General features: G+C 72.5%; 38 protein-coding genes (2 of these 38 cut by a window edge). 14 read left to right on the top strand and 24 right to left on the bottom strand.

What is annotated here, in order from left to right:
- A protein-coding gene (locus tag ABZT14_RS02820) for a crosslink repair DNA glycosylase YcaQ family protein (RefSeq protein WP_356295917.1) crosses the window boundary here: on the top strand, positions 1–1170 show its 3' portion. It extends 18 nt beyond the left edge of the window; only the last 1170 of its 1188 coding nucleotides appear in the window; its start codon lies off the left edge, out of view; the stop codon is at positions 1168–1170.
- 115 nt (positions 1171–1285) lie between these two features.
- Here the strand turns inward: ABZT14_RS02820 and ABZT14_RS02815 are convergent, their stop codons facing one another.
- The 7 genes from ABZT14_RS02815 to mtnA form a co-directional block, all read right to left on the bottom strand.
- Positions 1286–2029 carry a response regulator transcription factor gene (locus ABZT14_RS02815; protein ID WP_356295914.1) on the bottom strand — a complete coding sequence of 248 codons (744 nt, stop codon included), beginning with the start codon at positions 2027–2029 and terminating at the stop codon, positions 1286–1288.
- Positions 2030–2193: 164 nt separating this feature from the next.
- Positions 2194–2880 carry a ribosome-associated translation inhibitor RaiA gene (raiA, locus tag ABZT14_RS02810; RefSeq protein WP_356295911.1) on the bottom strand — a complete coding sequence of 229 codons (687 nt, stop codon included), beginning with the start codon at positions 2878–2880 and terminating at the stop codon, positions 2194–2196.
- Positions 2881–3140: 260 nt separating this feature from the next.
- Positions 3141–3866, bottom strand: a complete 726-nt coding sequence (locus tag ABZT14_RS02805; RefSeq protein ID WP_356295909.1) for a ComF family protein — start codon at positions 3864–3866, stop codon at positions 3141–3143.
- Positions 3867–3988: 122 nt separating this feature from the next.
- Complete coding sequence (locus ABZT14_RS02800) at positions 3989–5827, bottom strand: LpqB family beta-propeller domain-containing protein (RefSeq protein WP_356295907.1); 1839 nt, start codon at positions 5825–5827, stop codon at positions 3989–3991.
- Between the two features lie 12 nt (positions 5828–5839).
- On the bottom strand, positions 5840–8005 hold the full coding sequence (mtrB, locus tag ABZT14_RS02795) for an MtrAB system histidine kinase MtrB (RefSeq protein ID WP_356295904.1): 2166 nt from the start codon (positions 8003–8005) through the stop codon (positions 5840–5842).
- Between the two features lie 67 nt (positions 8006–8072).
- Positions 8073–8750 carry a two-component system response regulator MtrA gene (gene mtrA / locus ABZT14_RS02790; RefSeq protein WP_356295901.1) on the bottom strand — a complete coding sequence of 226 codons (678 nt, stop codon included), beginning with the start codon at positions 8748–8750 and terminating at the stop codon, positions 8073–8075.
- 305 nt (positions 8751–9055) lie between these two features.
- Positions 9056–10138, bottom strand: coding sequence for an S-methyl-5-thioribose-1-phosphate isomerase (mtnA, locus tag ABZT14_RS02785; protein ID WP_356295898.1), 1083 nt, complete (start codon positions 10136–10138; stop codon positions 9056–9058).
- Between the two features lie 176 nt (positions 10139–10314).
- Between mtnA and ABZT14_RS02780 the strand changes: the two genes are divergently transcribed.
- From ABZT14_RS02780 to ABZT14_RS02760, 5 genes are read left to right on the top strand one after another with little or no spacing between them, the layout of a single operon-like run.
- A complete protein-coding gene (locus ABZT14_RS02780) occupies positions 10315–11532 on the top strand; it encodes a glycerophosphoryl diester phosphodiesterase membrane domain-containing protein (RefSeq protein ID WP_356295895.1) in 1218 nt (405 codons plus the stop codon).
- Between the two features lie 4 nt (positions 11533–11536).
- Positions 11537–12250 carry a DUF4129 domain-containing protein gene (locus tag ABZT14_RS02775; RefSeq protein WP_356295892.1) on the top strand — a complete coding sequence of 238 codons (714 nt, stop codon included), beginning with the start codon at positions 11537–11539 and terminating at the stop codon, positions 12248–12250.
- The gene (locus ABZT14_RS02770) at positions 12247–13530 is read left to right on the top strand and encodes a DUF4350 domain-containing protein (protein ID WP_356295889.1); all 1284 of its coding nucleotides are present in this window, start codon (positions 12247–12249) and stop codon (positions 13528–13530) included. The genes ABZT14_RS02775 and ABZT14_RS02770 overlap by 4 nt, the downstream gene beginning before the upstream one ends.
- Entirely contained in the window at positions 13527–14492 is a 966-nt protein-coding gene (locus tag ABZT14_RS02765) for a MoxR family ATPase (RefSeq protein ID WP_356295886.1), read from the top strand. The genes ABZT14_RS02770 and ABZT14_RS02765 overlap by 4 nt, the downstream gene beginning before the upstream one ends.
- Positions 14493–14504: 12 nt before the next feature.
- Positions 14505–15815, top strand: a complete 1311-nt coding sequence (locus ABZT14_RS02760; RefSeq protein ID WP_356295884.1) for a DUF58 domain-containing protein — start codon at positions 14505–14507, stop codon at positions 15813–15815.
- Positions 15816–15819: 4 nt separating this feature from the next.
- Here ABZT14_RS02760 and ABZT14_RS02755 read toward each other — a convergent pair whose 3' ends face one another.
- Positions 15820–16827, bottom strand: coding sequence for a stage II sporulation protein M (locus tag ABZT14_RS02755; RefSeq protein WP_356295880.1), 1008 nt, complete (start codon positions 16825–16827; stop codon positions 15820–15822).
- A gap of 81 nt (positions 16828–16908) precedes the next feature.
- Between ABZT14_RS02755 and ABZT14_RS02750 the strand changes: the two genes are divergently transcribed.
- A complete protein-coding gene (locus tag ABZT14_RS02750) occupies positions 16909–17904 on the top strand; it encodes an RDD family protein (RefSeq protein WP_356295877.1) in 996 nt (331 codons plus the stop codon).
- Positions 17905–18031: 127 nt separating this feature from the next.
- On the opposite strand, the gene ABZT14_RS02745 is transcribed toward ABZT14_RS02750, so the two are convergent.
- The 8 genes from ABZT14_RS02745 to ABZT14_RS02710 all read right to left on the bottom strand — a co-directional run bounded on the left by ABZT14_RS02745 (position 18032) and on the right by ABZT14_RS02710 (position 28268).
- A complete protein-coding gene (locus ABZT14_RS02745) occupies positions 18032–18658 on the bottom strand; it encodes a hypothetical protein (protein WP_356295874.1) in 627 nt (208 codons plus the stop codon).
- Positions 18659–19388: 730 nt separating this feature from the next.
- Complete coding sequence (gene ahcY, locus ABZT14_RS02740; RefSeq protein ID WP_356295871.1) at positions 19389–20855, bottom strand: adenosylhomocysteinase; 1467 nt, start codon at positions 20853–20855, stop codon at positions 19389–19391.
- A 1728-nt stretch (positions 20856–22583) separates the two neighbouring features.
- The gene (locus ABZT14_RS02735) at positions 22584–23534 is read right to left on the bottom strand and encodes a cation diffusion facilitator family transporter (RefSeq protein ID WP_356295868.1); all 951 of its coding nucleotides are present in this window, start codon (positions 23532–23534) and stop codon (positions 22584–22586) included.
- Positions 23535–23605: 71 nt separating this feature from the next.
- Positions 23606–24829 carry a mannose-6-phosphate isomerase, class I gene (gene manA / locus ABZT14_RS02730; protein WP_356295865.1) on the bottom strand — a complete coding sequence of 408 codons (1224 nt, stop codon included), beginning with the start codon at positions 24827–24829 and terminating at the stop codon, positions 23606–23608.
- A 95-nt stretch (positions 24830–24924) separates the two neighbouring features.
- A complete protein-coding gene (locus ABZT14_RS02725) occupies positions 24925–26076 on the bottom strand; it encodes an SIS domain-containing protein (RefSeq protein ID WP_356297021.1) in 1152 nt (383 codons plus the stop codon).
- A gap of 64 nt (positions 26077–26140) precedes the next feature.
- Positions 26141–26311, bottom strand: a complete 171-nt coding sequence (locus ABZT14_RS02720; RefSeq protein WP_356295862.1) for a Trm112 family protein — start codon at positions 26309–26311, stop codon at positions 26141–26143.
- Between the two features lie 111 nt (positions 26312–26422).
- The gene (locus ABZT14_RS02715; protein ID WP_356295859.1) at positions 26423–27781 is read right to left on the bottom strand and encodes a phosphomannomutase/phosphoglucomutase; all 1359 of its coding nucleotides are present in this window, start codon (positions 27779–27781) and stop codon (positions 26423–26425) included.
- Between the two features lie 97 nt (positions 27782–27878).
- Positions 27879–28268, bottom strand: coding sequence for a DUF3499 domain-containing protein (locus tag ABZT14_RS02710; protein WP_356297019.1), 390 nt, complete (start codon positions 28266–28268; stop codon positions 27879–27881).
- A 308-nt stretch (positions 28269–28576) separates the two neighbouring features.
- On the opposite strand from ABZT14_RS02710, the gene ABZT14_RS02705 reads away from it, so the two are divergent.
- Positions 28577–29017, top strand: a complete 441-nt coding sequence (locus tag ABZT14_RS02705; protein ID WP_356295856.1) for a metallopeptidase family protein — start codon at positions 28577–28579, stop codon at positions 29015–29017.
- A 72-nt stretch (positions 29018–29089) separates the two neighbouring features.
- Here ABZT14_RS02705 and ABZT14_RS02700 read toward each other — a convergent pair whose 3' ends face one another.
- The 6 genes from ABZT14_RS02700 to ABZT14_RS02675 form a co-directional block, all read right to left on the bottom strand.
- Positions 29090–37018, bottom strand: a complete 7929-nt coding sequence (locus ABZT14_RS02700; RefSeq protein ID WP_356295853.1) for a MupA/Atu3671 family FMN-dependent luciferase-like monooxygenase — start codon at positions 37016–37018, stop codon at positions 29090–29092.
- Positions 37019–37156: 138 nt separating this feature from the next.
- Positions 37157–40450 carry a beta-ketoacyl synthase N-terminal-like domain-containing protein gene (locus tag ABZT14_RS02695; protein ID WP_356295850.1) on the bottom strand — a complete coding sequence of 1098 codons (3294 nt, stop codon included), beginning with the start codon at positions 40448–40450 and terminating at the stop codon, positions 37157–37159.
- On the bottom strand, positions 40447–41730 hold the full coding sequence (locus ABZT14_RS02690) for an MFS transporter (RefSeq protein WP_356295847.1): 1284 nt from the start codon (positions 41728–41730) through the stop codon (positions 40447–40449). Before ABZT14_RS02690 ends, ABZT14_RS02695 begins: the two co-directional genes overlap by 4 nt.
- 253 nt (positions 41731–41983) lie before the next feature.
- The gene (locus ABZT14_RS02685) at positions 41984–43525 is read right to left on the bottom strand and encodes a DUF5719 family protein (RefSeq protein WP_356295844.1); all 1542 of its coding nucleotides are present in this window, start codon (positions 43523–43525) and stop codon (positions 41984–41986) included.
- A 64-nt stretch (positions 43526–43589) separates the two neighbouring features.
- Positions 43590–47420, bottom strand: coding sequence for a glycosyltransferase (locus ABZT14_RS02680; protein ID WP_356295841.1), 3831 nt, complete (start codon positions 47418–47420; stop codon positions 43590–43592).
- 308 nt (positions 47421–47728) lie between these two features.
- Positions 47729–47992, bottom strand: a complete 264-nt coding sequence (locus tag ABZT14_RS02675) for a WhiB family transcriptional regulator (protein WP_356295838.1) — start codon at positions 47990–47992, stop codon at positions 47729–47731.
- A gap of 716 nt (positions 47993–48708) precedes the next feature.
- On the opposite strand from ABZT14_RS02675, the gene ABZT14_RS02670 reads away from it, so the two are divergent.
- The 3 genes from ABZT14_RS02670 to ABZT14_RS02660 are packed head-to-tail and all read left to right on the top strand — an operon-like array spanning position 48709 to position 51611.
- Positions 48709–49257 (top strand): cysteine dioxygenase family protein, encoded by a 549-nt coding sequence (locus tag ABZT14_RS02670; protein ID WP_356295836.1) that lies wholly within the window; start codon positions 48709–48711, stop codon positions 49255–49257.
- Between the two features lie 51 nt (positions 49258–49308).
- Positions 49309–50301: a 2-phospho-L-lactate transferase gene (gene cofD, locus ABZT14_RS02665; RefSeq protein WP_356295833.1), complete on the top strand. Its 993-nt coding sequence runs from the start codon at positions 49309–49311 to the stop codon at positions 50299–50301.
- A complete protein-coding gene (locus tag ABZT14_RS02660; protein WP_356295830.1) occupies positions 50298–51611 on the top strand; it encodes a coenzyme F420-0:L-glutamate ligase in 1314 nt (437 codons plus the stop codon). The genes cofD and ABZT14_RS02660 overlap by 4 nt, the downstream gene beginning before the upstream one ends.
- 53 nt (positions 51612–51664) lie before the next feature.
- Here the strand turns inward: ABZT14_RS02660 and ABZT14_RS02655 are convergent, their stop codons facing one another.
- Positions 51665–52585, bottom strand: coding sequence for a DNA-3-methyladenine glycosylase 2 family protein (locus tag ABZT14_RS02655; protein ID WP_356295828.1), 921 nt, complete (start codon positions 52583–52585; stop codon positions 51665–51667).
- A gap of 77 nt (positions 52586–52662) precedes the next feature.
- On the bottom strand, positions 52663–54006 hold the full coding sequence (locus tag ABZT14_RS02650; RefSeq protein WP_356295825.1) for a peptidoglycan recognition protein: 1344 nt from the start codon (positions 54004–54006) through the stop codon (positions 52663–52665).
- Between the two features lie 137 nt (positions 54007–54143).
- Between ABZT14_RS02650 and ABZT14_RS02645 the strand changes: the two genes are divergently transcribed.
- The 3 genes from ABZT14_RS02645 to ABZT14_RS02635 form a co-directional block, all read left to right on the top strand.
- Positions 54144–54908, top strand: a complete 765-nt coding sequence (locus ABZT14_RS02645) for a TIGR03089 family protein (protein WP_356295821.1) — start codon at positions 54144–54146, stop codon at positions 54906–54908.
- Positions 54909–55731: 823 nt separating this feature from the next.
- Positions 55732–57423: an LCP family protein gene (locus tag ABZT14_RS02640; protein WP_356295818.1), complete on the top strand. Its 1692-nt coding sequence runs from the start codon at positions 55732–55734 to the stop codon at positions 57421–57423.
- Between the two features lie 51 nt (positions 57424–57474).
- Positions 57475–57671 carry the 5' end (the start) of an LCP family protein gene (locus ABZT14_RS02635; protein ID WP_356295815.1) on the top strand. It continues 1501 nt past the right edge of the window, so only the first 197 of its 1698 coding nucleotides appear in the window; the start codon lies at positions 57475–57477; its stop codon lies beyond the right edge, outside the window.

The following is a 57671-nucleotide window of genomic DNA, read 5'->3' as shown; positions in this document are numbered from 1 at the left end:
CTCACCGCCGACGACGCCCGGCGCATCGCCCTGCGCGCCCAGGGGCTGCTGGGCGCCCGCCCCGTCCGAGGCTCCGGCGGTCGCCCCCACGCGGTGCGCCAGTTGCTGCGCCACCTGGGAGCGGTCCAGCTGGACACCATCTCGGTGCTGGCCCGCTCCCACGAGCTGATCCCCTACGCGCGGCTGGGCGCCCTGGAGCGTTCGGTGATCGAGCACGCGTACTGGAGCGGTGGGCACTCCTTCGAGTACTGGTCCCACGCCGCCTGCATCCTGCCCATCGAGGAGTGGCCGCACTTCGCCTTCCGCCGTCGGGCCCGACGGGCCAAGGGCCACCGTTGGCACCGCCTGGCCGACCGGGACGCCTCCACCGCACTGGTACGCAAGAGGCTCGCCGTCGAAGGGCCGCTCACCGCCACGGAGTTGGGCGGCGCCAAGTCCAGCGGGGAGTGGTACGACTGGTCGGAGACCAAGATCGCGGTGGAGTGGCTGTTGGACACCGGCGAGGTGGTGTGCACCCGGCGCAGGGGCTGGAAGCGGGTGTACGACCTGGCCGAACGCGCCATCCCAGACGAGCTGTTCCACGACGACATCGACGACCACGAGTGCCTGCGCCGGCTGGTGGCCCAGGCCGGCAGCGCCATGGGCGTGGCCACCCGCTCCGACCTGGCGGACTACCACCGGGTGCGGGGCGACCAGGTGGACGCGGTGATCCAGGAGACCGGACTGCTGCCGGTGGAGGTCGAGGGCTGGGGCAAAGCCGCCTGGGCGGCGCCCGAGGCCCTGGCCTCCCCGGCGCGTGGCCGGCACCGCACCACCCTGCTGTCCCCCTTCGACTCCCTGGTCTGGGACCGCCCCCGGACGGAGAGGATCTTCGACTTCACCCACCGGTTGGAGGCCTACGTGCCCCGGCCCCGTCGGGTGCACGGCTACTTCGCCATGCCCCTGCTGTCCGGTGGCCGGCTCCTGGGCAGGGTGGACCCGGCCCGGGAGGAGCGGACACTGGTGGCCCGGCAGGTGTCCATGCGGCGCCCCAGCGCGGCGCCGGCGATGGCCAAGGCGCTGTGGGAGGCGGCGAGTTGGGTGGGGTGCGAACGGGTGCGGCTGGACCGCTGCGACGATCCCCGGGCCGCTGACGCCCTCCGCGCGGAGCTGCGGGCGCAGGAGTCCTGAGCGCCACCTCCGGCGGGTGGCCGGGGCCGGGGCCGGCGCGCGCCCTTCCACGATCTGGCGGGCGCCGCGAGGCCCCTCCCGCCGGGGCGGGGAAGCGCTCTCCACGGGCGCGTGGCTACCTGATCTCCAGGATCTTCTCCCGCATCGCGTAGACCACCGCCTCCATCCGGGAGTGCAGTTGCAGCTTCTCCAGGATGTTTCGTACATGGTTCTTCACGGTGTTCTCACTGATGAACAACTCCCGCGCGATGTCACGGTTGTTCATGCCGGTGGCCACCAGCTTCAGCACTTCGAGTTCCCGGTCGGTCAGCCGGGGGGCGGGCACCAGCTTGCTGTCGTCGGTGCGCTGGATCATCGACTTGAACTCGGTGAGCAGTTTGGCCGCCATGGAGGGGCTGATCTGCGACTGTCCGTCGGCCACCGCACGGATCGCGGTGGAGACCTCGTCGGTGGAGATCTCCTTGAGCAGATAGCCGGTGGCGCCGGCCTTGATCGCGTCGTAGAGGTCGGCTTCCTCGTCGCTCATCGTCAGCATGATGATCTTGGCGCTGGGCGCGACCTCCTTGATCGCGGCACAGGCCTCGATACCGCTGCGCTTGGGCATCCGTACGTCCAGCAACACGATGTCCGGCAGCAGGTCGGCGGCCTTCTCCACGGCCTCCGCGCCGTCCCCGGCCTCGCCGACGACCTGGATGTCCTCCTCGTCGTGGAGCACGATCTCCAGGCCGCGCCGGAACAGGGCGTGATCGTCCACCACCAGCACCCCGATCGGGTCGCCGGCCGGCTCGGACTCGGGTCTCGACTCTGCCCGCCGCTCACCACGCTGCACCGGCATCATCGGCCCGAAGCTGTCCGACATCGATCCTCCCCCTGCTCTCGCCGCACCCCAACCAGGCCCCGCCCAGGGCGAATTGGCTGGGGCCAGGGGGACATGATTCCACGGCCGCGCCCCCGACCGTGTGCACCAGCGGTTCGGGGGCGCGGCCATTCAGCCATGGTCGTGACGAGGAGGGCGCGGAGGGGTCAGCCGCCCAGTGCGCCGCCAGCGCCATGCGGGGGTTCCTGCACGAACGGGTCCGGCTCCAGGTGGATCACCCCGTAGTCGTAGCCGTGGCGGCGGTAGACCACGCTGGGGTGCTTGGTCTCGGAGTCGACGAACAGGTAGAAGTCGTGCCCGACCAACTCCATCTCGTACAGCGCCTGGTCCAGGGTCATGGGCGCGGCGGCGTGGGTCTTCTCCCGGACCACCAGCGGTCCGTCGCCCTGCACCTCAAGCGGCCCCGCCTTGGTGGTGGTGCTGGTGCTCTTCTCGGGCTCCGCGGCCTTCTGCGCGGCGTCCAGTTCTCCGTTGATCTCGGCGGCGAGGTGGGAGGTGGCGGCTGCCACGCTCATGGGCGCGCGGCCACGGTGCACCCGACGCTTGTCGTGGCGCCTGCGCAGGCGCGCCTCCAGCTTGTTCGCCGCCAAGTCCAGTGCCGCGTACGGGTCGGAGGCGGACGCCTCCGCGCGAATCACCGGTCCGCGCGTGCGCAGGGTGATCTCCACCCTGTCGGAACGGTCGGCCTGCCGGGGATTGTGCTCCTTGGACACTTCGACATCGAGGTTGATCACCTTTCCGTCGAGCTTCTGCACCTTGTCCAGTTTCTCCGCCACGTGCTTGCGGAACCGCTCGGGCACCTCTGTCTTGCGTCCCTTGACGACGATGTCCACGCAGAACTCCGTTCCCGGATCACTGGCCTCTCTCGGTCCAGCAGATCCTCTGTGCACTCCACACCGGAGGCCGGCCAGACGCCGGCGTACTCCGGCTTGACGTCGGGTTGCGACTGTCACCTCCTCCTCCCCCGAAGGGAAGATCATCACCCCACCTTTGAAGCTACCGCTAGGGATGGGTCACCAACACCCCTGCCGACGCGAAAACCGACGGTGGGGGGCATTTCCTGAAACGGCTCCCCAGAGCGCCGTGGACTCTGCTAAGAGCCGTGCCAGGGCGCATTCCCACGGTCACGGGAGGCCACTACGGCGGCACCGTGAACCACTCCTCCTTCCGCCGTGACCGCCCGGGCCGACTCGGCCAGGGAGGCTCCGGTCGTCATCAGATCGTCCACAATCACCACCTCCCCCTGGGTCAGCAGCTGTATGCCCCCGGGAACCACCTCCAGGGCGCCGCTCAGGTTCGCCTGCCGCTCAGCGGCCTCCAGCCCCGACTGGTCCCGCACCAGGCGTCGTTGCCGCAGGGCCGGCACCGCCCTGGCCGGACGTCCCCGGCGCCGCAGCACACGTGCCGCGCTGGAGGCGATCCGCCGAGCCGGATCATGTCCGCGCCGGGCCACGGACACGGGGGCGGAGGGCACCGGTACGAGCACCACCGGGGGCGTCGGTCCGGCGGCGGACCGACGCCGGGCGGTCACGGAGCACACCGAACCGGCGAGCACCTCGCCCAGGGGGCTGGCCAGCCGCAGGGCGCCGCGCTCCTTGTGGGCCAGCAGCACCGAGCGGACCGGGTCGCGGTAGTCGTGGCGGCCGTGGACCGGGGGGAGTCCGGGGGGTCGGGGTGAGGGGGACACCGGGCGGGAGTCGGGGGCGTGCAGGGAGTGTTCACATCCGTCGCACAGCCCCTGGGGAGCCCTGGGGCTGCCGCAGCCAGCGCAGTCAAGAGGGAGTACCAGATCGGCGAACTCCTGCCAGAGTGCTCGCATATCTCCACTGTGGCAGCGGCCCGGGAGTCTCACCACCGCTGTGGATAACCTTCGAGCCCCAGTTCAGAGGGCTTCGGGCCGGTTCGGTCACACCCCGACACCGGTTGGTGCCGGGGCGCGGCTCAGCCGGGGTAGACCGGGGCGGAGCCCTGTTCGGCGACGGTCTTCCAATTGGCGTCCGGGGGCAGCCGTACGATGCCGTCCCGGGACTCGGCGAGCAGCGGCTTGCTGTCGTCCTCGGTCGCGGCCACTCCGGTCACGTCGTTCAGACCGGGCAGGGTGGGCAGGTTGGTCACCGAACCGTCGGTCTGTACGTACTGCAGTTGCTCCACTCCGCCCTGTTCCCGGCCGACCACCACCAGTCGGCTGCCGCCGGCCCAGGAGGTGGCCACCACCTCCTCCAGGTGCGGGGCCACCGGGCGCAGTTGGGTCACCCGGACGGTGCGGTCACCCCGGGTGCCTCCGCGTTCCACCCGGCCCAGCTGGAGTGAGACCCGGTCGTCGTTGCCCCGGATACGCAGGGCGATCCGCGCCCCCTCGGAGGAGACCCGCAGGGACTCGATCCGTTCCCCGGCGCTCAGGTCGGGAACCTCCACCTCCTCGGGCTGTTCCACGCCGGCCCTGGCTCTCAGCAGTCGGGGGTGGGAGGGGTTGCGGTCGGCGACCCACACGTCCCCCAGGCCGTCCCAACTCGGCGCCGAGAGGCGGTCCTTCTCCTTCTTGGCGGTACTGGTCACCACCGGGTCGTTCAGGTTGGACTGGCGGGTGTTCTGCAGGGCGGCCACATACAGCGCCCGGCCTCCCCTGGCGACCGCGGCGCCCTGGGTCTCCTCACGGTTCACCGCGACCGAGCCCATCTGCACCTTGCCCTTGCCCAGGGGCCCGGTCACCGGCTTGGCCCGTTCGCGGTCGGCCGGAAGGGCGGCCACCCGGAACTGTCCGTCGACGAAGTACTGGTTCTCCGCCTGGCCGTTGAGCCGGTTGGGCTCGAAGATCTCGGCGTCCTCCCGGCGTTGGGCGCACAGCTCCTCTCCCGAGGAGTTGGTCAGCCGCACCCTGTTGACCTTGGCGGAGGCCTGGTCCTGCACGGTGTGCAGCAACTGCGCGGCCATCCGGCGGCACTGCCAGGAGTCGACACGGCGTGAGGTGACGGTCAGACGTACCGTCAGATGCCCGTCGTCGTCCAGGGACAGCCGCTGACCCTTGGCCAGCCGGGTGCCCTGTGGGAAGGCGGAGTCGGCCACCGGGCTGAGCCACTGGGTGGGGCCGTCCAGCAGCGAACGGACCGTCTCCGTCACCGGGTTGATCCGCCGCCGCAGGTACACCGGGTCGGCCACCAGCACGTCCTTGCCGCTGGCGACGGAGTCCGAGTCGGGTCCCAGGCGGGCGTAGAAGTAGGTGTTGACGGAGCGGTAGATCCGCTGGAAGTCGGTCTCCCCCAGGATGACCCCGTCCGGTAGCTGGTCGATCCGCCACTCCCCCTTCACCTTGGTGAGGTGGAACTCCTCGCGGTACGAGCCCTTGTCGGGGGCGTATCCGTGGGAGGCGTCGATCTTGGCGATCCGGGAGCCGCTCACCGACAGCGCGTTGTCCCCGTTGACCCGGGAGACCAGTTCACTGGTCACCGGCCCCTCGGTGAGGACCGTGGTGCCGGCGAACGGGTCCCACAGCCGGGCGCGTTCCTTGGTGAGGTACTCCCGGGCGGTGGCGAAGCTGGCCTCGTCACTGGTGGTGGCCTCCAGGAAGCCCCGCACGATCGCCCGGGGCTTCTCGCCCTTCTGCGGGCTCACCCCGAACACCCGCACCTGGGAGTCGGCGTCGGCCCGGTGGGAGGAGTCCACCCGCTTGGCGCTGCTCTCGTCGGGCATCCCCACACAGCCGGTCAGCCCGACCAGCATCAGGGCGCTCAGGGTCGCCCACACCCGGCTCCGCCGGAGCCTTCGCCCCCGATCAGCCGCCATGCCTTGCCCTCCTCATGGCCGGTCCCCGCGTGGTCGAACTCCGGTACCGGCCGGACTCGTCGGGGCCCGGGAGCCGGTTCGATCCGGCTCCTCGCCTTCCTCGTCCCGCGCCGTGGGGTTCCCGTTCTCGTTCTCGTCCAGGCCCGCGTTCGCGTTCGCGTTCCCCTGATGGTCGTCCGCGTCGTGCTCCCCGGGCTCCCGGTGTACGTCGGCCCCGTCGTCCTCCGCTGAGACCTGGACACGCGACGGGGCGGCGCCCCGGCTGTCCGGGGACTCCCCGGGCGTCGGGGCAGCCTCGCCCTCGCTGTCACCGCTCCGGGCTGTTTCCCCGCGTTCCGGCGCGGTGGATACGTCATCCACCTTGTCCGCCGGGAGGGAACGGTCAGCCCCCGTGGAGTGGTCGCCCTCGGGCGGTGTGCCACGGGTACGGCCCGGTATCGCCCCGTCCGCCCCTCGTTGACGGCGGGAGTCGGCGGGTTCCAGCGGCAGGGGCGAGCCCCTGAGGGTGTCGCCGGCCGTGGCGGGGAGGGTCAGCAGGAACTGGCTCCCACCGCCCGGCTCCCCCCAGGCCTGGAGCCAGCCGTTGTGCAACCGGGCGTCCTCCATGGCGATGGACAGGCCCAGCCCGGTACCGCCGGTGGTCCGGGCCCGTGCGGGGTCGGCCCGCCAGAAGCGGTTGAAGACCCGGGCGGCCTCCTCCGGCTTGAGCCCCACGCCGTAGTCACGCACCGCGACCGCCACCGCACCGGAACCGGAAGCCAGCCGTACCACCACGTCCCGGCCCTCACCGTGTTCCACCGCGTTGACCACGAGGTTGCGCAGCACTCGCTCGATACGGCGGCCGTCCGCCTCCGCCATGACCGGCCGGCCCTCGTCGACCACCAGCAGGCGGCCCCCCTTCCGCTCGGCCAGCGGTTCGGCGCCACTGACCACGCGTTGGACCACGTCCCGCAGGTCGATGGGTTCCGGTTCGAGGGCGGCGGCGCCGGCGTCGAACCGGCTGATCTCCAGCAGGTCGGCCAGCAGGGACTCGAAGCGGTCGAGCTGTCCCAGCAGCAGTTCCGCCGACCGTGCGGTGGCGGGGTCGAAGTCGCCCCTCGCCTCGTGGATGACGTCGGCGGCCATCCGTACCGTGGTCAGGGGAGTACGCAGCTCGTGGGAGACGTCGGAGACGAAGCGGCGTTGCATCCGCGACAGCTCCTCCAGCTGAACGATCTTCAACTGGAGGCTCTGGGCCATCTTGTTGAAGGACTCCCCGAGCCGCGCGATGTCGTCCTCGCCGGTGACCTTCATGCGCTCCTGCAACCTGCCGGCGGCCAGCCGCTCGGAGATGCCGGCGGCCATCCGCACCGGTGTCACCACCTGCCGCACCACCAGCCAGGCGATCCCGCCGAACAGCACCACGACGAACAGCCCGGCGGTCGCCACGGTGCCTCCGACCAGACTGAGGGTCTTCTCCTCCTGGTCGAACGGGAAGACGTAGTACAGCTGGTACGGGTTGCCGTCGGCGTCGTTGAGTCGCTTGCCGACGATGACGGCCGACTCGCCCTTGCCGTGGTCCCGATGGATCTTGGCGTACCGCTCGTGGGTACCGGGTTGCTCGTCCAGCGCCCGTCGCAGATCGGCCGGGATGCTCTCCTCGGGGCGGATGTTGCCGGAGGACCGGGGGCCCCGGGTGCCGGCGTCCTCGTTGCTGAGGAAGGGCGCCTCGTCGTTGCTGGACCCCAGGGCCACCACCGAGTAGACACCCTGGCCACCACTGGCCAGCTGCTCCACCAGGCTGGTCAACCAGGCCCCGGCCGTCTGCGGGGCGTTGCCCTGGGCGCGGCTACCCTGCTCGCCGGCGCCGCTGTCGGCCATCTCCTGTGCGACGGCGAACCCTCCGGCCGCCTGACTCTGCGCCGTCTGGCGCTTGGCGTCCAACAGCCCGTTGCGCACCTGGACGATCACCACCACGCCCAGCAGCACCACCACGGTCAGCGACATCAGCAGGCTGCTGACCACCACCCGCAGCTGGATGTTGCGGCGCCACAGCCGCTGGGCCGGGAGCAGGGGGCCCCGAACCCAGCGGATGAGGATCCGCAGCAGGGGGTGCGCCGGCCCGGGCGCCTGGCCCTCGGCCAGCAGCCCGTCCGACAGTTCGTGCCCCCGGCGCCTGAGCCGACCGATCACGGACATGTCAGCCTCGCCCTTGCCGAGCCGCCCACCGTCCTCACGGTGTGGAGACCGGACACCCTGGGACATCTCAGCTGGGTCCGGCCTTGTAGCCGACGCCACGAACGGTCACGACGATCTCCGGGCGCTCGGGGTCCTTCTCCACCTTGGAGCGCAGCCTTTGCACGTGCACGTTCACCAGTCGGGTGTCCGCGGCGTGCCGGTAACCCCACACCTGCTCCAGCAGCACCTCACGGGTGAACACCTGCCAGGGCTTACGGGCCAGCGCGACCAGCAGGTCGAACTCCAGGGGGGTGAGCGCGATGGACTGGCCGTCCCGCTTCACCGAGTGGCCGGCCACGTCGATGACCAGGTCCCCGATGGACAACTGCTCCGGTGCCGGCTCCTCGGACCTGCGGAGTCGTGCCCGGATGCGGGCCACCAACTCCTTGGGCTTGAACGGCTTGACGATGTAGTCGTCGGCACCGGACTCCAGGCCGACCACGACGTCCACGGTGTCGCTCTTGGCGGTCAGCATCACCACCGGGACCCCGGACTCCGCGCGGATCAGCCGGCATACCTCGATGCCGTCCCTTCCGGGCAGCATCAGGTCCAGCAGGACCAGATCCGGCTTGGTCTCACGGAAGGCGGCCAGCGCCTTGTCCCCGTCCGACACGAAAGATGGTTCAAAGCCTTCGCCGCGCAGCACGATGCCAAGCATCTCTGCCAGTGCGGTGTCGTCGTCGACGACAAGGACGCGTCCCTTCATATCGACATCATCCCATTGTCGTCTCTGGTTGATAGACCCTGGTGGTCCACGTCACTGAGCCCCCCGCCTCTTCCTCGTCAGCGTCACCTGGGGTGTTCCCCCGACCACGGTCACGCCCTTCTGTTCGCGGGGCACCACGCGGTGCTCCGCGCCGTCCTTGGACAGGCGCGAGGGCCCGACCGAAGCCGGCCGCCCTCCGCCCGGCCCGTACCGCGTCCGGCGGCGCCTCGACTCTTCCTCCGCGACCCGTCCGAGGGACCTTGGCGGCTCTCGGCGGCTCCGGGCGGCCCGCTGGGGTTCCCGGTTCAGCCGAGTTCGGCGACCGAGGCCCGGGTCACCGGTGATGCCACCCCTCGTTCGGTGACGATGGCCGTCACCAGCTCTGGAGGGGTCACGTCGAAGGCCGGATTGTATGCCTCGGCCCCCACCGGCGCGATGGCCCTGACACCGGTGCCCCCGTCAGGGACCGTGCCCAGGGCTCCCAGCGGCATGGTGACCTCCTCGGACGCGCGCTGTTCCACCACGATGTCGGCCCCCTCCTTGGTCTCGGGGTCGACCGTGGTCATGGGGGCCACCACCACGAAGGGGATTTGGTGGTACCGCGCCAGCACCGCCAGCGGGTAACTGCCCACCTTGTTGGCGACCGAGCCGTCGGCGGCGATGCGGTCCGCGCCGATCAGTACGGCGTCCACCTCTCCCTGGGAGAACAGTGACCCCGCCGCGTTGTCGGTGAGGACGCGGTACGGCATCCCCCAACGAGCGGCCTCGTAGGCCGTCAACCGCGCACCCTGGAGCAGGGGCCGGGTCTCGTCCACCCACAACCGCCGCAGTCGTCCCGCCTGTTGGGCCGCCCGCACCACCGCGAGGGCGGTGCCCTGGCCACCCGACACCAGGCTCCCGGTGTTGCAGTGGGTGAGCAGTCGGAGGGGGCCGTCCGGCACCAGCCGCTCCAACAGGCGCAGCCCGTGAGCCGCCATACGGTCGCTGTCCTCCGCGTCCTCGCGGTGCAGGGCGAAGGCCTCCTCCAGTGCCGCCTGGGCCGCCGCGTCCGGCCCGCTCCGGGTGAGGGCCTCGCGGTACGCGGTGACCGCGCGCCGTACTCCCACCGCGAGGTTGACCGCGGTCGGTCGGGCGTGCGCCAGCTGGTGGGCCGCCTCCTCCACGTCCACGCCTCGCGTCGCCGCCAGGGCCACTCCGTAGGCCCCGGCGATGCCCAGCAACGGGGCGCCGCGTACGGCCAGAGAGCGGATGGCATCCACCAACGCGGGCACGTCGGGGCACGCCAACTCGGATTCCTCCGAGGGGAGCCGGGTCTGGTCCAGCAGCACCACCTGGGGGCCGTCGCCAGCCCACTCCCAGCGCAGCACGGGTATGAAGGTGTCGGCCATGCGGTCAGTCTGCCCTCCTCGGGGCCACTGGCAGAAGAGGCTTCCAGGCATTCAAGGACAAGGCCCGTGGACCAACGGGCAGCGCACCGTGGCACGATGGCCCCAGCCAGGCAACCGAGAGACACCGCGCTTCCCTCCTCGCTGCCTGAGGGGGAACACCACACAAGGGGTGCACGATGAACAACTCTCCGGGCTGGGTCCCGCCCGGGTCCTCCCCCTCGGAACCCGATCCGGGGAGCCGCGAGGCACACACCGGGGACGAGGAGCGAGGCACCAGCGCGGAGGGTCCTCAGGGAACGGGGAACTGGTCCGCCCAGCAGCCCCCGGCAGCACCCCAGGGCTGGGGGGCGGCACCGCCACCCGGCGGGCACCCGCCCGGAGCGGGGCACTGGGGAGCCCCGGGCTCCGGCGCGTGGCACCAGCCCCCGGCCGCGAAGCCGGGCACCGTACCGCTGCGGCCACTGGGCCTGGGCGAGATCCTGGACGGCGCCGTCGCGACCATGCGCACCTACTGGCGGCCCGTACTGGGCATCTCGCTCGGGGTGGCCGTGGTCATGGAGACCATCGCCACCCTCGCCAACGGGATACTGCTGGACGGAACCGGCGGGCTGAACTTCAGCCAGGACTCGTCGACCACGGCCGCTGAGGCGAGTGGCGACTGGATCAGCCTGTTCGCCTACTTCCTGGGCGGTGTGATCGTCACGGCCATGCTCACCATCGTGGTGAGCCGGGGGGTCCTGGGCCGACCGGTGTCCGCCAAGGAGACATGGCGGGACTCCCGGCCCTGGCTGTTGCGTATGACGGGGCTCAGCCTGCTGCTGCTGTTGATCACCGTGGGCGCGGTCGTGGTCGGTTTCCTGCCCGGGCTGATGGTGCTGGCGATGGGCGCGGGCACTGGAGCCGCCTTGCTGGTCCTGCTGGGCGCGCTGGTGGGCATGGGGGTGGCGGTGTGGTTGTGGGTGCGCTTCAGTCTGGCCGCGCCCGCGCTGATGCTGGAGAAGCAGGGTGTCACCCAGGCGATGCGGCGTTCCGCCAAGCTGGTGCGGAACTCCTGGTGGCGGGTGTTCGGCATCCAACTGGTCACGATGATCCTGGTGTTCGTGGTGCAGGGCATCGTCGAGGTGCCGTTCTCGGTGGCGGCCAGTCTGGTGAGCGGTGAGAACGTCAGCGGCATGTTCGCCCAGGGGCACAGCCACGGGTGGGTGTTCCTGACCGTGCAGGCCCTCGGGGCGGTACTCGGGGCGGCGGTCACCCTGCCCCTGCGCGCGGGGGTCACCGCTCTGGTGTACCTGGACCTGCGTATCCGACGGGAGGCGCTGGACCTCGAACTCGCCCGTGCCGCGGGGCTGTCGCCGGAGGCCGAGGAGGGCACCCCAGGGGCCACGGGGAGTTGAGCCGGTGACCGTGGGCACGCTCGGCCTCGTAGGACGGGGGTGGTCCGTACCCTCGCGGGACGGGCCGCCCATCACCGTGCCGTCCGGGCCGGCGCGGGAGGCGGCCGAGCGTGAGCTGGCCAAGCCTCGGTACCACCAGGACGACCCCAGTTGGTACGAACGGCTGCTGAACTGGTTCTGGGAGAAGGTCGGTGAACTGCTCAACACCGCCGTGGATTTCGCACCCGGAGGCTGGGTGGGGCTGGCCGTGGTCGTCCTGCTGGTGCTCGGCCTGATCGGCGCGCTGTGGTGGCGTCTGGGCGGACGGCAACCCCACACCACGAGCAGCCCCGCCCTGTTCGAGGAGGGTCCCCGCGCCGCCGACGACCACCGTGCGCTGGCCGCCCGGTACGCCAGGGAGGGCGACTGGAGCGGCGCGGTGCAGGAGCGGATGCGTGCCCTGGTGCGCTCCCTGGAGGAACGCGCCGTGTTGGAGCCGCGCCCGGGGCGCACGGCGGACGAGGCCGCCGCCGAGGCGGGGGCCGCCCTGCCCCGGCACCGGGACGGACTGCGCCAGGCGGCGTTGCGCTTCGACGAGACCACGTACGCCCACCAGCCGGCGGACGAGGTCACGTACCACCAACTGCGGCTGCTGGACGAGGAAGTGGCCCGCACCCCGGTCGTCACCGGCCCGGCCGAGACCGAACGCGCGCCCTCACTGAGCGGGGGTCCCTGGTGAGCGGCACCCCGGTGAACGGCGCGCTGGACGGCGACGGTGGGCCCACCTCGGTGTCGCCGGGGGCCGCCGCGCTGTGGCGAAGCTCCCGGCCACTGGTGCTGGGCGTGGTGGTGCTGCTGGTGGCCGGCCTGGGGATCGCCGCGCTCCGCTCCGGGGAGCAGCACGGTGCCCTCGACCCCCGCTCGCCCGACGCCTACGGCACCAGGGCGGTGGCGGAACTGCTGCGGGACCGAGGGGTCGGGGTCTCGGTGGTGGACGGTTCCAGGGAAGCCGTACGGCGGGCGAACCGCGACGCCACCGTGGTGGTCGCCCTGCCCGACGAACTCACCAGGTCCCAGCAGTCCAGGCTCCGTTCGGTGACGGACCGGGGTGCCCGACTCCTCCTGTTGGCACCCGGCGACGACGCCGTGCGCCAACTTGCTCCCGGGGTGCGGGCGCGGGGGAAGGTGGCCGACGACCTCACGCCACCGGACTGCGACTTCGCCCCGGCCGAACGCGCCGGCGAGGCGACGATGGGCGGCCGACGCTACGCGTCCGCAGAGGCCGAGGACAGCTGTTACCTGCGGGACGGGAAGCCGTCCCTGCTTCGGCTGAAGGGCACCGCGGCGGGTTCGGACACGGTCGTTCTCGGCTCGTCCCGCCCTCTGGTGAACGAGCAGTTGGACGAGGCGGGCAACGCCTCGCTGGCGCTTCAGTTGTTGGGTACGCGCGAACACGTGGTCTGGTACCTGCCTTCCTCGGCCGAGGTCACCGCCGACGAGGAACGGGGCCTTCTCGACCTGCTGCCGGACGGTTGGTCCTGGGGGGCACTGCAGTTGGGCGTCGCCGCTGTGCTGGCGGCCCTGTGGCGGGGGCGGCGGCTGGGCCCCCTGGTGGTGGAGCGGCTGCCGGTGTCCGTGCGGGCCTCGGAGACGACCGAGGGGCGGGCCCGCTTGTACCGGGCGACGCGTTCCCGTGGCCGGGCCGCCGAGATGCTGCGTTCCTCCTGTCGGGTTCGGTTGGCCTCCCATCTGGGGCTGTCCTCCCGGGCCGCGCACACCAGCGAAGTGGTCAGCTCGGTGGCCGGCTACTCGCGTCTGGACGTGGGACGGATCGATCAGTTGCTGTTCGGGCAGGCGCCCTCCGACGACGACGAACTGGTCCGTCTCGTCGACCGACTCGACGCCCTGGAAGCTGAGGTCCGGGGTGAGACCCCCGCCTCCTCGGCCGCCCCTCCCGGAAGGGCCGGGGAGATCACCGGCCGCACACCTACTCGTACAGACAAGGAGCGCACCGAGTGAGCGCCCCCTCTCCCGACAAGGCACGCGAAGCGCTGGAGAACCTGCGCACCGAGATCGCCAAGGCGGTGGTCGGCCAGGACGCGGTGGTCACCGGCATGGTGGTCGCTCTGCTGTGCCGTGGCCACGTACTGCTGGAAGGTGTGCCCGGTGTGGCCAAGACGCTGCTCGTACGCGCTCTGGCCACAGCCCTGGAACTGGACACCAAGCGGGTGCAGTTCACCCCCGACCTGATGCCCAGCGACGTCACTGGCTCCCTGATCTACGACAGCCGCAACGCCGACTTCTCCTTCCAACCGGGACCGGTGTTCACCAACGTGCTGCTGGCGGACGAGATCAACCGCACCCCGCCCAAGACCCAGGCGTCGCTGTTGGAAGCGATGGAGGAACGTCAGGTGTCGGTGGACGGCACCCCGCGTCCGCTGCCGGAGCCCTTCATGGTGGCCGCGACACAGAACCCGGTGGAGTACGAAGGCACATATCCCCTCCCTGAGGCACAACTGGACCGGTTCCTGTTGAAGTTGAACGTGCCGCTGCCGGGCCGGGCCGAGGAGGTCGACGTACTGACCCGGCACGCGCGGGGGTTCAATCCCCAGGATCTGGAAGCCGCGGGCGTGCGGCCGGTGGCCGGGGCGGAGGAACTGTCCGCCGCCCGGGCCGGAGTCGCCGAGGTCTCGGTGTCCCCCGAGGTCACCGGCTATGTCGTCGATATCTGTCGTGCCACTCGTGAATCCCCCTCGCTGTCCCTGGGCGCCTCGCCCCGTGGTGCTGCCGCTCTGCTGGCCACGGCCCGTGCCTGGGCCTGGCTCACCGGACGCGACTACGTCATCCCCGACGACGTGAAGGCGCTGGCCCTGCCCACCCTCCGCCACCGGCTCCAACTCCGCCCGGAAGCCGAGATGGAAGGTGTTTCCTCCGACAACGTGGTCCGGTCGACGCTCTCGCACGTCCCCGTACCCCGCTGAGACGGCTGCCCGATGGCACTCACCGGACGCACCGCCCTGGCTGCCGCGCTGGCCTCCCTGGCTGTCGGTCTGCTGCTTCCCAGCTGGACCGGCCTGCTCGTGGTCCAACTCGCCCTGCTGGTGGCAATCCTGATCGATCTGTTGTTCGCCGCGCCAGTGAGAACGCTCCGGTTCACACGAAGCGGTGAAACATCCGTTCGACTCGGCGAGTGCGCCGAGGTCTCCCTGCTCGTCGCCAATCCCAGCGGGCGTCGGCTGCGCGGTGTTCTGCGGGACGCCTGGGAACCCAGCGCCTGGCGGCCGGGAACGGAACCGGCCGCCTCCCGGCACCCGTTGGACGTGCCCGCGCGGGAGCGGCGACGGTTGACCACCACTCTGTGTCCGACCCGGCGGGGCGACCGCACGGCACAACGGGTCACGGTGCGCTCGCTGGGCCCCCTGGGGTTGGCCGCCCGCCAGGGAAGCCACCGGGTGCCCTGGACCGTACGCGTCCTCCCGGCCTTCGAAAGCCGGCGCCATCTGCCGGCGAAGCTCGCCCGGCTGCGCGAGCTGGACGGCCGTACCAGCGTGCTCACCCGAGGGGAGGGCACCGAGTTCGACAGTCTCCGCGAGTACGTGCCCGGCGACGACACCCGCTCCATCGACTGGCGGGCGACCGCGCGGCAGTCCACCGTCGCGGTGCGGACCTGGCGGCCCGAACGAGACCGACAGATCGTGGTCGCCCTGGACACCGGCCGCGCCAGCGCCGGCCGGGTCGGGGACGTGCCCCGGCTGGACGCGGCGATGGACGCCGCCCTGCTGCTGTCCGCGTTGGCGACCAGGGCCGGTGACCGTGTGGATCTGTTGGCCTATGACCGCAGGCCGCGCACCACGGTACGAGGGCGTACCGCTTCGCAGGCACTGCCGGCCTTCGTGGAGGCGATGGCGGCTCTGGAACCGGCACTGCTGGAGTCCGACCACCAGGTGATGGGCTCAGTCGTGCAGCGCTTGGCGAGGCGCGGTTCGCTGCTGGTCCTGCTGACCGGGCTGGAGACCGCCGCCGTCGAGGAGGGGCTGTTGCCGGTACTCCCGCTGCTGACGGCCCGCCACACCGTGCTGGTGGCGGCGGTGGGCGACCCCCGGATCGAGGAGATGGCCGCCGCACGCGGAGGCCCCCGCGAGGTGTACGAGGCGGCGGCGGCCGAACGGACCCGGGCCGAGCGGCGCCAGATCGCCGACCGGCTACGGGAGAGCGGCGTCCTGGTGGTGGACGCGCCCCCACAGCGGCTTCCTCCGATGCTGGCGGACGCCTACCTGGCGCTCAAGGCCGCCGGGCGTCTGTGACCGTTCAGGCGGCGGTGGGCACCGTCGCCGGCCGGTCCGCCTCCTCCACGTCGCCGGTCTCCCCCTCCCGCACCGCCCGCTTCCCCAGCAGGAAGACATAGGCGAGGAACAGTCCCTCGGCCAGCACGCCGATACCGATACGGGCCCCGGTCGGCAGCCCCGACGGCGTCACGAACGCCTCGATCACCCCGGACACGAACAGCACCAGCGCCAGTCCCATGGCCATCCCGAGGGCCGCCCGCCCCTCCTCGGCCAGCGCCGCCCGCCGACTGCGGTACCCCGGATCGATCACCGTCCACCCCAGCCGCAGTCCGGTGCCTGCAGCTACGAACACGGCCGTCAGCTCCAGCAGTCCGTGCGGAAGGATCAGCCCCAGGAAGACGTCCAGCCGGCCCGCCGACTGCATCAGCCCCAGGCCGACGCCGAGGTTGACCAGGTTCTGGAACAGCACCCACAGCACCGGAACGCCCAGGAACACCCCGAAGACCAGGCAGATCGCCACCGCCTGGGCGTTGTTGGTCCACACCTGGGCCGCGAAGGAGGCGGCGGGGTTGCTGGAGTAGTAGCTCTCGTACTGGCCACCCGGCCGGGTCATCTCCCGCAGCGCGTCCGGGGCGGCGATGCTGGCCCGCACCTGGGGACTGGCGCCGATCCACCAGCCCAACAGCGCGCTCACCACCACCGACACCAGCGCGGTCGGCACCCACCAGTGGCGGGCGCGGTAGACGGCGGCCGGAAAGCCGGCGGTCAGGAAGCGCCCCGCGTCCCGCCAACCGGCCGTGCGGGGCGCGGTGACCGCGCTCCTCCCCCGGGCGACCAGCGAGGTCAGATGGGCTACCAGCGCCGGGTCGGGTGCCCGGGACCGCACCTGTGAGAGGTGCGTGGTGGTGCGCTGGTACAGGGCGATGAGCTCGTCCACCTCACATTCCGAGAGCCTGCGACGTTTACGTAGGAGAGAGTCCAGGCGGTCCCACTCACCGCGATGGGCGGTGACGAACACATCGAGGTCCATGGACAGCAGCTTCGCAGACGGTCCGAGGGCCACGGCAGACTGGTGCTGTCGGTCGACACGGGAGAGACAGGAGGTATCACCTTGAGTGACCTGGTCACTGGTGAGGCGGTCGAGCTGGGTCTGAGGCCGGCCCGGCTACTCAGCCGTGCCGTGGCGGTCCTCATCGACCTGGTGGTGACGTGGACGGTGTTCCTGCTGTGCTCGGTGGCACTGCTGTCCCTGATCAGTTCGCTGGACGTGGCGGCGATGGCCGCCCTTCAGGTCGGCCTGGTCATGTTGGTGCTGGTCGGCGGGCCGGTCGCTCTGGAGACGCTCACCCACGGCCGTTCCATCGGCAAGATCGCCTGCGGTCTCCGTGTGGTGCGGGAGGACGGCGGCCCCATCCGGTTCCGGCACGCCCTGGTTCGCGGGGCTGTGGGAGTGGTGGAGATCCAGCTTCTCCTGGGCACCGTCGCCTGTATCGCCTCGTTGGTGTCCGAGCGAGGCAGGAGGGTGGGTGACGTGTTCGCGGGCACCCTGGTGATACGGGAACGCATCCCGACCGTGGGCGGCGTCGGACTTCCTCCGCCTCCTCCCCGTCAGCGGATGTTCGTCACCCTCGACCTCTCCCGGGTGCCGGACGGCCTGTGGCTGGGAATCCGCCAGTACCTGTTGCGCGCGGGGCAGTTGGACCCGGCCGTCAGCCGCTCCATGGCCGAACGGTTGGCTCAGGACCTCTCCCGGCTGACCGGGGCGCCCCCACCGGCGGGGATGGACCCGGTCACCTACCTCACCGCGGTGGTGGCCGAACGGCAGACCCGGGACACCCAGCGAGTCCTGGGCTCCCAGGGCAACCCACCTCCAGGGACCGGCCAGGCTCCCGGTGGAGGCGCCCCTCCGGGGACGGCGCCCGGACGGCCCCCAGCGGGCCAGCCAGCCGCACCCGCCGGAGCCGAGCCCATACCCGGCGCCCCCGGAGTCCCGGAACGCTCCGGGGGCGGTGCCCCCTCCCAGAACCCCGGCCGGCGACTGCCCTCCCCAGACGCAGAGGAAAGCCCAACGCCAGCCCCACGTACGGGATTTGTCCCACCCGCCTGAACGGTGCCCCTCAGACCGGGGCGCCCGCTCAGGGCCAGGAGCCCGCTCCTGGCCTCTCGGCGCCACTACTGGCGTCGTGCTGGGGCGAAGGCCTCCAGGGTGACGGACCGGTCAGCTACTGATCTCGTCAGGCCGGGCCGGCGTGGGGCAGGGCGGAGGGCGGTGACTCCAGGTCCTCCAATTCCACACCGGGGGCCGCCACCACGACGTCGCCCGCCAGGTGTACGTCGTGCCGGTCACCGGTGTGCAGGTCGCTGACCTGGTAGTGGCGCACCACCAGCGGGCCCAGGTCCGTGCGGTGGGTGTCGGTGTCCAGCAACGCCCAAGCCTGGTCGACCGTGCGAGGTGCCAGTACGGGCGGGGTCAGCTCCACGAGTCGGGTACGCACCGGCGCGGTGGAGTCCGGCCCCAACAGCAGAGCGGTGGCCACCAGAAAGGCGGGCGAGGCGCCGGTGAAGGAGTGGGCGGCTGCGTTGCCCTCCTGCCCGTGCTGTCCCGCGGGGTCGGAGCGCACCCAGGTCACACCGTCCAGGGCCGCACCCCGCACCCGCCAGGAGGAGGCGTGGGCCTCCAACCGGATGGGGCGTCCCCGCTCGTCCAGGGTCAGGTCCAGGGAACCGGAGTGCTCCTCGGAGGGAGAGAGGACCTGCGAGACATAACGCCAGCCGGAGGGCCCGACCGCGCAGTGGAAGTGTTCGTATCCGAGAAGCGAATGGTCGTGGGAGTCATAGAGCGCATAGCGACCGCGCGGCATGGTCGTGCCCGTCCTGAACGGTGGATCGTGAGCGGACCGCCACGGCACCCGAGGGCCGAGGCGTCTTCGCACCGTACCGCCCATGGCCCGAGAGGAGTCGGCCACCCGTCCTCCCGCGACGAGCACCCGCCATGGCGAGGCACGGCGGTGGCAGGGGCCGCGCGGTTCGGGGCGAGGCGGAACGACACCCGCGCGAGGGGGACCGACCGGAGAACGGCGACACCGGGCGAGGTCCCCGCCGAGGGTGGGCTCGGCCATCTGCTCCACCTCCGCCCAGCCCAGGGGGTACAGGCCGGTGACCGCACGCCCCGTACCGCAGCGATCAGGGAGTGGGCGTCACGGCCAATTCTCCTGTGCGGTACGGGAGTCACGGGACTCCGCAGGCCTCGCCCCTGCGCGGCCCGCAGGCGACGGGGAACCAGGGCAGGCCCGCACGAGGGGCAACCGACAACAACCGGGGAAGGGACGGTCCTCCGTGAGACCGAGGCGTGGCCAGGGACAGGGCATCCCCACTCCACGGGGGCTCGTGGGAGCCTCACGGAGAGCGGGAGCCGCTGGGATGACGGAACACGCCCGGTACGCCAAGGCGCCCGACCGGGTGCCGGTCGGGCGCCTTGTTCACCTCGCTCGGATCCACTGCCGGATCCGGCCGCTGGTCACCTCGTCACCGAGAACCGCAGGTTCGGGCGGCGAGACTTGGAGACCGCCGGGCTTCGGTGGCCTGGTGCGGTCAGTAGCGGTAGTGGTCCGGCTTGTAGGGGCCCTCGACGGGCACCCCGATGTAGGAGGCCTGGTCCTCGCGCAGCGTGGTCAGCCGCACGCCCAGGGCGTCCAGGTGGAGGCGGGCCACCTTCTCGTCCAGGTGCTTGGGCAGCACGTGGACGTCCGTGGGGTACTCCTCCGGCTTCGAGAACAGCTCGATCTGCGCGATCGTCTGGTTGGCGAAGCTGTTGGACATCACGAAGGAGGGGTGCCCGGTCGCGTTGCCCAGGTTCAGCAGCCGGCCCTCGGACAGCACGATGATCGCCTTGCCGTCCGGGAAGGTCCAGGTGTGCACCTGCGGCTTGACCTCGTCCTTGACGATGCCGTCGATCTTGGCCAGGCCGGCCATGTCGATCTCGTTGTCGAAGTGGCCGATGTTGCCCACGATGGCCTGGTGCTTCATCCGGGTCATGTCGGACGCCATGATGACGTCCTTGTTGCCCGTGGTGGTGACGAAGATGTCGGCGGTCTCCACGAAGTCCTCGAGGGTGGCGACCTGGTAGCCGTCCATCGCGGCCTGGAGGGCGCAGATCGGGTCGATCTCGGTGACGACCACCCGGGCACCCTGACCGCGCAGCGACTCGGCACAGCCCTTGCCGACGTCACCGTAACCACAGATCACGGCGACCTTGCCGCCGATCAACACGTCGGTGGCCCGGTTGATGCCGTCGACCAGGGAGTGGCGGCAGCCGTACTTGTTGTCGAACTTGGACTTGGTCACCGAGTCGTTGACGTTGATCGCCGGGAACAGCAGGTTGCCGTCACGGTGCATCTCGTACAGGCGGTGGACACCGGTGGTGGTCTCCTCGGTGACACCACGGATCTCCGAGGCCAGCTGGGTCCACTTCTGGGGGGTCTCGGCGATGGTGCGCGTCAACACCTCCAGGATGACGCGGTGTTCCTCGTTCTCGGCGGTGGAGACGTCCGGGACGGCCCCGGCCTTCTCGTACTCCACACCCTTGTGGACGAGCAGGGTGGCGTCGCCACCGTCGTCCAGGATCATGTTCGGCCCACCGGTGGGGGCGTCAGACCAGGTCAGGGCCTGCTCCGTGCACCACCAGTACTCCTCCAGCGTCTCGCCCTTCCAGGCGAAGACCGGCACGCCCTGGGGGTTGTCGACGGTGCCCTCGGGACCGACGGCCACCGCGGCGGCGGCGTGGTCCTGAGTGGAGAAGATGTTGCAGGAGGCCCACCGCACCTGGGCACCCAGGGCGACCAGGGTCTCGATCAGCACGGCGGTCTGCACGGTCATGTGCAGGGAACCGGTGACGCGGGCCCCGGCCAGCGGCTGCTGGGCGGCGTACTCCTTGCGGATGGACATCAGGCCGGGCATCTCGTGCTCGGCGAGATTGATCTCCTTACGGCCGAAGGCCGCCAGAGAGAGGTCGGCGACCTTGAAGTCCTGACCGGTCGCGTTCTGCGCGGTCGTCGTCATGTGAGCTGCTCCTCGTGGTAGCGAGTGGCGGTCCGTGCCGCGGCGCAGTGAACCGCCCCCTGGGCGGTCGGGTACGACCTGCCTCGGGGCATAGTTGTCCTCTGGTCACAGCGCAGTCCGTCGGAGGCCCTCTCTCCCTCGGTGGGCCCGGTGTGGGCCGACCGACCGCCATCAGCAGCGACGCACGTGCTGTAGAGAAATCTACACCGCACCCCCAGTCGACCGGATGGGTTCCCCTCGGGGCAAGTGGCAGTCTCCCGGAATCAGCACGGTGCCGTAGACGGCCTCCGCACTCCGTCTCCCACGGTCACCCCTGACCAGCACCGCACCCGCCCCGAACGCACCCCCGAGCAGCAGTCACCGAAACCCCTTGGACACCCCGAACCCCCGCTCCGGTGACCCACACCACACCGTGGAGGCCGGAGTGAGAACGCTCACCCGACAGACAGGCACCGCGTACGGCGCACCCCCACCGCCCCTCGCCCACAGAGGTAAACGGACCGCCCCACTGCCGGGGCCAGCGGACCGGAGTAGGCCCACCACATCCTGCTGATCCGCCCGGTCAAGCCGGCCCACACCACAGCCGGCCGGACGCCCCGGCACCCCCATACGGTCGGCGAACCGACACCGCGAAACCCCTGCACCCAGGTCACCGACTCCCAGCGCCCGAACGGACCGGGCCGCCTCGGACAAGTGACCGCCAAGCGGCAAACGCCCCGGAGTAGCACCGGGAAGCACGCCCACGACCACCTCGGGCGCGACGCACCGGAAGACCCGTCGGTGCTCGGCGAACCGGTAACCGCGCCCCAGCCGACAAGCCCCGGCCACCGCACAAGCCAGGTCAGCCCCAGGACACGAGGCCGCCCCGGCACGTAGCCCTCACCCCCGACCGCACCGACCGACGTCACCCCTCACCGGCCGGGACCACCACAGCGGACGCTCGCGCCCGACCACCTCTCCCGAGCCTCGTGCGCCCGACCGCAACCCGCGAAGGAACAGACGGTCCGGGCCACCGCGATACTCCCCGCCCCCGTATGTCCCCCAACTGCCGGCGCCCTCGGGGCTCGTGGGCGAACGCGGGAGCGAGCGGGCGACACCTCAGCCGTGGACGACACCGGCACCACCCCACCCTCGTGGCCCGCCGGTCCTCGTACCGGCCGCCCAAGGGCACCGCCCCGACCGCAGGGCACTCCTCTGAGGACGGCTCGACTCGCCCCAAGGCGACTGAAGGTGACAGGAAGGGCAAGGGCGCCCCAGACCCACCAACGGACTCCACACGAGCCACGTCACACGGAGTCACGTCGAAGCAACCCCCACCACCGCAGCGGGCCAGGGACCCCAGCAACCGAGAAACCACGCCCTGCCCCGACCCCGCGACCACGCGCCCCCCAGAAAAGCGACTCGACCCACCCCGTGGCGCCGAGGCAGCGGGAAGGGGCAAAGGGGGACCCCCGGACTGACAGGCGGACTCAGTACGGAGGGACCGTCGAGGTGGCCCCCAGCGGGCCCGGGGACCTCAGCGGCCGAGGAGCCGCAGCGCAAGCGCTGGGCCGTGGCGCGAGGGTGGCCCCGCCCGGCACGTCGAGGTATCGCGGGACCGGACGGCGCCCCGACATCGGGGGCAATGATCCGTGCGACCTCCGACATCACCGCTGGCCGAGCGGCCTCGCGACATCGGGGGCGCCGTCCAGGGCGCCACCAGGGGTGCCGTCGGGGCTCCGTACCCCGTCAGCGCTCCGAACCGGCGCTCTGGGCCTCGGAGTTGAGGGGGGAGCGGGCGATGTCCGGCTCCAGGTAGATGACCCTGGCGATGGGCACCGCCTCCCGCACTCGGGCCTCGGCCTCGTCGATGGCCTCGGCCACCTGGAGGGCGGTGGCGTCCCCGCGTACCCCGATCTTGGCGGCGACCAGCAGTTCCTCGGGGCCGAGGTGCAGGGTGCGCATGTGGATCAGCGAGGTGACGCTCTCGCCGTCCACCACGGCCTCGCGAATCCGGTCCCGCTCCGAGGGGTCGGCGGACTCGCCCAGCAGCAGCGACTTGGTCTCGGCGGCGAGTACCAGGGCGATCACCACCAGCAGCACCCCGATGCACAGGGTGCCGACGCCGTCCCAGACACCGTTGCCGGTGAGCAGCGCCATCCCGACGCCGCCCAACGCCAGCACCAGACCGACCAGGGCGCCCAGGTCCTCCAGCAGCACCACCGGCAGTTCGGGCGCCTTGGCGCGGCGGACGAACTGGGTCCAGGTCATGCTGCCCCGCAGCTCGTTGGACTCCTTGATGGCGGTACGGAAGGAGAGGGTCTCGGCGATGATCGCGAACACCAGCACGCCCACCGGCCAGTACCAGTGCTCCAGCTCGTGGGGGTGCTTGATCTTCTCGTAGCCCTCGTAGAGGGCGAAGACGCCACCGATGCTGAACAGCACGATGGCGACCAGGAAGCTGTAGATGTAGCGCTCCCGGCCGTAGCCGAAGGGGTGCTCGTCACTGGCCTCCCGCTTGGCCCGCTTGCCTCCGAGGAGAAGCAGGCCCTGGTTGCCGGAGTCGGCGAGCGAGTGCACCCCCTCCGCGAGCATGGAGGACGAGCCACTGAAGGCGAAGGCGACGAACTTGCTGACGGCGATGGCGAGGTTGGCGCCCAACGCGGCGACGATCGCCTTGTTTCCGCCCGATGCGCTCATGCGGGATGACACTCCTTCGACGCGGGGTGCTCATCCCCCGACCTGTTCCGGTACGCCCCAGGCCGGTGCGGTCAGTCCCCGCCCACCGGCACGGTGGCGCGGAAGAGCGTACCGTCCCCCCGTGCGGCCACCCTTTCCCCGGCCGGAACGTACACCGACTCCCCACGTCGTAGCGGAAGTCGCTCCTCCGAACCGGGCCGGGAGCCGTTTCCCTCCAGGGTGACCGAACCGGCGCCGCAGAGCAGGATCTGCGGCGCCTCCCTCCGCAGGTCCACCGGCGCCGACCCCGGTGCCAGGGCGAACCGGGAGAGCCGGAACTCCCTGGTGGGCGTCTGGTACACCTCCTCGCCCCCGCCGTTGGCCTCGGGGCGGAGCACCCCCGGCTCGCCGGGGGTGAACCGTACGATCCGCAGCAGTTCCGGGACGTCCACGTGCTTGGGGGTCAGCCCACAGCGCAGCACGTTGTCCGAGTTGGCCATGATCTCCAGGCCCAGGCCGGACACGTAGGCGTGCGGCACCCCGGCGTCCAGGTGGAGCGCCTCCCCCGGTGCCAGCACCACGTGGTGCAGCAGCATCGCGGCGACCAGCCCGGGGTCCCCGGGGTGGTGCTGGGCGATGCGGGCGTAGCAGTCGTAGTCGGCCGCCCACTCTCCGCCCCGGGCCGCCAACTCCCCGGCCGCCTCGGCGGTGTGGTGCACGGTGGCGGCCATCTGCTCCCGGTCGGCGCCCAGTACGGCCGTCAACACCTCGCGCAGCGCCCCCTCCTCGGGCCGGGCGTACAGGAGGTCCACGTACGGCTTGAGCGCGTCCACTCCCAGTCCGGCCAGCAGCTGTGCGGCCTCGGCCGCCGGCCGGAACCCGCACAGCCCCTCGAACGGGGTGAGCGCACAGACCAGTTCGGGCTTGTGGTGGGCGTCCTTGTAGTTACGGTGGGCCGCTTCGAGCGGCACCCCCTCGGCCTCCTCGCGGGCGAAGCCCTCCCTCGCCTGCCGCTCGTCCGGGTGCACCTGGAGCGACAGGGGGGCGTGCACCCCGAGCACCTTCAGCAGGAACGGCAGCCGGGGCCCGAAGGCGTCCAGCGGGCCGTCCCCCAACTCCCCCGCCGGGTCGGCCGCGATGACGTCCGACAGGGGGGCGGGCCCGGCCCCCCTGTCCACCCGGGAGGGGGCCAACGGGTGCCCGCCCATCCACAGTTCGGCCTGGGGTTCACCGGTGGCCTCCTCACCGAGGAACTCGGGCAGCGCGGTGGTCGAACCCCAGGCGTAGGGGCGGACGGTGTTGTGCAGGCGATCCATCGGTCGGGCTTCCTGACTGTGCGGGCCGGTGCGGAAGGGGTGCGGCGCGGAGAACTACCGGGGGCCGTGCCGAGGTCGGTGGGCGCGCGCCGGCCTCATGATGGGTCGCGGCCGGCGAGCGTCAGGTAAACGGCGGCGAAATCCAGGGTGGCGATCAGCTCGGCCACGCCCTCCAGCGGTGTCAGACCCTCCGCCGGTTCCAGCTCGGTCAGCGCGGTCTCGCGGGCGTAGGCCAGTTCCCTGGCGGCCGGGCTGGGCGAGTCCGCGTCCGGCGGGCCCTCCCGTACCAGCACCACGTGGACCCGCAGGGGCTCGGGCTCCTCCACCCGGTCCCGGAAGAAGTCCTCCGGGTCCTGCCCGCCGCCCAAGGTGCCGGACAGCAGGGCCGGGTGCTCCACCAGGGCCTCCGGCAGCCGGGCGGTGAGCGTGGGGCGGCCGGCCAGGCCGGTGAGCAGGGTCGCGGCGTGCCGGGCGGCGGCGCCCGCCAGCTCGCCCTCGCTCCACAACACCGGTACCGCGTCGGCCAGTTCGGCCGCCAGCGCCTTGGCCGGGTTGTCGTAGGTGGCCTGGGCCGGGCCACAGCGTTCGGCCACCGAGTCCAGCCGGTCGGCCAACGCCTGGAGCGCCTTCGGCGGAGCGGAGACCAGGCCCACCCGGTCGCCCAGCACCAACAGCGGGGTGAGCAGGGCCCACAGGGCTCCCGGCGACACCCGGCGGGCGTCGGCCGGGTTCTCCACGCCCTCGGCCTCCAGCGGGGTACGGGCCAGGGGCACCGGAAGTCCGCGCGCCTGGCGGGCCGCCTCGGCCAGCGGAGCCTCGGGAGGGCAGACCGTGACCACGGTGCAGCCCCGCCGGTACGCCTGCTCCACCAGCAGGGCCAGCCCCGGTTCGTGCCCCTCGCAACTGGCCAGCAGCAACAGGTCCATCGGCCCGGCCCAGCCGGGCAGGGCCCAGCGCAGCGCGTCCGGGTCACCGAGCGGCCCGGTGGGCCGCACCAGGGTCACCGGGAGGGCGCCGCCGCCCATGGCGTCCAGCAGGTCGGCCACACAGGAGGCGGTGGGGCTCTGGCCGGCGACCAGCACCGCCCTGGGCCGACCCTCGGGGCTCAGCCGGTCCAGGCCGACCTCGTCGGCCAGCCGGATCGCCGACCGTACGCGGGCCCCGGCCTCGGCCGTACCGCGCAGCAACGCGTCACGGTCCACTCGGGCCAGGGCCTCGGGGCTGTCGAGCAGCGACTCGTCGAGCATCTCGGGGGCCTTTCGCTGGATGTCGGTCACGATGTGCGGTGGTTCCGGCCCCCGTGGTCGCGGCTCAGTCGGCGCGACGTGCCTCGTCCACCAGCAGCACCGGGATGCCGTCCCGGATGGGGTAGACCAGCCGGCAGCCCTCGGCGGTGCACCGCAGCTCCTCGCTCCCCTCCTCCAGGGCGCCGTGGCACGCCGGGCAGGCGAGGATCTGGAGCAGGCCGGCTTCGAGCGGCATGAGAGGGGTCCCTTCGGGTCAGGGCGACTGTGCCGTCAGGGTACCGCCGAGCCGTCGGGCGCGCGGCGGGTGTGGGGCACCAGCGGACTCCGGCACGGGCTCGGTCGCGGGTCAGCCCCGCACCAGGGCCAGCACCTCGTCGCGTACCCGGGCCATGGTCGCCTCGTCCCGTGCCTCGACGTTGAGCCTCAGCAGGGGCTCGGTGTTGGAGGCGCGGAGGTTGAACCACCAGTCCCGGGCGGTGACCGTGAGTCCGTCCAGCTCGTCCAGCTCCACTCCCTCGCGCCCGGTGTACGCGGCCTTGACGGCGGCGGCCCTGGCGGGCTGGTCGGCCACGGTGCTGTTGATCTCGCCGGAGGCGGCGTAGCGGTCGTAGGAGGACACCCACTGGGAGAGCGGGCCGTCCTGTTCGGCGAGGGCGGCCAGCACGTGGAGGGCGGCCAGCATCCCGGTGTCGGCGTTCCAGAAGTCCCGGAAGTAGTAGTGGGCGGAGTGCTCGCCGCCGAAGATCGCCCCGGTGCGGGCCATCTCCTGCTTGATGAAGGAGTGCCCGACCCTGGTGCGGACCGGTGTGCCGCCGTGTTCGCGCACCACCTCGGGCACCGACCAGGAGGTGATGCAGTTGTGGATCACGGTGCCGCCGCTGTGCTTGGCCAGTTCGCGGGCCGCCACCAGGGCGGTGATCGCCGAGGGGGACACCGGTTCGCCCCGCTCGTCCACCACGAAGCAGCGGTCGGCGTCGCCGTCGAAGGCCAGGCCCAGGTCGGCGCCGACCTCGCGCACCCGCTGCTGGAGGTCGACGATGTTCTTGGGGTCGAGGGGGTTGGCCTCGTGGTGGGGGAAGGTGCCGTCCAGCTCGAAGTACATCGGCTCCAGTTCCAGCGGCAGCCCCTCGAAGACGGTGGGGACGGTGTGGCCGGCCATGCCGTTGCCGGCGTCGACCACCACCCGCAGGGTCCGGCCGCCCTCCAGTCCGGCGAGCCGGCGCAGGTGGTCGGCGTACTCGGTGAGCAGTTCCCGGTGGTGAAGGGAGCCCGGCTGGTCGGCCGGCCGGGGTGGGCCCTCGGTCATCCAGGCCTCGACCAGGGAGCGGATCTCGGACAGCCCGGTGTCCTGTCCGACCGGGGCGGCGCCGGCGCGGCACATCTTGATGCCGTTGTACTGGGCGGGGTTGTGGCTGGCGGTGAACATCGCGCCGGGCAGGTCCAGCAGCCCGCTGGCGAAGTACAGCTGGTCGGTGGAGCACAGTCCGATCTCGGTGACGTCGGCCCCCCGGGCGCGGGCACCCTCACCGAAGGCGCGGGCCAGCCCGGGCGAGGAGGGGCGCATGTCGTGTCCGACGACCAGGGCCTCGGCCTGGGTGACCTGTACGAAGGCCGCTCCGAACAGGGCGGCCAACCCCTCGTCCCACTGATCGGGTACGACTCCTCGCACGTCGTACGCCTTCACCAGCTGCGAAAGATCGGCCACGGCCGTCCCCTTCCGAGGTCGTTGTGCGGGAGGTCAAATCTACCGCTCGATCCTCGCGGGGCCCTGTTACCTGGGAGTTAACGCCCGGTGTGGGTGCTCAGCTGTCCGGCGAGCGCAGGATGCGCAGATGTCCACGGCGGGCGACCTCCATGGGGTCGCCGCCTCGGGGTGCGGGCTTCTCGGCCCGGTCCGGCGGGGTGGCTTCCCGGGGGGTGCGGGCGGCTTCGCGCACCGCGTTCGCCAGGGCCTCCAGGTCGTCCCCGCTGGGGCGCGGGGGGCCGGTGTCCACGGCCAGCCGTACGACCTCCCAGCCCCGGGGGGCGGTGAGCCGCTCGGAGTGCTCCGAGCACAGGTCGTAGCAGTGGGGTTCGGCGTAGGTGGCGAGGGGGCCGAGGACGGCCGTGGAGTCCGCGTAGACGTACGTCAGCGTCGCGACGGCGGGACGGCCGCATGCGGTGCGCGAACAACGGCGTACTGGACTCACGATGGTGGACGGTACCGCACTCGTGAGCGGGCTGCGACGACTCGCCCCGGGCTCACTCTCTCGTGTCGTTCCGTATCGTCGGGAACGCCCGGACCGTGGAGCTGGGCACCCCGGTACCGGGCCGACGGGATTCGGACATCCTGCTGCCGGAAATCGCTCATCAGCCGTACGGAATACGGCAGTTCGTCCACGGGGAGGCGCGCCATGACGGCCGAGACCGGGCACCCGCGAGGACAGTACGGTCAACTCCTGACATCGAGGGCGATCACGGATCGCTCACCCTCAGGCCGCCGAGAGCTACGCTCAAGCCGATGAGCAGCCCCGACCCGACCCCCCGCCCCGCCCGCCGACGCCACCGCGACCGCCACGGTCGGGGTATGCGCGGGCCGGTCGCCCCTCCCCAGGTGCCCCTGGCGATCAGCAGGTCCGCCTCCTTCGACGACCTGGTGCGGGACAGCGCCGAACGGCTGGAGCGGCACTGGCCCCAGCTCGCCTCGGTGGACTTCGCGGTGCAGGAGGTGCCCCAGGTGCGCGACAACGGCCAGCAGCCGGAGGGGGTGCCCTTGGGGCGCGCCGTCGACGGCAAGGGGCAGCGCCCGGACCGGGTGGTGATCTACCGCCGCCCGGTGGAGCTGCGCACCCGGGGCCGGGAGGAGCGGGCCCTGTTGGTGCACGAGGTGGTGGTGGAACAGGTGGCCGAACTGCTGGGCCTGGCCCCCGAGTCGGTCGATCCCCGGTACGGGCAGGAGTGAACGCCCCCCTGGGGCCGGCTCCGGTGGCCGGCCCCCTGAGGCGCCTCTTTCCGTGACGCTCCCGGTGGCCTGTCAGTGGCCGTCGGCCTGAGGTACCGCGTCCACGCCCGGTTCGCCCTCGGTCCCCCGCTCGATCAGTTCCCGCAGGGTGATCGTGGGCTTCTCGCAGCCCCGCTCCAGGATGCGGGCCAGCTCGGTCATCAGCCCCTCCATGGTGGCCGGTTCCCACAGGTCGGTGGAGTACTCGGCGAACAGCAGGAACCCCTCCCCCTTGGGAAAGACCCCGAAGGCACACTCACGCCGGGCGGCCGGGACGACCTGGTCGGTGATCGACGCCCGCACGTCGTCCAGGTCGAGGCTGAGGTCCAGGGTGTTCTGGTAGGTCATGCCCATCGGCAGCCGGGCGGGCAGGGCGGTGTGGTCCCCGCTGGCCGCCAGCCGGCTGGCCACCTCCGCCATCGGCATCCGGTGGTCGACGGCCTCCATGCTGGCCCGGGTGACCTGGTCCACCAGGGCGCCGAAGCTGTCGGAGCGGTCCAGGCGCAGCCGTAGCCCCATGATGTGGGCGGTGCAGCTGACCAGCCCCTCCAGCTCGGGGTGGCCCCGGTTGGCGTAGGAGAAGCTCATCAGCTGGTCGTCCGCCCCGGAGTGGTGGGCCACCAGCACGGTGAGCGCGGCCATGGTCACCGCGTACGGGGTGGCGCCCCTCACGCGGGCCAACTCCTCGATGCGGGAGGGCAGTTCGGGGTCCACCCGCAGGTAGTGGGTGCGCCCCCGGCCGCTGGGTTGCTCCGGCCTGGGGTGGTCGGTGGGCAGCAGCGCGGGCCCGGTGACCCCCGCCATCCGCCGGCGCCAGTAGGCGAGCTTGCGTTCCCGCTCGGCCGGGGGGTCGGCGTGCCGGCTCTCCCAGTCGGCGTGGTCGCTGGCCTGGAGGGCGACCGGGGTCAGCCGGGGGCGCTCACCACGGTGGTGCGCCCGGTACAGCTCGGCCAGCTCCCGCAACAGCAGGTCCAGGGCCCAGCCGTCGACGCTGACGTGGTGCAGTACCAGCATCAGGGTGGCCCGCTGGGGGCCGGTGCGGATCAGGTGGGCGACCGGTTCGGTGCTCCGGCCGAGGTCGAACTCGGTCCAGGCCGCCTCGGAGCACAGCCGTTCCAGCTCCTCCTCCCGCTGTTCCGGCTCCCGGTCCGTCAGGTCGGTGACCGGCAACGGCACCGGTCGGGGGGCCAGCACCTGGAGGGTCCAGTCGCCGCCGTCCCGGGTGAACCGGCAGCGCAGCGCGTGGTGGCGGTCGACCAGGGCGGTCAGGGCCCGGCCCAGGGCGGCGGTGTCCAGGGGGCCGGTGAGCGCCATCCGCAGGGAGACGTTCCACAGCTGGGGGATGGCCGACGTGGGGACCACCTCGACCATGCCCCGCTGGGCGACGCTGACCGGGGCCTCGCGTTCCACCGGGCGCGGGGCCTCGGCGGCGAGCCGGTCGGCCATGGCGCGCACCGTGGGCTGGCGGAAGAAGTCGACGACCGGGTAGGCGAAGCCGTACTCCTCGCGGATCCGGTTGAGCAGCCGTACGACGCTGATGGAGTCGCCGCCGAGGTCGAAGTAGCGGGTGTCCGGCTCCACCCGGTCCTGCGGTACCCGGAGTTGGGTGGCCCACAGCTCCCTCAGTCGTGGCTGGAGGGTTTCCGGGGCGGTGCCGGTCGGAGGCTCGGCGTCGGTGGATGCCGTCGTGAGTGACGGGTCGTCCTCGGGGTGGGCGGGGGCGCTGGGGGTGAGTGGTGCGGCGGGGGGCAGGGCGGCGGGGTCGACCTTGCCGGTGCCGCCCAGGGGCAGGGCGGGCAGTTCGGCCCAGGTGCGGGGGCGGAGGTACGCGGGCAGCCGTCCGGCGAGGAGTTCGGCGACCCGGGGCAGGTCGGTGCCGTCGGGGACCACGTAGGCCGCCAGGTGGGGTTCGTCCCCGTCGCGTACCCCGACCACCAGGGCGTCCCGGACACCGGGCAGTTCACGCAGTACCTCGGTGACCTCCTGGGGCTCCACCCGGAACCCGCTGATCTTCAGCTGGTCGTCGGTACGGCCGTGGAACTCCCAGGTGCCGTCGGGCCGTTGGCGGGCGAGGTCGCCGGTGGCGTACAGCCGGCCCGGGGCGCCCGAGGGCGGGGGCACGAACACCTGGTCGGTCAGCTCGGGCCGGCGCAGGTAGCCGCTGGCCACACCGGCGCCCCGGACGTACAGCTGCCCCACCGTGCCGGGCGGTACCGGTCGCCGTTCCTCGTCCAGTGCGTACAGGGTGGTGTTGTCGACGGGCCGGCCCAGAGGGATCGGGGAGGGCGCCCCGGGCGGTACGGAGTGGGTGGTGACCAGCACCGCGCACTCGGTGGGCCCGTAGACGTTGACCAGTTCGAAGGGCGCTCCCTCGGGGGGTGTCGCGCGCAGGGGCTCGCCGCCGGCCAACAGGTAGCGCAGACGGCCCGGTTGGCGTTCCACCGGGAGCCTCAGCAGTTCCTGGGTGAGCACGGTGGGCAGGATGCTGAACCCGACGCCCTGGCGCTGGTACCAGTCGGCCAGCGCCGGCGGGTCCAGCCGCAGGTGGTCCTCGGCGACCACCACCCCCAGCCCCCGGGTGAGGGCGGGCCAGATCTCCAGCACCGAGGCGTCGAAGCTGGTGCTGCACACCTGTGCCGAACGGTCCCCTGGGCCCAGCTCGAAGCGGTGGCGGTGCCACTGGCAGAGGTTGGCCACTCCCCGGTGGGTGACCGTCACGCCCTTGGGCCGGCCGGTACTGCCGGAGGTGTGGATCACGTAGCAGGGGTCGTCCAGGTCGGCGCGGGGGAGCTCCTGGGGCTCCCGGGGCGCCTGGGGGTCGCCGACCGACAGCACCTCGGTGTGCGCGGGCGGTACCGGCGGCGGAGGCCCCCCGTCCTGGACGAGCAGCAGTCGACAGTCGCTCTCGGCCAGTACGGCGTCCACCCGCTGGGTGCCCAGGGAGGGGTCCAGCGGCAGGTAGGCGCCACCGGCCCGCAGCACCGCCAGCATGGCGACGACCAGTTCCCCGCCGCGCGGCAGCCAGAGGGCCACCGGAACGGCGCGGTCCCAACGCGGGTGGGCCAGCAGGCGGCGCGCCAGTCGGGCCGAACGGCGTTCCAGTTCGCGGTAGTTCAGGTCGCCGTGCCGGTCGCGGACCGCCAGGGCCTCGGGGGTGCGGCCGGCCTGGCGGACCACCAGCTCGCCCACCGGGGCGTCCTCCAGGGGGCGTACGGGCCCCCGGTCGGGCGCGCCGAGCCGGCTCAGGGGCAGCCCGGGGTCGGCGACGGCCGTCCACCAGGTGTCCTCCAGCCGGTCGAGGAACGTCTCCATGGTGGGCGGGTCGAACAGGTCGCTGTTGTACTCCAGGTGGCAGTCCAGGCCCTCCGGCCGGTCGATGAGGTAGAGGGCCAGCTCCATCAGCGACTTGTCGGCTCCGATGGCCAGTTGCCGCGCCTCCACCCCGGGGAGCCGCAGGTCCAGCGGTTCACCGGTCTCGTAGTCGGCGGTGACCTGGAACAGCGGGTGGCGGGACAGGTCCCGGGGCGGGGCGAGGCGTTGGATCACCGACTCCAGGGGGGCGGCGGCGTGGTCGTAGGCGTCCAGGCACGCTCCCCGTACCCGGCCGACCAGTTCGCGGTAGCTGGGGTCGCCGTCGAGGTCGAGCCGGAGCGGCAGGGTGTTGAGGAAGTAGCCGACCAGTTCCTCCGTTCCCTCGGGGCGGTCGGCCATCGGGGAGCCGATCACCAGGTCGGGCTGGCCGGTCAGGGCGTGCAGGCCGGCGGCGAAGCCGGACAGCAGCACCATGAAGGGGGTGGCCCGCTCCTCCCGCGCCAACCGCCTGATCCGGTCGGCTAGTTCGGTCGGTACGGTGCGTCGCAGCCGTCGGCCCCGGGCGGTGGCGACCTCCGGCCGGGGGTGGTCCAGGGGCAGGTCCAGCGGTGGCGGGGGGCCGGCCAGGCGGCCGGTCCAGTAGTCCAGGTCCTCCTCCACCCTGGGGTCGGCGCCCTGGCTCTGGCGGGTGGCGAACTCCCGGCAGCTGTGGGCCAGTTCGGGTAGCGCCACCGGTTCACCGCGCAGGGCACCGGTGTAGAGCGCGGACAGGTCGCGGGCGATCAGCTGGGAGGAGTGGGCGTCCACCACGATGTGGTGGAAGGAGAACACCAGCAGCCAGCGTTCCTCCCCGGTCCGCAGCAGCCGGGTGATCAGCAGTGGGCCCCGTGCCAGGTCGAAGGCGCGTGCGCTCTCCTGAGCCATCACCTCCTCCAGCAGGTCCGCCTCGGGGGTGTCCCGGTGATCCCGCACCAGGAACTCGGCGGGCGCGCCCGGGGGTTGGACCAGTTGTCGCGGTGTGCCGTCGACCTCCCGGAAGACGGTACGCAGAGCCTCGTGCCGGTCGACCAGCGCGTTGAGGGCCCGGCGCAGGGCGTTCACGTCCACCGGGCCGTCCAGCCGCAGGGCGAGGGGCTCGTTGTAGGTGGTGCGGCCGGGGTGCATCCGGGAGTCGAACCACAGTTGCCGCTGTCCGGGGGTGAGGGGGGCGCTGTCCCAACCTGCGGGCACCCCGGAGGTGGTGGCCGGCTGTTCCGGGACGGCCACGGTCGGGGGCTCGGCGGTGGTGGGTGCCCCCTCGGACGGTGAGGTGTCGGGAGCCGTCGACGGTGCCGCCGTGTCCCGGGTGGGGGTCGTGGAGGTGGAGGTGATCCCCGAGGTGCCGTCCGGGTGGGCCCCGTTCCGGGCGGTGCCCGTCGGAGTGGCGGGGTCCTCGGTAACCGTCGGGGCAGCGGGCGTCGGAGGAGCCGTGACCGTCGGGGTGGGGACGTCGCGGGCGGTGACCGGCAGGGTGGCCGCATCCACGGGCGCGGCCGTGGCGGGAGCCGTATCCCTGGTGGTGCCCGTCGGGGTGGGGACGTCGCGGGCGGTGACCGGCAGGGTGACCCCGTCCCGCGCGGTGCCCGTCGAAGTGGCGGGGTCCTCGGTAGCCGTCGGGGCAGGGGGCGCGGGAGGAGCTGTGACCGTCGGAGTGGCCGCATCCAGAGGCGCGGCCGTGGCGGGAGCCGTTTCCCCGGTGGTGCCCGTCGGGGTGGGGACGTCGCGGGCGGTGGCCGGTGCGGGGGTGGGCGTGCCCCTGTCGTACGCCTCGTCCGGGGTTCCCCGCTCCGGGCGTGGTTCCGGCACGGTCACGGTGCCCCGCTCGGGCCGGGCGTCGAGGGGGCGGGCCGGCCCATGGGACGTGGCGGCCGGTGCGTGGTGCCCGTTCGGGGCCGGCTCCCGACCCCGGGCCGTGGCGGTGACCGGGGGGTCCGTCGCGGTGCGGGGCGCGCCCCGGGTGAGCTGGCGCAGGCGGTTCAGGTGGGGCAGTCCGGCCCGCAGCAGCTCGGGGCTGACCCCGAAGTCCACCAGGGCGGCCACCTCGTCGACGCCGGCCCGTCGTAGCCGGTCCACCACGGGCAGGCAGCTCTCGGGGCTGCCGATCAGGGCCCGTTGGTCGCAGTAGCGGTCGTAGGCGCGGGCGAACACCGCGTCGAGGTCGTCCTCGTGCAGCCGGTCCATCTCCAGGGTGCCGCCCAGGCTGGTGGTGACCTGGTGGAACAGGGACATCGAGGAGCGCATGTAGCGGGCCAGCGGCTCGTAGGCGGCACGCCGGGCGTCCTCGTGCCGTTCGGCCAGGTAGGTGTGGAGCAGCACGACCACCCGTCCGGTGTCCGGGTCGAGCCCGGCGTCCGCCCTGGCCTGGCGGTACAGGTCGATGTTCTCGGCCAGCCGCTCGGGGCTCTGGCTCATCAGGTTGGTGACCACGCCCAGGTCCGCCGTGCCGGCGCGGCGGTAGGAGTCGGGGTTGCCGACGATGGCGGTGAACAGGGGCGGCGCCTGCTGGACGGGGCGGGGGTAGACCCGTACCTCCACCTCGCCGTCTCCCCCGGTACGGCGTACCGGGGTGCCGGCCCAGAGCCGCCGCAGCTCCTCGATCTGGGCGTACAGCTCCTCCCGGTGGCGTCCGAAACGGTCCGGGAAGAACACGAAGTCCCGCGCGTTCCAGCCGCTGGCGCACCCCAGTCCGACCCGGCCGCCGGAGAGTTGGTCGACCATCGACCACTCCTCGGCCACCCGGATCGGGTCGTGCAGGGGCAGCACCACCGAGCCGGAGTTGATGCGGACGCGGCTGGTCTCCCTGGCCAACGCGGCGGCCAGGACGGAGGGGTTGGGGAAGGGGGCGCCGAAGGAGTGGAAGTGCCGTTCCGGCAGCCACACCCCGTGGAAGTCGTGGGCGTCGGCGAAGCGGGCGGCCTCGATGATGCCGTCGTAGGTGGCGTGGGGCTGCTCGTGTTCGGGGTAGTCGCCGAAGAAGTACAGGCTCATCTCGGGCTGCCGGTCCCGCTCCCGGCGCCGTGGCGGAGCGGTCGCCTTCGCGGGGGTCCGGGCGGCGCGGGGGTCGGGGAGGAGTCCGGCGTCCCGCAGTTCCCGCAGGGAGTCGACCACGGCCGTGCGGACCCTCTCCACCTCCTCCTCGCCGTGGGCGGTGGAGAGGAAGAAGTTGCGCCACTCCCAGACGTACACGCCTCGCAGGGTGAGGTGGTGGTAGAGCAGTTCCATGTTGGCCCGGTGCTCGAACCGGAACATGGAGCCGTGGTGGGCGACCCGGAGCGGGAACTCCTCCTCGGTGAGGAAGGAGTTCAGGGAGTCGGCCAACCGCTGGGTGCGGGCGCTGAGTTCGGCCTGGAGCCCGGGTCCGCTGTTCTTCAGGTGGGTGAGTACCGCCCTGGCCGCCGCCATGGACACCGGATGCTGGATGTAGGTGCCGCCGAAGAAGGTGGTGTCGGCGGGTGGGTAGCTGTCGTCGCCGTACGACCAGTGGCCGCCGTCCACCCCGTCCAGGATGTCGGCCCGGCCGGCGATGGCGCCGATGGGGTAGCCGCCACCCAGCAGCTTGCCGTAGGTCGCCAGGTCGGGTGTGACCTGGTACAGCTCCTGGGCTCCGCGCGGGTGGAGGCGGAAGCCGGTGAGCATCTCGTCGAAGAGCAGCACGATGCCGTGCCGGGCGGTCAGGCTCCGCAGTCGCTGGACGAACTCCACCGGCACCAGGGAGGGGTTGCGGCTCTGTACCGGCTCCACCAGCACCACGGCGATCTCCCCGGCCCGCTCCTCGATGGCCTGGAGGCTGTCCGGCTCGCCGTAGTCGAGCACGATCAGTTCGCTGACCGCGCTGTCGGGGATGCCGGAGGAGATGGGCACGGTGACGCCCCGGACGCTCCTGCCCAGCACCCCGTCGGCGTGACCGTGGTAGGAGCCGTGGAAGGTGACCACCTTGTTCCGGCCGGTGGCGGCCCGGGCCAGCCGGATGGCGGCGGCGTTGGCCTCGGTACCGGAGCCGGCGAACGCCACCCGCTGGTGACCGGTCAACTCGCTGACCAGTTGGGCCACTTCGCCGGTCTCCGGCCCCCGTGGGCCCAGCCGGATCCCGCCGGCGAGGTGTTCGCGCACCGCCTCGGTCACGAAGTCCGGTTCGTGACCGAAGAGGAGGACCCCGAAGCCCATGGTGATGTCGACATAGCGGTTGCCGTCGACGTCCTCCAGGTGGGCGCCGCTGGCCCGGCGTCCGGCCAGCGGGTAGAGCATCTCCTTGGTGGCGCTGCGGAAGCCCACCGAGGCCCGGGCGTCGGCCAGTACCGCGCGGTGCCGCCGCGCCAGCTCCTTGGAGCGGGGGGTACGGGCGGTGTAGCGGCGCACCAGTTCGTCGAGGTGGTCCCGGGTGCCCGTGTCGCCCGCCATGCTGGCGTCCCGGGAGACGGTGACCCGGGGGCCGTGGCTGGTGGCGGTGGGCGTTCCGGTACGTGCGGGGGGCTGGTCGGCCGGTGCCGAGGGGGCTTCGGGCGGGGGCTGGTCGACCCCGTCGAGTCGGGCCAGTTGCCGGTCGACCCGCTCGGTGAGTTCACGGAGGGTGGCGAGGTCCTTCGCCAGTGGTGACGGGGAGTGCGCGTTCATCGGCCGCCCTTTGGGGTGATGGTCGCTGGATGGGGGGTCGTGCTGGTGACGCCGGGAGGGTCGTCCGGCGCCGTGGCGGAGGGGGGAGGTATGCGGTGGTGGGTGCGGTGACCGAGGTGGACGGGTGGGTACCCGCCCTCAGGCCACGTCCTCGCGGGAGGCCAGCCGGCGGTCCAGCAGGAGGCTGAGCTGCTCGGTCAACCGCAGCTGGTTCCGGGTGAGTTGGCGTACCTGCTCGGTCAGTTCGGCGAACTGTTCCTGGGTGACGTGGCCCTCGGGTGCCGATGCCGGCCGGTCGACGGCCACCGGGGGATGGTGCACGGCCGGGGTGTGGGTGAAGGACACGGCGGCCACCGGGTCGGGGGCGGGCCTCTCGGCCGGGGAAGCCGGTTCCGTGACCGGGGCGGGGGCGGGGGTCGCCCGGTCGGAGGGCTCCGTGACCGGGGCGGCGGCCCCGGCCCGGTCCGCCACGAGGGTGGCCAGCAGGCGGGGCGTCTCCGCCTCCTCGAACAGTTCCCTCATCCGTACCCGGACGCCGAACTCCGCCTCCAGTTCCCTCAGTACGTTGATCATCTGTAGCGAGTCGGCGCCCAGGTCGAAGAACGGCTTGTCCGGCTCGACCTCGTCCAGGTCGAAGCCCAGTTGGCTCGCCGTCAGTTCCCTGACCCTGACCAGTGTCTCCATGGCTGATCCCTTCGTGTCCACCGGTGGTTGGGGGCGTCGCGGGGCCGGCCCCGGCTCCAGTCGCGCGGGGGGCGGGCCGACCCAGTGGGCGCGGCGCTGGAAGCGGTACCCGGGCAGCCGGACGCGGCCCCCGCCGCTGCCCGCCACCAGCCGTTCCCAGTCCAGCCGGTGACCGGCGCAGTGCAGGGCCGCCAGGCTGGACCAGCAGGTGGCCGGCCCCTCGGGGCCTTCGCCCGGACGCTGGGTGGGCAGGGCCGTGAGGGCCGGCGCGGCACGGGAGGCCAGCCCGCACAGGGTGCGGTCCGGGCCCAGCTCCAGCAGGGTGCCGCCGGGCCGGTCGGCCAGCTCCCGCAGCACCAGGTCGAACCGCACCGGCTGCCGGGCCTGCGCGGTCAGGTACTCCCCGGTCGGCAGCCAGCCCTCGGGGCGCACCCGCCCGTCCAGTCCGCTGACCAGGGGTACGGTCAGCGGGCGCAGCGTGACCCCGGCGACGGCCCGGGCCAGTTCGGGCAGTACCGGGTCGAGGGCGGCGCTGTGGAAGGCCCGGTCCACCGGTAGCCGCCGCCAGTGCGCCCCGACCGCCTCCAGGTGCGCGCACACCTGGTCGACCAGCGGGGCGGGGCCGGACAGGACCCGGTTCTCCTCGCCGTTGACCACCGCCAACTCCAGCCCGGCGAACCGCTCCAGGGCCTCGTGGGCCAACCGCTCGGGGCCGAGGACGGCGACCATCCCGCCCGGTCCGGCGCCCCGGCGCATCAGCCGCCCCCGGAGCGCGGTCAGCCGCAGCCCGTCCTCGCGGCTGAGGGCGCCGGCCACGTGGAGGGCGGCCAGCTCGCCGACACTGTGCCCCAGCACCTCGGCGGGCTCCCCGGTCAGCTCGGCCCACAGCCGGGCCTGTGCCGACTGCAGGGCGAACAGGGCGGGTTGGGCGGTGTCGGTGGGCCACACCTCCGGGTCCTCGCCGGGACGGTGGACCGGCCGCCGGTCCAGCAGCCCGTCCAGAAGGGAGCCGCCGCACTCGTCGCGGTACCGCTCCTCGCAGTCGTCCAGCACCTCGCGCACCACGGCGAACCGCTGGTACAGGGCGCTCCCCATGCCCGGGCGGATGCCCCCGTGGCCGCTGAACGCCCAGGTCACCGGAGCCAGTCGGGTACGGGGCACCACCTCGGTGCGGAACCGGGAGCTGGTCCGGCCGCCGAGGAAGTCCTCCAGCCCCCGGCGCAGTGCCTCCACGTCCTCGCCCAACACCACCAGGCGGTGCCGCAGCGGCCGGCGCCCCAGGGCCAGGGTGGTGGTGAGGTCGGCGAGGTCCGGCGCGGGGTCCTCGACCAGCCGGTCCCGCAGCGCCAGGGCGCCCTCGACCAGGGCGGCCGGCTGCCTGCCGTACAGCGGCAGCATCGCCGGGGCGGGGCCGTGGACCTGTCGGGGTCGCGGGTCCGGTGGCTGCTCCACCACCACGTGGGCGTTGGTGCCCCCCACTCCCAGGGCGGTGACCCCGGCCCTGCGGGGGCCCCTCCCCCCGGGCCAGGGCAGTTCCTCGGTCGGCAGCCAGAAGGGGCTGTCGTCCAGGGACAACGCCGGGTTGGGCGCGGTGTGCCCGGCCAGCGGGGGCACCACCCCCTCCCGGAGCACCAGCAGCGCCTTGATCAGGCCGGCCAGTCCGGCCGTGACGTCCAGGTGGCCCACGTTGGCCTTCACCGACCCGACCGCACAGAACCGTCGGCGGTCGGTGTGGGCGCGGAACACCTCGGTGGCGGCGGCCAGTTCGATGGGGTCGCCCTTGTACGTACCGGTGCCGTGCGCCTCCAGGTAGCCCAGGGTGTCCGCGCCGACGCCCGCGCTGTGCAGAGCGGCGCGCAGGGCGTCCCGCTGCCCCTGGGCGGAGGGTTCGGTGAAGTGGCGTTTGCGGGAACCGTCGTTGGTGACCCCGCTGCCGAGGATCACCCCGTACACCGTGTCCCGGTCGGCGAGGGCCCGGTCCAGCCGCTTGAGCACCACCGCCGCGACCCCGCTGCCGGGGACGGTGCCGTCGGAGGCGGCGTCGAAGGCCCGACAGTCGCCGGTGGGCGACAGGATGGAGCCGGTGGCGTGCCGGTACCCCAGCACCCGGGGCAGGTGGATCGCCGAGGCGCCGGCCACCATCAGGTCGGCGTCCCCGGCCAGCAGGGTCTGTCGGGCCAGGTGGACGGCCACCAGGGAACTGGAGCAGGCGGACTGCACCCCCAGCGCCGGTCCGGTCAGCCCCAGGCGGAAGGCGGCGCGGGTGGCCATGAAGTCGGAGGAGTTGCCCACGGTCCGTTGGAGCCGGGGTATCCACTCGGGGCCGGGGTCCTCGGCGAGCACGTTCTCCAGCAGGTAGGTGCGCAGCGGCAGCATCTGGTAGCCGGCCGCCGCGTAGACGCCCACCCTCAGGGAGGGATCGGGCGCGGCGTAGCCGGCGTCCTCCAGTGCGTGGTGGCACACCTCCAGGAAGAGCCGGTGCTGGGGGTCGGTGATCACCGACTCCCGGGTGCTCATGGAGAAGAAGTCGGCGTCGAAGCGGTCGATGTCCGGCAGCGGGGCGCTGGCCCCCACGAAGTCGGGCCGCTGGTACAGCTCGGGGCTGACCCCGGCCGCCGCCAGCTCCTCGGGGGTGAACCGCCGGATGTGCCGGTGGCCGTGACGGACGGTGTGCCAGTAGCCCTCCGGGGTGTCGGCCCCGGGGAGCCGCAGCCCCATCCCGACCACGGCTATCCGACCGTCGCTCACTCCTCCCTCGCCCCCTCGACCTGCTTGGCGGGTGGGGTGGTCGGGGTGCCGCGCCGTATCAGGGCCAGCAGCAGGGCGAGCCCGCAGAGCACGGCGGCGCCGTGCATCCAGCCGACCACCTCCAGGGGGCTGAACCTCTCCAGCAGGGCGGCGCTGACCACCATGCCGATGCCGAAACCGAGGTTCTCCACGGTCGCCGACAGGCCGAAGACCTGGGCCCGGTGTTCGTCGGGCATGGACTGGAGACGGGAGTTGTAGGCGATGTCGGTGAAGCCGTCGGCCATCCCGGCGACCAGGATGACCACGATGGCCAGCGCCGTGGGCAGTCCGGTGAACGCCAGGATGAAGGCGGCCGACATCACCATGGCCCCGACCGCGAAGGCCCGTTCGCTGGGCGTGTACCCACGTGACCGGGACAGTCGGCTGACCAGCTGCTGCATGGCGATGTTGCCCACCGCCCAGGTCGCCCAGAACTGGCTGAGGAACACGGCGGGGTGGTCGGGGTCCAACTCGGTGGAGCGGATGGGCAGTCCGACGTTGTGGGCGGAGGAGCCGAAGCCGTCCACCGCCCGGATGGAGATCATGAACAGCAGCAGCGGGGTGAGCCGCAGCAGGGCGAGGGTGGCGCGGTGCGAGGTGGAGGGCGCGGCCCGGCTGGCGTCCGGCTCGGCGTCCGACTCGCTGTCCGGTTTCCGTTCGGCGCGGGTGCGGATCGGCAGCCACAGCAGGTTGAGGGCGGAGAGGGTGAAGCTGGCCGCGTCGATCACGAAGGCCGCGGTGTAGCCGACCAGGGAGACCACCGCCCCGGCGGAGGCGAAGCCGGCCACCATGGCCATCGAACGGCAGGTCACCAGCAGGGCGTTGGCCGCCACCCGCTGTTCGGCGCCCACGATCTCCGGTACCGAACTGCGCAGCGCCACCGAGGTGCAGGTGGAGCAGACGCCGGTGAGTACGGCCAGCCCGTAGATCATCGACGCCTGGGCGCCGGAGGGCGCCAGCACCAGGGTCAGCAGGGCGAGCGCCTGGAGCGCGTCGCCGGTGATCATCAGCGCCTTGCGGTCCAGCCGGGAGGCGAGATGGCCGGCCAGCGAACCGCCCAGCACGCTGGAGGCCAGCCGCAGGGCCATGAACAGCCCGGCCTGGAGCGGACTTCCGGTGATCTGGTAGGCGAACAGGTTGAGCGCCACCATGTTGAGGTAGCTGCCGTACGCGGACACCGCGCTGCCCGCCGCGAGGAAACGGAAGTAGCGCATACCAGCCCGTGAGCCGGACGTGCTCATGGTCCTCCCCAGGTCAGCCGCGCGGCCCACCGAAGGGGGGAATCTACGCGCCTTGAGTCACTCCGCGCGCCCACATTACGAGACGAAGTGGCGCCCCTCCAGACCCCCGGAGGACAACACCACGAACCGTTCGGACCGGCCGTCCGCCGCCCGCACCACCCACCGCCCCACGCCAACGGGCCGTGCCAGGGGGCTGGTTGGCCCCTGGCACGGCCCGGTCCGAAGCGCTGACCCGGGCTGACGCCCGGTCAGTTCAGTCGTGCAGCACCGACAGGTCCTGGTCGGCGCTGGGTACCGCGACCGTGCTCTGGTCGTCGGGCAGGGTCTGGGTGGTGAACGCGGAGACCCCCTTCAACGGCAGTTTCAGGGTGCGGGCGGCGTACAGCTGGCCACCGGACAGCCGTTCCACGGTCACCGCGTAACTCCCCTTGCCGCCCTTGGGCTTGGGGGTGGACATCGCCGTGGTGGTTCCGCCCCGCACGGTCACCGTCGTACTGCTGGCGGTCCCACCGGCGGTGCCCTTGGAGGCGGTGATCCGTACCCGTACGGCCTTCTCCGGGGCCGTCAGGGACAGTTCGCCGCCCTTGGCGCGGTTGTCGGCGGCGGTGGCCCGCTTGGCCAGTGGTGGGGTGGAGGTCACGAAGGCGCTCTCCCGCCCCTGCCCCTTGCCCCGGACCACCCGCAGCGCGGCCACCACCGGGGTCTGGCCGCCCTGGCCGCTGGGCGTCAGCACCAGCGAGCCGGCCTGGCCCCGGGTGAGCGGCCCCAGGTCCACGGCGGTGGTCATCCCACCCTTGACGTGGAGCGTCTCGTGTCCGGCCGGGGTGATGGAGCCGGACTTGCCGGCCAGCTTCAGCTTGAGGTCGGCGTCCTGCTCCCCCGGTGCGTACACCATCAGCCGCACCTCCTTGGCGTCCCCGGGGATGCCGGGGAGCACCGCCGACGGCCGGGCGTCCCCGGCGGCGGAGATCCAGTCGCCGCCCAGCTTCTCGTCGCTGGCGCGCACCAGGGCGCCCACTCGTCCGCTGCGCGAGGTGACGTGCAGGGTGACGTTGGTGCTCGGCTTGGAGGTCAGCGAGGACAGCAGTACCGGCACGGTGGACCGGGGCGGCACGTTGACCCCCTCGCCGGAGGGGGTGTCCAACCGGCCTTCCTTCCCGTGCAGTTCGAGGTCGACCACGGCGCCGGTGTCGTCCGGGTTGGTGAGGTGGACGTAGTCCTGGCGGTCCTCGGCGGTGCTCGCTCCGGGGAAGGTGAACTCGGTGTCGGGCACCGAGCAGGCGGTGCCCAGCGCGCCCCGTCCGTCCCCGGCCCGCACCAGGGTGGTCTGCTGCACGGTCCAGCCGGGCGCGAACCGCCCCTCGGCCGTACCGACCAGGGCGGGCCCGTTGGCCTTGTCCCGCTCCGCCTTCACCGGGGCACCGGGCTCCTTCAACGGCACCACCGGCTTGTCCGGCTGGGGCTTCTTGGGCTTCTTCTTGCCCTTCTTCTTCTCCTTCTTGTCCTTCTTGTCCTTGCCGCCCTCGTCACCCGCGTTCTCCGCGTCGTCCACCGGCAGCAGTTCCGCCTGCCCCTTGGTGGACCCGCCGCCGGACGGGCTGAACCCGGTGTAGGTGGTCTGGGCCACCTCGGAGTCGGTGGGCTGGGGGCAGACCAGGGTGGTCCGCTCCACCGGCAGCCGCCGGGTGGCCGGGCCCGCCTCGTCCGAGTCCGAGGGCGCGGCCAGCGCGGCGACACCGGTGAGCAGCGTCAGGGAGACCGCGGCTCCTCCCAGGGCCATGGTGGTGCGGTTCACTGGTCGGTTCCTTTCACGAGTACGGGCGGCGTCACCGGTGGGGGCGCTGTCCCCAAAGCGCCGGTCACCATCGCGGCGGCTCGCCGTACGGGTGCTGGCCGTAGGGGTACTCCTCCTCGCCGGGGCGCTGCTCGCCCCCGGCCCGCTCCCCGGTCGGGTAGCCGGTGCCCTCGGGGTAGCCGTAGCCGGTCTGGTCCGGGTAGGCGCCCGGGGTCTGGGCGTCGTAGCCCTGCGGGCCCACCGCGTACGGGTCGCCCTGCTGCCCGCCCTGGTACACGTCCGGGTACCCCTCCTGGTAGCCGCCCTGGGGGGTGCCGTAGGGATAGGGCTCGGGCTGGGCATACGGGTCGTGCCCGGACGGCTGGCCGTATCCCTGGTCGGCGTACCGCGTCGTCTCGTGCGTCACACCGTGGTCGGCGTACCGGGCGTCGTGGTCCGGCTCCTGGCCCACGCCCTCCGGTACCCCGGCATACGGGTCCGAGGGGGGACCGGGCACCTCGTACGGCTCCGGGGCCTGCGGCTCGGCCGGCGGCGGAGGCGTCCCGCCCCCCGCACCGGGTCGCGGCTCCCCCCCGTCGGCCGCCTGCTGGGCCCGCAGTCTGCGAGCCCGACGGCCCTCACCGGCCACCGGCTGGGCAGGCACGGTCTCCGGCTCCGGCAGGTCGTCGTCGGTCTCCCGACGGCGTCCCGGCAGGGCCAGCACCACGGCCACCAACACCAGGAAGCCCTGGGTCCACCGCCACACCGAGTGCGACAGCGGTGTCTGGTAGGTCAGGTCCAACCGGCCGCCCTCGGCGGGCAGTTCGAAGCCCTGGGCCCAGCCGTCCACGGTGATCGCCCGCAACGGCTGACCGTCCAGGGTCGCCCGCCAGCCGGAGTCCGCCGCGTCCGCGATCCGCAGGGTACGGCCCTTCGGACCGCCCGGGATCCGGGTGTGGGCCTCCACCGGCCCGGCCGCCACCGGGGTCGGCTCGGCCGCCGAGGCCCCCTGCTCCATCCCCTCGCCGGGCGGCACCACGCTGATCCGCGACACCTCCCGGTCCACCCGCCACAGGGCGCTGCCGTCCTCCTGGCTCAGCCGGGTCAACCCCGGGGTGGCGTCCAGCACCCGGCTCATCCTGCGCGGGGCGTCGTCCCGCACCAGTACGTAGCGGACCGCGAAGTCCCCCAGCTGACGGGTCTGGTCAGCCCCGGAACCGGCCACCAACTGGGCGACCGCCCGGCCCAGACGGCCACTGTCCCCACCGTCGCGGGCCAGGTCGGCGTCCCCGAGACGGGCACCCGAACCGCGCAGCAGGCTGTAGGAGACGGAGCCCTCGTCACCGTTCAGGATCAGGGTGCGGGCCTGGTCACGGGTCTTGCTCTCCTCCGCCACGAAGGCGGGCACCTGTACCGGGTCCCGCCGACTGAGCGGGTCACCGGCGCCCCGGACCATCCAGCCCACCGCCGACACCAGCGGCGCGGCCAGCGCCAGGGCCGCCAGCAGGGCGGCGGTCGGCTGGCGCCAGCCGAAGCTGCGCGCCGCCACCCGGCCCCGGGCGCCCTCGGCACCGACGGCCGCCGCGCACAGCAGCGCCAGCCCGTACACCAGGGACGCCGGGCCGGCCCAGCCCCCGCCGTTGCTGAGGGCCGCGAACAGCAGGCCCACCAGGGCGACCGCCCACGCGCCGTACAGCACCTGTACCCGGTCCCGCCGCAGCAGCGCGGCCAGCCCGGCGAGCAGGAGGCCCACCAGCAGCCAGGCGCCGGGGGTGCCGGGCCCGCCGGGGCTGAGTGTGAGCAGTTGCAGGGCGGAGGCGCCCTCGCCGTACTCCAGGCCGGCCTCCACCAGGAAGGCCGACGGGCTGGTCAGCAACTTCCACGACCACGGGGCCAGCAGGACGAGCGGGGTACCCAGCACGGCCGCGAACCGCAGCGCGTACGCCTTCAGGAACCGCCCCTGGCGCCAGCGCAGCACCAGGACCGCCAGGGCCAGCAGCAGCGCGACCGGCCACACCAGCGGGGTGAAGGCGGTGGCCACGGTGAGCAGTACGGCGTAGCACCAGCAGGCCCGCCAGGAGGGGCGGGAGTCGGCGTCCAGCCGCAACCCCGAGCTGGCCACGGCCAGTCGGGCCAGCAGCGGCAGCAGGATCGCCAGCACGGCGGTGCCGATGCGTCCGCCGGCCAGGGCGCCGGTGGTCGCCGGCAGGAAGGCGTACGCCACCGCCCCGGCGGCGCGGATCAGCCGGGAGCCGACCAGGGGGCGGGAGGCGAAGTACGCGGAGAGGCCGGCCAGGGGTACCGAGCACACCAGCAGGACGGTGAGCGCGGTGCCGGTGCTGCCGAACAGCAGCACGGCCAGCCCCGCCACCACCGCGAGGTACGGGGGCCCGGACTGGGTGCCCCCCACCCCGAGCGGATGCCAGGCGTCGGCGAACCGGCCCCACAGCTCGGACACCTCACCGGAGACGGGCAACAGCGCCCCGCCCGCAAGGGAACCGCCGCCCAGCAGGCCACGGCACGCCACCAGGGACACCAGCAGCAGCACCGCGAACAGCATCGGCGCCGGCTTGGCCGCGACCTGTTTCAGTCGGGCGAACTGCTCGACCTCCAGGAAGTCCGCGTCCTCGTCGCCGGGCCCGCTCTCCACCGCGCCGTGCCGGCCGCCGGACGAACGCTCCGGCTCATCTTTTCCCTGGAGGCTGCCCGCCACCTGCTCGGCCGTGGCCCGCACGGTGGCGCCGGGCGGCGGGAAGAGCGGCCTCAACTGCGGGAACTCGACCTGAGGTCGGCGCCTTCGTCGCCGGCCGGCCACGATGCGCTCGGGCCGCAGCAGCACCCCCATCAGACCGGACACCTCGTCCAGGGCCTGCCCGGGGACCTTGCCCACCAGGTAGGCGAGGGTACGCATCAGGGTGCCGACCAGTACCCGCAGCATCACCCAGGGCAGGGCCTTGGCGGGCGCGTTGACCAGCAGGGTGTAGACGGCTCCGGCCTTGTCCACCCGGTGGGGGCTGGCCGTGCCCCGGCCCGCGCAGTCGACGGGACGGCGTTCTCGGGCGGAGGCCTCGGCGTGCCGGAGCACCGCGTTCGGGACGACGGCCACCCGGTAGCCGGCGGACTGGGCACGCCAGCACAGGTCCACGTCGTCCCGCATCAGGGGCAACCGCCGGTCGAATCCGCCCAGTTGCTCGAACACGTCCCGGCGGATCAGCATCCCCGCCGTGGAGACGGAGAGCACCTGGCGTATCTGGTCGTGCTGTCCCTGGTCCTGCTCACGTCGTTCGATCCCGGTCCACCGCCGACCGCTGTTGGCGATGGAGACGCCGGCCTCCAGCAGCTGGCGCCGGTCGTACCAGCCACGCAGCTTGGGGCCGACGACGGCTATCTCCCCGTCGCCGGGCAGCGGCTGCTCCTCCACGACCCGCAGCAGTTCCCGCAGGGCGTCGGGGGCCGGGGCGCAGTCGTCGTGGAGCAGCCAGAGCCACTGCACCGGTTCCCCGTGCGGCAGTTCGGGCATCTCGTAGGCGTCGTCCCGCCAGGTGCGGGTCGCCGGGTCCCAGCCGCTGGGCCGTTTCAGATACGGCAGGTCGTCCGGGGTGAGCACCCCGGCGGTACGTGCCGCCTCGTCCACGGCCGCGCCGAAGCCGGTACGACGGGCCATGTGCAGCACCCGTTCGGTGCCCAGCGCGTCGGTGACCAGTCGGGCCGAGCCGTCACCGCTGCCGGTGTCGGCGGCGATGACGTTCTGTACGGCACGGGTCTGACCGACCAGTCCCGACAGGGCGTCGGGGAGCCACCGTTCGCCGTCGTGGGAGACCAGGACGGCGGTGACGACATGGCGAGGGAACTCCGGGGCGGCCTGGGGCGCCCCTGCTGCGGCCGAGGCTTCGGCCGGGTTGCTGTACACGGACATCGAGGTGCGTGCCCCGGTTCGTTGGACTGCGGTGGACACCGCCGGCCCACGTGGTCGGGGCTGCGGTGTCTCGGACGGCCACCCACATTAACGGCTGCCCGAGGTCCGCCCACCGCCCCGAGGGCACTCCCCCTCCGGGGCGGTGGTCCCGTTCGCCCGGGAACAGGGGGGATGGCGGCTTATGTCGTCGGGGCACACAAGGGCTCGGCGGGCCCGAGGGAGATGATCCCCTCGGGCCCGCCGAGCGGGGAGAAGGCGGCAGGAGCCAGAACCAGCCTCGCGGTTCGATCAGAACCGGTCACGGCATATCAGACGGCGGCCTTCTTCAGCCGCCGGCGCTCACGCTCGGAAAGCCCGCCCCAGATACCGAAACGCTCGTCATTGGCGAGCGCGTATTCGAGGCATTCGGAGCGCACCTCGCAGGCCAGGCACACCTTCTTCGCCTCTCTGGTGGATCCGCCCTTCTCGGGGAAGAAGGACTCCGGGTCGGTCTGGGCGCACAGCGCTCTCTCCTGCCAGCCGAGCTCCTCGTCCACTTCTTCGACCAGCAATTGCTGGAACAGCTCGGTCATACGCGCGCCCCTCGTCTATCTTCCGCCGACGTGTTTTCACCGTTACCGGTCACGCCGAACGACACGAGTGAAATTACAAGCGTGAGATCCGGGCCCGTCAAGCCGAGGTCTGCTACCGAAGCGGTTATTCACCCTGCGGAACCAAGAAACCGCTGTAAGTCTTCAAATCGCCCCAGCACCGACCGGATCGTGGAATTCGCCACCCTCCACCCCATGGGACCAGCGGCGCCGACGAACGGCCGGCCCCGGCCCCGCGCGCCTCCGCCCCACTCCGCCGGCCGCGAAGGACGCCCGTCGACGACGTCGCCCGCCGGTCCAACGACCGCGACCCCAAAGGGTGTTGCGCCACTCTTCCTCGTACACGGCCGCACAAACCTTTCAGCAGGCAGTCCATCCGAAAGAGGTGAATCCGGCCTCGCTACCGGACTCCGGGTTGACAGCCACCGACCGGACACGGTCTGCTGGGCCGCATGTCAGCGCACCCGCGGTCCAGCTCGGCCCCCGTCGTCGGGGCTCGTCTCGCTGCCCGGATGAGCTGTTGTCGCTGTCGCGCCTGTTGAGGCTTCCCCTTCTCCACGCCCTCCCCCCGTGTGACCACACCACGTAGGGGAGCCACCCCTCCCGGCACCGCCCGCGTCCGCCCCTCGGCGGCCCGGTGACCGGCGCCCACCCCGGGCACCCCTCCTCGACGACCCTCCAGCACTGAGGCCCACCCCATGAACAGCGACGTCGAAATCGGCGGCGACCCCCTCGCCTTCCCCCACCTGCTCCCCCGCCACACCCCCCGCCCACCCACCACGGTGGCCGAGTTCGTGGGGCTGGCCCGGAAGTTGGGCGCCGACCGCGCCACCTGGGAACACCTGGTGCGCTTCGACCCCACGGTGCGCTGGTACCACCGACTGCGGGTGGGCCCGGGCTACGAGGCCTGGCTGCTGAGCTGGCTTCCCGGCCAGGGCACCGACGGCGCCCACGACCACGGGCCCTCCTCCGGGGTGCTGACCGTGCTCGACGGACGGCTGACCGAACGTACCGGCTCCGGGGCGCGGGCCCTGGGCGCCGGAGCCCAGCGGGTGTTCGCGCCCGGCTACGTCCACGAGATCAGCAACGACTCGCTGGAGCCGGCGGTGAGCCTGCACCTGTACTTCCCCGGCCTCACCGAGATGCCCATGCACCCCTCCACGACCGAGGACCCGGCCGCCCGGGAGCCCGGCGCCGTCCGGGGCGCAACTCCCCAGGCCGGGGCGGGAGTACACGACCTGCCGTAACCCTTAGGGCAAGGGAACAGGATGTCGGCGACGGCTGACAGACTGTCCGTCATGCAGCGCATCGTTGTTCTGGCCGGGGGCGTGGGTGGCGCCCGATTCCTTCGCGGGCTCCGGGCCGCCGTGCCCGAGGCCGAGATCACCGTCATCGGCAACACCGGTGACGACATCCATCTGTTCGGCCTCAAGGTCTGCCCCGACCTCGACACCGTGATGTACACCCTGGGTGGCGGCATCCACCCCGAGCAGGGCTGGGGCCGCGCGGAGGAGAGCTTCACCGTCAGCGAGGAGCTCGCCGCCTACGGGGTGGGCCCCGGGTGGTTCTCCCTGGGCGACCGCGACCTCGCCACCCATGTCGTCCGTACCCAGATGCTCACCGCCGGCTATCCGCTCAGCGCGGTCACCGAGGCACTGTGCGCCCGCTGGAACCCGGGCGTGCGACTGCTGCCGATGACCGACGACCGGGTCGAGACCCACGTGCTCATCGACACCACCGACCTGCCCGAGGACCAGCGGGGCGAGGGCGAGCCCGGCCGCCGGGCGATCCACTTCCAGGAGTACTGGGTACGGCTGCGCGCCTCCGTGCCCGCGCACGCCGTGGTCCCGGTCGGGGCCGAGCACTCCAAGCCCGCCCCCGGGGTGCTGGAGGCCATCGCCGAGGCGGACGTGATCCTCTTCCCGCCCTCCAACCCGGTGGTCAGCGTCGGCACCATCCTGGCCGTACCCGGACTGCGGGAGGCCATCGCGGACGCCGGGGTGCCGGTGGTCGGCCTCTCCCCCATCGTCGGGGACGCCCCGGTGCACGGCATGGCCGACAAGGTGCTGGCCGCGATCGGAGTGGAGGCCACGGCCTCGGCGGTGGCCCGGCACTACGGCTCGGGGCTGCTGGACGGGTGGCTGGTGGACGAGGTGGACGCCGGCTCGGTGGGCGACGTGGAGACCGCCGGCATCCGCTGCCGCGCGGTGCCCCTGATGATGCGCGACCTGGACGCCACCACCGAAATGGCCCGTGCCGCACTGGAGTTGGCGGCGGAGGTGGACGCGTGAGCGACACCGAGAGCTGCCGGGTGTGGGCACCGCCCGGCATCCCCGAGGTACGTGAGGGCGACGACCTGGTGACACTGGTCCGCGAGGCCGTGGCCCGCACACCCGAGGGCTTGGTCGACGGCGACGTGCTCGTGGTCACCTCGAAGATCGTCAGCAAGGCCGAGGGCCGGGTGAGGGCCGCCGACGACCGCGAGGAGGCCATCGACCAGGAGACGGTCCGGGTGGTGGCCCGACGGGGGCCGGCCCGCATCGTGGAGCACGGCCTCGGCCTGGTCATGGCGGCGGCCGGGGTGGACGCCTCCAACACCCCCGAGGGCACCGTGCTGTTGCTGCCCCGGGACCCGGACGCCTCCGCCCGGGCCCTGCGCGAGGGCCTCCGCGCCCAGCTGGGCGTGGACGTCGGAGTGGTGATCAGCGACACCTTCGGCCGCCCCTGGCGGGAGGGCCAGACCGACGTGGCCATCGGTGCCGCCGGAGTACGGGTCCTGGAGGACCTGCGAGGCCAACGGGACTCCCACGGACGGGAGTTGGGGGTCACCCTGACCGCCGTCGGCGACCAGTTGGCCGGAGCCGGTGAGCTGGTGAAGGGCAAGGCCCGCGGTCTGCCCCTGGCGGTGGTGCGGGGGCTGGGCCGGCACGTGCGGGACGGGGAGCCGGGCGCCCGGTCACTGGTCCGTTCCGCGCGGGACGACATGTTCCGGCTGGGCACCTCGGAGGCCGTACGGGAGGCCGTCGCCCAGCGGCGTACGGTGCGGGAGTTCACCGACGAGCCGGTGGACCCCGGTGCGATCCGCCGGGCGGTGGCCCTGGCGGTGACGGCTCCGGCCCCGCACCACACCACCCCGTGGCGCTTCGTGTCGTTGGAGTCCGCCGAGTCCCGCACCCGGCTGCTGGACGCGATGCTCCAGGCGTGGGTCGAGGATCTGCGGCGGGACGGGAAGAGCGAGGAGTCCGTCCGACGCCGGGTGCGCCGGGGCGACGTGCTGCGCCGGGCGCCGGCACTGGTGGTGCCCTGCCTGGTGGCGGACGGCGCCCACCCGTATCCCGATCCACGTCGCTCGGCGGCCGAGCGCGAGATGTTCGTGGTGGCCGCCGGCGCCGGGGTGCAGAACCTGCTGGTGGCGCTGGCCGGCGAGGGACTGGGCTCGGCCTGGGTGTCCTCCACCATGTTCTGCCGGCCGGTGGTGCGCGAGGTGTTGGGGCTGCCCGAGGACTGGGACCCGATGGGGGCGGTCGCGGTGGGGCGACCGGCGGCACCGCCCGCCGACCGTCCACCGCGTTCGGTGGAGGACTTCCTGGTCGTGCGCTGAGCGGGCGCGGCCCCGGTTCCGATCGTCCGGTCGGGCCAGCGTCGTCGCCGACCTCACAGCCTGGCGATGTCGACCGGGGCGAAGCGGGGTGCCCTTCGGGGACGGCGGGGGCCGTGGGCCAGGATCAGCCGGGTCGCCCGGTGGCGCTGGCCGGCGTAGGGGGCGAGCAGCTCCAGCATCCGGGCGTCGTCCGCGTCCCGTTCACCGGCGAGGGCGTAGCCGATGGAGCCGGGCAGGTGGAGGTCGCCGACGGTGACCGCGTCCGGGTCGCCGTTGCTGCGCTGAAGGGTCTCGGCGGCGGTCCAGGGGCCGACCCCGGGCACATGGCACAGCCGGTCCCGCGCGGCCGGCAACTCCATGGCGGCGGCCTCCTCCAGACGGGGGGCCAGCCGTACCGCGCGGAGCACGGCCGAGGAGCGCTTGTGGTCCACCCCCGCCCGGTGCCACTCCCAGGAGGGGATGAGTGCCCAGGTCCGGGGGGTCGGCATCACCCGTAGCTCGGGGTGGGGCCCGGGTGCCGGTTCGCCGTGGCGCCGCAGCAGGGTGCGCCAGGCCCGGTACGCCTCCCGGGTGGTGACCTTCTGTTCCAGGATCGCGGGGATCAGGGATTCCAGTACCAGTCCGGTACGGGTCAGCCGCAGCCCGGGGTGACGGCGGCGGGCCTCGTGGAGCAGCCGGTGGCGGGGTTCCAGGGCCGAGGGGTCGTCCAGGGCGCCCAGCAGGGTGGGGAGTTGGTCGAGCGCCCAGTCCGCGCCGGGCCCCCACGCCTGTGCGCGCACCCCGGGGGTCAGCCGCAGGGTGGCCGGCCCCTCGGGGGTGCGGGTGGCCCGCCAGAAGACGTCCCCCTCGACCCGGTGGCCGGGGTCGTACTGGCCGCGCCGGAGCACGCCGAGGGTGGCGGCGAGGTCCAGCGGGCCGGGCGGACTCCAGTGGCGCACCCGTGGCGCCCCGTGGGCCTGGCGGGGTAGCGACATGACGGACAGGGTAGGCGGGCCCGCCGACGGTGGACGGTCCGCCTGCCCCTGCCCGTCCCGGTTTCCCGACCCCGCCGTCAGCCCTGGAGCCGGCCCGCCTCGGAGCGGATGTCGGGCAGTTGCCCGTACAGCCGGTCCCCCGGGCAGGAGGTGGTGAACCCGTCGCGGTGCCCGGAGACGGCGTTCAGCTCGACCCGCTCGCCCCGGTCGAACTTGCCGCCCCCGGCGGAGGTCAGGGTGGTCCTGCTCCGGGCGTCGACGCCGAACAGTCCCAGCTTCCAGGCGGTGAGTTGGCTCACCGCGCGCACGGCGGCCCCGGACGCCTTCGAGGAGCTGTAGTCACCGAGTACGGCCACTCCCGTGGTGTCGTCGTTGAAGCCCAGGGTGTGGGCGCCGCGTACCGGTCGCTCCACACCGCCGGCTCGGCCCTCGTAGATCTTTCCGCACTTGTCGACCAGGAAGTTGTAGCCGATGTCCCGCCACTTGAGGCTGGTGGTGTGGTAGCGGTAGATGCCCCGGATCACCGAGGGGGCCTCGGCGCAGGTGTACGCGTCGCTGTCGGCGCTGTGGTGGACGAACGCCGCACGGACCGTCTTGCCGTAGTCGAACTGGCCCTCCCTCAGGCTCTCGTCCGCTCCCCAGCCCTTGCGGAGCACGATGTGGGGCCGCGCCGCCGCCCTGGTGGCCGAGACCCCGCGCGGGCTGCCGCCGGCGGCCATCCGGGAACGGGTCTCCTCCCTGGTCAGCGCGGGTACCTCGGAACTGCCCATCGGGGCCAGCTCGGCGTTGACCGCGGCGCTGGCGACCGCCCCCGGCTCCTGGGGCGCCCGGACCTGGGGCTGTCCGGCCCGTTCGCTCACCCGGGCCCGGGTGACCGGGGTGGTGGTCCGCTCTCCCCCGGGCGCGACCAGTTCCAGTCGGAGCCCTCGGGGCAGGCCTCCCCCACCCTCCTCTGGGCGCACCCTCACCCGCACCCCGTCCGAGGCGCCCACCCACAGCGGAGCGGTGGCCCCACGGGCCTGGCTTCCGTGCCGCTCCCGTGCCCCGCGGTCGGGGGCGTCGGCGCCGTGGGTGTCCAGGCGCCGCCACTGGCCCCACCGTCCGGTGTCGCCGGCCCGGGTACGGACCTCCACCGTGCCGTGCAGCCGTTCGTCGGCGTTCGGCCAGCTGACGCCCAGCAGGGAGAACGGTTTGACGGTCTTGGCGGGGAGCCCTCGCCAGGCGGCCTGGGCCCGGTCCCCTCGGGCGGCGCCGGGTCCGCTTCGGGACAGGGGGACGAGCGGCAGGGCCTGGGTACCTCCGGCCGGGGAGACCCTTTCCCGGGTGGTGGGGCCGTTCGCCGCCAGGGCGTTCGGGCTGAGGGGCAGCAGCACGGCCGCGGCGCAGGTCACGCCGATCGAGGAAGCAAGAAGTGCACGCATACGCACGATCGTGCGCATATATGCACAAAGCTGTCCATTCGAGAACTGACGCACAGTCGACGCCCGACGCCCCAACAGGGCGGTGACCGGCAGCCGCTGACATCCCGGCAGCCAGCCGCCGCACGTACACTCACGCGATGAACGAGAACGACCGCACCCCCGCCGACCTGCTACGTTCCGCGCTCGCCTCGGACAGCGCCCGACCGCTGGTGACCTTCTACGACGACGACACCTCCGAACGTGTCGAACTCTCGGTGGCCACCTTCGCCAACTGGGTGTCCAAGACCGCCAACCTCCTCCAGGACGAGTTGGCGGTCGAACCGGGTGAACGCCTCGCACTGCTGCTGCCCGCGCACTGGCAGACCGCGGTGTGGATGGTGGCCGCCTTCTCCGCCGGCGTCCACGTCGACCTCCAGGGCGACCCCGCCCAGGCCGACCTGGCGGTGTGCGGGCCGGCCGACCTGGAGCGCGCCCGCGCCTGCCGGGGGGAACGGGTGGCACTGAGCCTCCGCCCGATGGGCGCCCGCTTCGCCCAGCCCCCGGAGGGGTTCCGGGACTACGCGGTGGAGGCCCCCGGACAGGGCGACCAGTTCGCGCCGTACGTCCCGGTGTCGGCGGACGATCCGGCGCTGACCGTGGAAGTGGGGCCGGCCCGCGTGGAGTTGACCGGGGCCGAGGTGGTGGAGCGCGCCCGGGCGGACGCCCACTCCCTGGGACTCGCGCCCGGCTCCCGACTGCTGTCACGGCTCCCCTACGACCACTGGCACGGGGTCTCGGCCGGGCTGCTGGCGCCCCTGGCCGCGGACGCCTCGGTGGTGCTGTGCCGGAACGCCGGCCACCTGGACGGCGACGCCCTGGAGCGGCGGCGGGACAGCGAGCGGGTCACCCACACCGCCGAGTGACCTCGACCGGCCGGAACCCGTGGCGCGGTACGTACAACCCGAACGTCCCCCGAGGTGTCTGTGCAGGCGGACGGAAAGAACCGTACGGACCTGCCACAGGAGCGGAGGGAAACCGGACGAGGACGATCAGGGAGGCGGACGCCCGCTGTCACCCACAACGGACACCGGCACCCCAAACGCCTCATACACCCCAAGGGCCAACACAGGCCACCCGACGGCCACTTGACCCTGGACGGCCGGAAACTATCCGCCCCGCCCACACGTCGTAGGTACGTACCGAACGCGGGCCCGCCGTCCGACACCGCCGGACCGGCCCCACAGAACGGAGCGAGACGGACCAAGGACACGAACGACACCAAGCGGGACGCACCCCCTGGTTCGGGGCGAGAAAACCGCTCACCAGCGGGTGAGCCGGGACGAATCAGGGGCAGACGAAAGGACAGTGAGGGCGACGGGACCCCCGGAAGGACCGACCGGCACCGCCCGGCGACACCTCGGACGACAGCGGGAAAAAGCCCCAACTCCTCACGCCTCGCATCGACATGAACGAGATGCGTCACCACACACAAAATCTACGCACAACAAGGCGCAAAGATTGGGGGGAATTGACCAGTTGTCGCCGCGTGGACTTCGTCACCGACCTCGCCCGACCTCGAAAGTGGCCGCTAGGGTGAGCGCCTCGGCCGCCGTTGGGCCTTCCCCGCGGGCCTCGTAGCGGCAAGGGTGCGTATCCCGAGAACAGACCAGATTGGACCGACAGCCCCGCGCACCCGCGACCGTCGCGGGACAGCACGCAGGGCGTTACCGGAGGACTCTCGCGATCGTGGACGCGCAAGGCCGTGGCAGCGCGGGTGACATCGACCCCGCGGACCAGTGGGTGTTCAACCCGGACACCGGCAGCTACGAGCTGCGCCTCGACGCTTCCGACGGCTCCGGCGGCAGAGGCCCCAGCCCGGAACGCGACTCCGGCACCGCCCAACTGCGCCAGGTGAGCCGGCGCGAGGACGCCCCCGAGGGCCGGGTCCCCTCCCAGCGCCGCCCCGAGCAGAACGACAACGCCCCCCGTGCCGCCGCCAGTCGACGGCGGGCCAAGCCGAGGGCCAACCGCAAGCAGAAGGCGCTGCGCTGGACGGGCGCCACCCTGGCGCTGCTGGTCGTGGGCGGCTCGATCTCCGCGTACCTGCTGTACGAGCACTTCAACGGCAACATCGACAAGGTCGACGTCGGTATCCACAACGAGGCCAAGGGCGACGAGCCCCTCAACATCCTGGTGATCGGCACCGACGCCCGCTCCGGCAAGGGCAACACCGGTTACGGCGACGCCGGCAGCGTCGGCCACGCCGACACCACCCTGCTCTTCCACGTCTCCAAGGACCGCACCAACGCCACGGCGCTCTCCATCCCCCGGGACATGATCACGGACATACCCTCCTGCCCCACCAAGCAGAAGGACGGTTCCGAGAAGGTCATCCCCGGCACCACCAAGACCCGCTTCAACACCAGCCTGGGGCAGAGCGGGCGGGACCCGGGGTGCACCTGGCGCACGGTGGAGAAGATGACCGGAGTGAAGATCAACCACTTCATGATGGCGGACTTCAACGCGGTCAAGGAACTGTCCAGCGCGGTGGGGGGCGTGGAGGTCTGCGCCGCCAAGGACATAAACGACCCCAAGTCCCATCTGCGGCTGAAGGCCGGACGGCACACCGTCAAGGGAGAACAGGCCCTCGCCTTCGTCCGTACCCGACACACCATCGGCACCGGTTCCGACCTGAGCCGGATCGAACTGCAACAGCAGTTCATAGGCTCGATGATCCGCAAGATGAAGTCGAGCGGCACGGTCAGCAACCCGTCCAAGCTGTTCAAGATGGCCAACGTGATGACCGACAACCTCACGGTTGACACCGGCATCGGCAGCGTCAAGAAGCTCACCGACCTGGCAAAGGACCTACGTCAGGTCGACACCAAGAACATCACCTTCGCCACCGTTCCGGTCCTGGACAACCCGGAGGACCCGGCCACGGTGATACTCAACGAGTCGAAGGCCAAGTCGCTGTTCAAGATGGTGCGGTCGGACAAGTCCCTGTCCAAGACCGGAGGCAAGAAGAAGCCCGAGGACAACCTCAAGAACGTCGACGCGGCGCCCGCCGAGCAGGTCCGGGTGGACGTCACCAACGGGGGCGGCCCGATCGGCGCCGCGCAGGAGACCGTCGACTGGTTGCAGAACAACAAGAGCGTCCGGCTGTCGACCAACGCCGGCAACGCTCCCCAGAAGCTCACCAAGACCCGGCTGACCTACGCGACCAACCAGGCCGGTCAGGCGAAGACGCTGGCCAAGATGATGGGCCTGTCCTCGTCCGCGTTGAAGAAGTCGTCCGAGAAGGCGGACGCGCGCGAACCGATGCAACTGATCCTGGGCAAGGACTTCGAGGCCGCCGGTGAACCGGTCTCGCCGCCGGAGAAGGCGCCGGACGGGGTGCAGAACGTCAACGCCAAGAAGAAGGTCTGCGCAAAGTGATCCTGGGGGCCGTCCCGCCAGACGGCCAGGGGGAAACAAACGGAGGGCCCGGTGCGGCACAACGACAGAACAGAACAGGGGGTGAGGCGTCGCGTTCCCGCGCCCCGTGGCCAGGGGCGGGACGGGGACATACCGGGGCGTCAACGCCCCGACCGATCCGCCCGCTCCCATGACGCACCCCGCCGCGACCACGGTGGTGCGTCGGAGGGCGACGCGGACACCCCGGGCTCCGGCCCCTCGGGCGGTGG

Source organism: Streptomyces sp. NPDC005438 (assembly GCF_040606315.1).
GTDB lineage: Bacteria > Actinomycetota > Actinomycetes > Streptomycetales > Streptomycetaceae > Streptomyces.
Note: the sequence above shows the minus strand (reverse complement) of the source record. Positions and strands in the feature narration are given on the sequence as shown.

Excerpts from the sequence above, each read along its gene's own strand:
- ABZT14_RS02815 (WP_356295914.1), bottom strand. The coding sequence starts at position 2,029 with ATGTCGGACAGCTTCGGGCCGATGATGCCGGTGCAGCGTGGTGAGCGG.
- ABZT14_RS02805 (WP_356295909.1), bottom strand. The coding sequence starts at position 3,866 with ATGCGAGCACTCTGGCAGGAGTTCGCCGATCTGGTACTCCCTCTTGAC.
- ABZT14_RS02800 (WP_356295907.1), bottom strand. The coding sequence starts at position 5,827 with ATGGCGGCTGATCGGGGGCGAAGGCTCCGGCGGAGCCGGGTGTGGGCG.
- mtrB (WP_356295904.1), bottom strand. The coding sequence starts at position 8,005 with ATGTCCGTGATCGGTCGGCTCAGGCGCCGGGGGCACGAACTGTCGGAC.
- mtrA (WP_356295901.1), bottom strand. The coding sequence starts at position 8,750 with ATGAAGGGACGCGTCCTTGTCGTCGACGACGACACCGCACTGGCAGAG.
- mtnA (WP_356295898.1), bottom strand. The coding sequence starts at position 10,138 with ATGGCCGACACCTTCATACCCGTGCTGCGCTGGGAGTGGGCTGGCGAC.
- ABZT14_RS02780 (WP_356295895.1), top strand. The coding sequence starts at position 10,315 with ATGAACAACTCTCCGGGCTGGGTCCCGCCCGGGTCCTCCCCCTCGGAA.
- ABZT14_RS02760 (WP_356295884.1), top strand. The coding sequence starts at position 14,505 with ATGGCACTCACCGGACGCACCGCCCTGGCTGCCGCGCTGGCCTCCCTG.
- ABZT14_RS02755 (WP_356295880.1), bottom strand. The coding sequence starts at position 16,827 with ATGGACCTCGATGTGTTCGTCACCGCCCATCGCGGTGAGTGGGACCGC.
- ABZT14_RS02745 (WP_356295874.1), bottom strand. The coding sequence starts at position 18,658 with ATGCCGCGCGGTCGCTATGCGCTCTATGACTCCCACGACCATTCGCTT.
- ahcY (WP_356295871.1), bottom strand. The coding sequence starts at position 20,855 with ATGACGACGACCGCGCAGAACGCGACCGGTCAGGACTTCAAGGTCGCC.
- ABZT14_RS02735 (WP_356295868.1), bottom strand. The coding sequence starts at position 23,534 with ATGAGCGCATCGGGCGGAAACAAGGCGATCGTCGCCGCGTTGGGCGCC.
- manA (WP_356295865.1), bottom strand. The coding sequence starts at position 24,829 with ATGGATCGCCTGCACAACACCGTCCGCCCCTACGCCTGGGGTTCGACC.
- ABZT14_RS02725 (WP_356297021.1), bottom strand. The coding sequence starts at position 26,076 with ATGCTCGACGAGTCGCTGCTCGACAGCCCCGAGGCCCTGGCCCGAGTG.
- ABZT14_RS02720 (WP_356295862.1), bottom strand. The coding sequence starts at position 26,311 with ATGCCGCTCGAAGCCGGCCTGCTCCAGATCCTCGCCTGCCCGGCGTGC.
- ABZT14_RS02705 (WP_356295856.1), top strand. The coding sequence starts at position 28,577 with ATGAGCAGCCCCGACCCGACCCCCCGCCCCGCCCGCCGACGCCACCGC.
- ABZT14_RS02700 (WP_356295853.1), bottom strand. The coding sequence starts at position 37,018 with ATGAACGCGCACTCCCCGTCACCACTGGCGAAGGACCTCGCCACCCTC.
- ABZT14_RS02690 (WP_356295847.1), bottom strand. The coding sequence starts at position 41,730 with ATGAGCACGTCCGGCTCACGGGCTGGTATGCGCTACTTCCGTTTCCTC.
- ABZT14_RS02680 (WP_356295841.1), bottom strand. The coding sequence starts at position 47,420 with ATGTCCGTGTACAGCAACCCGGCCGAAGCCTCGGCCGCAGCAGGGGCG.
- ABZT14_RS02675 (WP_356295838.1), bottom strand. The coding sequence starts at position 47,992 with ATGACCGAGCTGTTCCAGCAATTGCTGGTCGAAGAAGTGGACGAGGAG.
- ABZT14_RS02670 (WP_356295836.1), top strand. The coding sequence starts at position 48,709 with ATGAACAGCGACGTCGAAATCGGCGGCGACCCCCTCGCCTTCCCCCAC.
- cofD (WP_356295833.1), top strand. The coding sequence starts at position 49,309 with ATGCAGCGCATCGTTGTTCTGGCCGGGGGCGTGGGTGGCGCCCGATTC.
- ABZT14_RS02655 (WP_356295828.1), bottom strand. The coding sequence starts at position 52,585 with ATGTCGCTACCCCGCCAGGCCCACGGGGCGCCACGGGTGCGCCACTGG.
- ABZT14_RS02650 (WP_356295825.1), bottom strand. The coding sequence starts at position 54,006 with ATGCGTGCACTTCTTGCTTCCTCGATCGGCGTGACCTGCGCCGCGGCC.
- ABZT14_RS02645 (WP_356295821.1), top strand. The coding sequence starts at position 54,144 with ATGAACGAGAACGACCGCACCCCCGCCGACCTGCTACGTTCCGCGCTC.